General features: G+C 61.6%; 54 protein-coding genes (1 of these 54 cut by a window edge). 29 read left to right on the plus strand and 25 right to left on the minus strand.

Features of this window, described 5'->3' with window-relative positions:
- Positions 1 to 231: the start of an acyl-CoA thioesterase gene (locus tag CRO06_RS06305; RefSeq protein ID WP_022995541.1), read on the minus strand. 630 nt of this gene lie to the left of the window's left edge; 231 of the gene's 861 nt are visible here — the first part of the coding sequence; its start codon is at positions 229 to 231; the stop codon falls past the left edge of the window.
- Positions 232 to 436: 205 nt separating this feature from the next.
- Here CRO06_RS06305 and CRO06_RS06310 point away from each other — a divergent pair, with 205 nt between their 5' ends.
- Genes CRO06_RS06310 through CRO06_RS06325 form a run of 4 tightly spaced genes read left to right on the plus strand, consistent with a single transcriptional unit; the run spans position 437 to position 3,046 of the window.
- Complete coding sequence (locus tag CRO06_RS06310; protein WP_026948997.1) at positions 437 to 751, plus strand: PepSY domain-containing protein; 315 nt, start codon at positions 437 to 439, stop codon at positions 749 to 751.
- A complete protein-coding gene (locus CRO06_RS06315; protein ID WP_022995543.1) occupies positions 751 to 1,059 on the plus strand; it encodes a PepSY domain-containing protein in 309 nt (102 codons plus the stop codon). Before CRO06_RS06310 ends, CRO06_RS06315 begins: the two co-directional genes overlap by 1 nt.
- On the plus strand, positions 1,059 to 1,727 hold the full coding sequence (locus CRO06_RS06320) for a response regulator transcription factor (RefSeq protein WP_026948996.1): 669 nt from the start codon (positions 1,059 to 1,061) through the stop codon (positions 1,725 to 1,727). Before CRO06_RS06315 ends, CRO06_RS06320 begins: the two co-directional genes overlap by 1 nt.
- Positions 1,724 to 3,046, plus strand: coding sequence for a sensor histidine kinase (locus tag CRO06_RS06325; protein ID WP_022995545.1), 1,323 nt, complete (start codon positions 1,724 to 1,726; stop codon positions 3,044 to 3,046). Before CRO06_RS06320 ends, CRO06_RS06325 begins: the two co-directional genes overlap by 4 nt.
- On the opposite strand, the gene CRO06_RS06330 is transcribed toward CRO06_RS06325, so the two are convergent.
- Positions 3,033 to 3,653, minus strand: coding sequence for a TetR/AcrR family transcriptional regulator (locus tag CRO06_RS06330; RefSeq protein WP_097058016.1), 621 nt, complete (start codon positions 3,651 to 3,653; stop codon positions 3,033 to 3,035). The two genes, CRO06_RS06325 and CRO06_RS06330, sit on opposite strands and share 14 nt — an antisense overlap.
- A gap of 88 nt (positions 3,654 to 3,741) precedes the next feature.
- On the opposite strand from CRO06_RS06330, the gene CRO06_RS06335 reads away from it, so the two are divergent.
- Positions 3,742 to 5,754: an NADPH-dependent 2,4-dienoyl-CoA reductase gene (locus CRO06_RS06335; RefSeq protein ID WP_097058017.1), complete on the plus strand. Its 2,013-nt coding sequence runs from the start codon at positions 3,742 to 3,744 to the stop codon at positions 5,752 to 5,754.
- Positions 5,755 to 5,803: 49 nt separating this feature from the next.
- Here the strand turns inward: CRO06_RS06335 and CRO06_RS06340 are convergent, their stop codons facing one another.
- The 9 genes from CRO06_RS06340 to CRO06_RS06380 form a co-directional block, all read right to left on the minus strand.
- A complete protein-coding gene (locus CRO06_RS06340) occupies positions 5,804 to 7,009 on the minus strand; it encodes an acyl-CoA dehydrogenase family protein (protein WP_022995548.1) in 1,206 nt (401 codons plus the stop codon).
- Between the two features lie 14 nt (positions 7,010 to 7,023).
- The gene (locus CRO06_RS06345; RefSeq protein WP_097058018.1) at positions 7,024 to 8,331 is read right to left on the minus strand and encodes an acyl-CoA dehydrogenase family protein; all 1,308 of its coding nucleotides are present in this window, start codon (positions 8,329 to 8,331) and stop codon (positions 7,024 to 7,026) included.
- Between the two features lie 418 nt (positions 8,332 to 8,749).
- Positions 8,750 to 9,919, minus strand: coding sequence for an OmpA family protein (locus CRO06_RS06350; RefSeq protein WP_097058019.1), 1,170 nt, complete (start codon positions 9,917 to 9,919; stop codon positions 8,750 to 8,752).
- A 187-nt stretch (positions 9,920 to 10,106) separates the two neighbouring features.
- On the minus strand, positions 10,107 to 10,874 hold the full coding sequence (locus CRO06_RS06355; protein WP_026948992.1) for a GGDEF domain-containing protein: 768 nt from the start codon (positions 10,872 to 10,874) through the stop codon (positions 10,107 to 10,109).
- 164 nt (positions 10,875 to 11,038) lie between these two features.
- Complete coding sequence (locus tag CRO06_RS06360; RefSeq protein ID WP_097058020.1) at positions 11,039 to 11,914, minus strand: GAF domain-containing protein; 876 nt, start codon at positions 11,912 to 11,914, stop codon at positions 11,039 to 11,041.
- 347 nt (positions 11,915 to 12,261) lie between these two features.
- Positions 12,262 to 13,644, minus strand: a complete 1,383-nt coding sequence (locus CRO06_RS06365) for an alanine/glycine:cation symporter family protein (RefSeq protein WP_097058021.1) — start codon at positions 13,642 to 13,644, stop codon at positions 12,262 to 12,264.
- 44 nt (positions 13,645 to 13,688) lie between these two features.
- Positions 13,689 to 14,681 carry a GlxA family transcriptional regulator gene (locus CRO06_RS06370; RefSeq protein WP_022996688.1) on the minus strand — a complete coding sequence of 331 codons (993 nt, stop codon included), beginning with the start codon at positions 14,679 to 14,681 and terminating at the stop codon, positions 13,689 to 13,691.
- Between the two features lie 300 nt (positions 14,682 to 14,981).
- Positions 14,982 to 17,321: a fatty acid cis/trans isomerase gene (locus CRO06_RS06375; protein ID WP_218839875.1), complete on the minus strand. Its 2,340-nt coding sequence runs from the start codon at positions 17,319 to 17,321 to the stop codon at positions 14,982 to 14,984.
- Between the two features lie 89 nt (positions 17,322 to 17,410).
- Positions 17,411 to 17,920, minus strand: a complete 510-nt coding sequence (locus CRO06_RS06380) for a DUF1643 domain-containing protein (protein WP_097058023.1) — start codon at positions 17,918 to 17,920, stop codon at positions 17,411 to 17,413.
- 172 nt (positions 17,921 to 18,092) lie between these two features.
- On the opposite strand from CRO06_RS06380, the gene CRO06_RS06385 reads away from it, so the two are divergent.
- Positions 18,093 to 18,302: a dodecin gene (locus CRO06_RS06385; protein WP_014993836.1), complete on the plus strand. Its 210-nt coding sequence runs from the start codon at positions 18,093 to 18,095 to the stop codon at positions 18,300 to 18,302.
- A gap of 50 nt (positions 18,303 to 18,352) precedes the next feature.
- Here the strand turns inward: CRO06_RS06385 and CRO06_RS06390 are convergent, their stop codons facing one another.
- From CRO06_RS06390 to CRO06_RS06405, 4 genes are all read right to left on the minus strand, one after another.
- The gene (locus CRO06_RS06390; protein ID WP_055100513.1) at positions 18,353 to 20,023 is read right to left on the minus strand and encodes a DEAD/DEAH box helicase; all 1,671 of its coding nucleotides are present in this window, start codon (positions 20,021 to 20,023) and stop codon (positions 18,353 to 18,355) included.
- A 185-nt stretch (positions 20,024 to 20,208) separates the two neighbouring features.
- Positions 20,209 to 21,018: a DUF4198 domain-containing protein gene (locus CRO06_RS06395; protein ID WP_026948989.1), complete on the minus strand. Its 810-nt coding sequence runs from the start codon at positions 21,016 to 21,018 to the stop codon at positions 20,209 to 20,211.
- Positions 21,019 to 21,058: 40 nt separating this feature from the next.
- Positions 21,059 to 21,547: a DUF2271 domain-containing protein gene (locus tag CRO06_RS06400; protein WP_097058024.1), complete on the minus strand. Its 489-nt coding sequence runs from the start codon at positions 21,545 to 21,547 to the stop codon at positions 21,059 to 21,061.
- A gap of 9 nt (positions 21,548 to 21,556) precedes the next feature.
- Positions 21,557 to 22,162: a PepSY-associated TM helix domain-containing protein gene (locus CRO06_RS06405; RefSeq protein WP_097058025.1), complete on the minus strand. Its 606-nt coding sequence runs from the start codon at positions 22,160 to 22,162 to the stop codon at positions 21,557 to 21,559.
- 169 nt (positions 22,163 to 22,331) lie between these two features.
- Between CRO06_RS06405 and CRO06_RS06410 the strand changes: the two genes are divergently transcribed.
- The 3 genes from CRO06_RS06410 to CRO06_RS06420 all read left to right on the plus strand — a co-directional run bounded on the left by CRO06_RS06410 (position 22,332) and on the right by CRO06_RS06420 (position 26,451).
- A complete protein-coding gene (locus tag CRO06_RS06410; RefSeq protein ID WP_097058026.1) occupies positions 22,332 to 23,042 on the plus strand; it encodes a response regulator transcription factor in 711 nt (236 codons plus the stop codon).
- Positions 23,042 to 24,388 (plus strand): sensor histidine kinase, encoded by a 1,347-nt coding sequence (locus tag CRO06_RS06415; protein WP_097058027.1) that lies wholly within the window; start codon positions 23,042 to 23,044, stop codon positions 24,386 to 24,388. Before CRO06_RS06410 ends, CRO06_RS06415 begins: the two co-directional genes overlap by 1 nt.
- A 110-nt stretch (positions 24,389 to 24,498) precedes the next feature.
- On the plus strand, positions 24,499 to 26,451 hold the full coding sequence (locus tag CRO06_RS06420; protein WP_097058028.1) for a ligand-gated channel protein: 1,953 nt from the start codon (positions 24,499 to 24,501) through the stop codon (positions 26,449 to 26,451).
- 94 nt (positions 26,452 to 26,545) lie between these two features.
- Here the strand turns inward: CRO06_RS06420 and CRO06_RS06425 are convergent, their stop codons facing one another.
- Positions 26,546 to 26,968: a DUF4168 domain-containing protein gene (locus CRO06_RS06425; protein ID WP_022996698.1), complete on the minus strand. Its 423-nt coding sequence runs from the start codon at positions 26,966 to 26,968 to the stop codon at positions 26,546 to 26,548.
- Between the two features lie 232 nt (positions 26,969 to 27,200).
- On the opposite strand from CRO06_RS06425, the gene CRO06_RS06430 reads away from it, so the two are divergent.
- From CRO06_RS06430 to CRO06_RS06450, 5 genes are all read left to right on the plus strand, one after another.
- Positions 27,201 to 27,911: a phosphoadenylyl-sulfate reductase gene (locus tag CRO06_RS06430; protein ID WP_022996699.1), complete on the plus strand. Its 711-nt coding sequence runs from the start codon at positions 27,201 to 27,203 to the stop codon at positions 27,909 to 27,911.
- Positions 27,912 to 27,994: 83 nt separating this feature from the next.
- Entirely contained in the window at positions 27,995 to 28,939 is a 945-nt protein-coding gene (locus CRO06_RS06435; RefSeq protein WP_097058029.1) for an RsmB/NOP family class I SAM-dependent RNA methyltransferase, read from the plus strand.
- Positions 28,940 to 29,052: 113 nt separating this feature from the next.
- Entirely contained in the window at positions 29,053 to 29,466 is a 414-nt protein-coding gene (locus tag CRO06_RS06440; RefSeq protein WP_097058030.1) for a hypothetical protein, read from the plus strand.
- 228 nt (positions 29,467 to 29,694) lie between these two features.
- On the plus strand, positions 29,695 to 31,761 hold the full coding sequence (locus CRO06_RS06445; protein WP_244902784.1) for a TonB-dependent receptor: 2,067 nt from the start codon (positions 29,695 to 29,697) through the stop codon (positions 31,759 to 31,761).
- Entirely contained in the window at positions 31,761 to 33,113 is a 1,353-nt protein-coding gene (locus CRO06_RS06450) for a PepSY-associated TM helix domain-containing protein (protein ID WP_097058032.1), read from the plus strand. The genes CRO06_RS06445 and CRO06_RS06450 overlap by 1 nt, the downstream gene beginning before the upstream one ends.
- Here CRO06_RS06450 and CRO06_RS06455 read toward each other — a convergent pair.
- On the minus strand, positions 33,099 to 33,584 hold the full coding sequence (locus CRO06_RS06455) for a hypothetical protein (RefSeq protein WP_097058033.1): 486 nt from the start codon (positions 33,582 to 33,584) through the stop codon (positions 33,099 to 33,101). The two genes, CRO06_RS06450 and CRO06_RS06455, sit on opposite strands and share 15 nt — an antisense overlap.
- A gap of 118 nt (positions 33,585 to 33,702) precedes the next feature.
- Here CRO06_RS06455 and CRO06_RS06460 point away from each other — a divergent pair, with 118 nt between their 5' ends.
- Entirely contained in the window at positions 33,703 to 35,292 is a 1,590-nt protein-coding gene (locus CRO06_RS06460; RefSeq protein WP_014993862.1) for an ABC-F family ATPase, read from the plus strand.
- Between the two features lie 115 nt (positions 35,293 to 35,407).
- On the opposite strand, the gene CRO06_RS06465 is transcribed toward CRO06_RS06460, so the two are convergent.
- A complete protein-coding gene (locus tag CRO06_RS06465; protein WP_022996705.1) occupies positions 35,408 to 36,106 on the minus strand; it encodes a pirin family protein in 699 nt (232 codons plus the stop codon).
- A gap of 198 nt (positions 36,107 to 36,304) precedes the next feature.
- Here CRO06_RS06465 and CRO06_RS06470 point away from each other — a divergent pair, with 198 nt between their 5' ends.
- The 6 genes from CRO06_RS06470 to CRO06_RS20030 all read left to right on the plus strand — a co-directional run bounded on the left by CRO06_RS06470 (position 36,305) and on the right by CRO06_RS20030 (position 40,314).
- Entirely contained in the window at positions 36,305 to 36,757 is a 453-nt protein-coding gene (locus CRO06_RS06470; RefSeq protein WP_014993864.1) for an SRPBCC family protein, read from the plus strand.
- Between the two features lie 207 nt (positions 36,758 to 36,964).
- Positions 36,965 to 37,402 carry a hypothetical protein gene (locus CRO06_RS06475; RefSeq protein WP_026948979.1) on the plus strand — a complete coding sequence of 146 codons (438 nt, stop codon included), beginning with the start codon at positions 36,965 to 36,967 and terminating at the stop codon, positions 37,400 to 37,402.
- Positions 37,403 to 37,527: 125 nt separating this feature from the next.
- A complete protein-coding gene (locus CRO06_RS06480) occupies positions 37,528 to 38,301 on the plus strand; it encodes a type IV toxin-antitoxin system AbiEi family antitoxin (RefSeq protein WP_097058034.1) in 774 nt (257 codons plus the stop codon).
- Between the two features lie 302 nt (positions 38,302 to 38,603).
- The gene (locus tag CRO06_RS06485; protein ID WP_097058035.1) at positions 38,604 to 39,509 is read left to right on the plus strand and encodes a nucleotidyl transferase AbiEii/AbiGii toxin family protein; all 906 of its coding nucleotides are present in this window, start codon (positions 38,604 to 38,606) and stop codon (positions 39,507 to 39,509) included.
- Between the two features lie 54 nt (positions 39,510 to 39,563).
- Entirely contained in the window at positions 39,564 to 40,160 is a 597-nt protein-coding gene (locus CRO06_RS06490; protein WP_097058036.1) for a nucleotidyltransferase domain-containing protein, read from the plus strand.
- On the plus strand, positions 40,138 to 40,314 hold the full coding sequence (locus CRO06_RS20030; protein ID WP_179746502.1) for a hypothetical protein: 177 nt from the start codon (positions 40,138 to 40,140) through the stop codon (positions 40,312 to 40,314). Before CRO06_RS06490 ends, CRO06_RS20030 begins: the two co-directional genes overlap by 23 nt.
- A 75-nt stretch (positions 40,315 to 40,389) precedes the next feature.
- On the opposite strand, the gene CRO06_RS20380 is transcribed toward CRO06_RS20030, so the two are convergent.
- From CRO06_RS20380 to CRO06_RS06510, 3 genes are all read right to left on the minus strand, one after another.
- Positions 40,390 to 40,608, minus strand: coding sequence for a retron Se72 family effector protein (locus tag CRO06_RS20380; protein ID WP_097058037.1), 219 nt, complete (start codon positions 40,606 to 40,608; stop codon positions 40,390 to 40,392).
- A gap of 1 nt (position 40,609) precedes the next feature.
- Positions 40,610 to 41,782, minus strand: coding sequence for a reverse transcriptase family protein (locus tag CRO06_RS06500; RefSeq protein ID WP_097058038.1), 1,173 nt, complete (start codon positions 41,780 to 41,782; stop codon positions 40,610 to 40,612).
- Between the two features lie 417 nt (positions 41,783 to 42,199).
- A complete protein-coding gene (locus CRO06_RS06510; protein ID WP_097058040.1) occupies positions 42,200 to 43,405 on the minus strand; it encodes an IS256 family transposase in 1,206 nt (401 codons plus the stop codon).
- A gap of 205 nt (positions 43,406 to 43,610) precedes the next feature.
- Here CRO06_RS06510 and CRO06_RS06515 point away from each other — a divergent pair, with 205 nt between their 5' ends.
- The gene (locus tag CRO06_RS06515) at positions 43,611 to 43,850 is read left to right on the plus strand and encodes a hypothetical protein (RefSeq protein WP_097058041.1); all 240 of its coding nucleotides are present in this window, start codon (positions 43,611 to 43,613) and stop codon (positions 43,848 to 43,850) included.
- 44 nt (positions 43,851 to 43,894) lie between these two features.
- Here the strand turns inward: CRO06_RS06515 and CRO06_RS20385 are convergent, their stop codons facing one another.
- The 4 genes from CRO06_RS20385 to fadB form a co-directional block, all read right to left on the minus strand.
- Complete coding sequence (locus CRO06_RS20385; RefSeq protein ID WP_097058042.1) at positions 43,895 to 44,107, minus strand: type II toxin-antitoxin system RelE/ParE family toxin; 213 nt, start codon at positions 44,105 to 44,107, stop codon at positions 43,895 to 43,897.
- Between the two features lie 80 nt (positions 44,108 to 44,187).
- Positions 44,188 to 44,445 carry a type II toxin-antitoxin system ParD family antitoxin gene (locus tag CRO06_RS06525; protein ID WP_097058043.1) on the minus strand — a complete coding sequence of 86 codons (258 nt, stop codon included), beginning with the start codon at positions 44,443 to 44,445 and terminating at the stop codon, positions 44,188 to 44,190.
- Positions 44,446 to 44,573: 128 nt separating this feature from the next.
- The gene (gene fadA, locus CRO06_RS06530; protein WP_022996713.1) at positions 44,574 to 45,749 is read right to left on the minus strand and encodes an acetyl-CoA C-acyltransferase FadA; all 1,176 of its coding nucleotides are present in this window, start codon (positions 45,747 to 45,749) and stop codon (positions 44,574 to 44,576) included.
- A gap of 24 nt (positions 45,750 to 45,773) precedes the next feature.
- Entirely contained in the window at positions 45,774 to 47,921 is a 2,148-nt protein-coding gene (gene fadB / locus CRO06_RS06535) for a fatty acid oxidation complex subunit alpha FadB (RefSeq protein ID WP_097058044.1), read from the minus strand.
- 494 nt (positions 47,922 to 48,415) lie between these two features.
- On the opposite strand from fadB, the gene recJ reads away from it, so the two are divergent.
- The 7 genes from recJ (at position 48,416) to CRO06_RS06570 (ending at position 56,235) form a co-directional block, all read left to right on the plus strand.
- Positions 48,416 to 50,113: a single-stranded-DNA-specific exonuclease RecJ gene (recJ, locus tag CRO06_RS06540; protein ID WP_026948976.1), complete on the plus strand. Its 1,698-nt coding sequence runs from the start codon at positions 48,416 to 48,418 to the stop codon at positions 50,111 to 50,113.
- A gap of 365 nt (positions 50,114 to 50,478) precedes the next feature.
- Complete coding sequence (locus tag CRO06_RS06545; RefSeq protein WP_014993874.1) at positions 50,479 to 50,763, plus strand: DUF7352 domain-containing protein; 285 nt, start codon at positions 50,479 to 50,481, stop codon at positions 50,761 to 50,763.
- 106 nt (positions 50,764 to 50,869) lie between these two features.
- A protein-coding gene (prfB, locus tag CRO06_RS06550; protein ID WP_097058045.1) for a peptide chain release factor 2 occupies positions 50,870 to 51,989 on the plus strand; the annotation gives its coding sequence in 2 pieces (ribosomal slippage) (positions 50,870 to 50,941 and positions 50,943 to 51,989; 1,119 coding nt in all).
- Between the two features lie 61 nt (positions 51,990 to 52,050).
- Positions 52,051 to 53,550 (plus strand): lysine--tRNA ligase, encoded by a 1,500-nt coding sequence (gene lysS, locus CRO06_RS06555; protein WP_026948975.1) that lies wholly within the window; start codon positions 52,051 to 52,053, stop codon positions 53,548 to 53,550.
- Between the two features lie 114 nt (positions 53,551 to 53,664).
- On the plus strand, positions 53,665 to 54,333 hold the full coding sequence (locus tag CRO06_RS06560) for a TetR/AcrR family transcriptional regulator (protein ID WP_022996718.1): 669 nt from the start codon (positions 53,665 to 53,667) through the stop codon (positions 54,331 to 54,333).
- On the plus strand, positions 54,326 to 55,006 hold the full coding sequence (gene ung, locus CRO06_RS06565) for a uracil-DNA glycosylase (protein WP_022996719.1): 681 nt from the start codon (positions 54,326 to 54,328) through the stop codon (positions 55,004 to 55,006). Before CRO06_RS06560 ends, ung begins: the two co-directional genes overlap by 8 nt.
- 116 nt (positions 55,007 to 55,122) lie before the next feature.
- Positions 55,123 to 56,235 carry an enoyl-CoA hydratase/isomerase family protein gene (locus CRO06_RS06570; RefSeq protein WP_022996720.1) on the plus strand — a complete coding sequence of 371 codons (1,113 nt, stop codon included), beginning with the start codon at positions 55,123 to 55,125 and terminating at the stop codon, positions 56,233 to 56,235.
- Positions 56,236 to 56,298 lie beyond the last annotated feature (63 nt).

The following is a 56,298-nucleotide window of genomic DNA, read 5'->3' on the forward strand; positions in this document are numbered from 1 at the left end:
CACCCGGTAGATAATTGTATCCCGCGCGTCTCCGGGGCGTAGAAAATAGCTCTGCAAGGAATGGGCGGTGCGGCCGGGTACGCTGTGGGAGGCCGCGCGCAGTGCCTGGCCGAGCACCTGGCCACCGAAGATGCGGGGGCCAACGATATTGCGGCCTTCGCCTTGGTAGAGATCGGGTTCCAGTTCGGTGAGGTCAAGCAGTTGCAGCAAATCGGAAAGATCGGTATGCATGGAATCGCTCTTGTTCTTTGACGGTCTGGACAGCGGCGGGGCTGCCGGAAAAGGCTCAAAGTGACCGGATGTGGCGGATTTTGCAAGAGGGTAAAGGGGGTTGACGGTCTTAACAATGGGTTAAGATTCCATTCAGGGAAGGTTAAGCGGTGACGAATAAAGTGACTTTCGTACCCCAACGGAAGTGACTCAAAGGAGATAACCCATGCAAGCCAAGAAAGCGATTCTGACCGCCCTGTTTCTCGGTACCGCCACCCTGACCGCCGGCGCCTACGCCGACGACGTGGGGCCCGATCAGGCGATGAAACTGGTTCAGGACGGCAAAGTGAAGCCCTTCGAGGAGCTGAATAAAGCGGCTCTGGACCAGCATCCCAACGCCAAAATCGAGGAAACCGAGCTGGAAAAAGAGTTTGGCGGCTATGTCTACAAAGTGGAGCTGCGTGATCAGGACAACGTACAGTGGGACGTTGAACTGAACGCCGCCAACGGTGAAGTGATTCGTAACGAACGGGACGACTGATGTCTTTACCCCTCCGCGGGGCGGCAACCGCCGCCCTGCTGGTCTTGAGCGGTTCGCTGCCGGCGCTGGACGTGGGGCACGATGAAGCCTTGCGCCTGCGGCAGGAGGGCCGCATCCGGCCGTTTGAACAGATTCTGACGGAAGCCCTGCGCCAGTACCCCGGCGGACAATTGCTGGAGGCGGAATTGGAGCGCGAGGACGGTCATCTGATTTATGAAATCGAGTTGCTGACTCCGGATGGTGTGGTACGCGAGCTGGAGCTCGACGCCCGTACCGGCAGCGTTCTCAAGGACGATGTGGACGACTGATGCGCCTGTTATTGGTGGAAGACAACGTGGCCCTGGCGGACCAGCTCAATCCGTTGTTGCGTGATCACGGTTACGCGGTGGACTGGCTGGCGGATGGCCGTGATGCCTTGGTGCGCGTGCATGATGACCCGTATGACCTGGTGATTCTGGATCTGGGGCTGCCCGGCATGGGGGGCCTGGATGTGTTGAAACAATGGCGCGAGGAAGGCGTCACGGTGCCGGTGTTGATCCTCACCGCCCGGGACAGCTGGGCGGAGCGGGTGGATGGTCTGCGTGCCGGCGCCGATGATTATCTGACCAAGCCGTTTCATCCCGAGGAGTTGCTGCTGCGAGTGCAGGCGGTGCTGCGCCGTAGCCATGGCAACGCCAACCAGGCCTGTCTGAACGTGGGCGGCGTGGAGCTGGACGAGGAGCGGCAAAGCGCCTGGCTGGAAGGCAAGGAAATAGCGCTGACCGGCGCCGAATTCCGGCTGCTGCGTTATTTCATGCTGAACGCCGGCAAACTGCTGTCGCGGATGCAATTGGCCGATCATCTCTATGATGGTGAGAGTGAACGGGACAGCAACGTGCTGGAGGTTCATATCAATCGCGTACGGCGCAAGCTGGGGGCGCCGGTGATCCAGACCCGGCGCGGGCAGGGCTACGTCTTCACGGGATTGCACCGGTGACCTCCATTGCCGGCCGCCTTGGCGTCAGTTTGTTCGTCAGCCTGTTGCTGGCCGGCATTCTGGTGGGGCAGGGCGCGCTGTGGTGGCTGGACCAACGCCAACGGCAAGTGATGACCGCCAGTTTGCGCGATGAAGCGGTCAGTGTGCTGGCCGCGATTTCCCAAGGGCCGTCCGGGCTGCAACTGGAGCAGCCGATGCTGGATCCGGCCTATCGCCAGCCGTTTTCCGGCCGCTATTTCATGGTGTCTTTTGATGACCACATCTGGCGTTCGCGATCCCTTTGGGATCAGCGCATGGCGGACACCGAAAGCCGTGGTCTCGACAATGAACTGGTGCCGGGCCCGGATGGCCAGCAGTTGTTGCGGTATCGTGGTGACTATGAAATTTACGGCCATAAAGTGGCTATCGTAGTGGCCCAGGATTACACCCCGCAGTTGGAAAATTTCCGCAATACCCGCTCGGTGAGCCTGCTGGCATGGGTATTGATCCTGTCCGGCCTGGCGGCGGCGCAACTTTGGTTGATCCGCCGTGGCCTGCGGCCGCTCAACGAGGCTCGCCGCCAGATTGAGCAACTGCGTGACGGTGAACGCACCGAGCTGGATTGCGATGTACCCACGGAATTGCGGCCGCTGGTGCAGGAAGTGAACCGGTTACTGGGCCACACCGACCAGCAGTTGCGCCGTTCCCGCCACGCCATTGGTGATCTCGGACACGCTTTGAAAACGCCTTTGGCGGTGTTGCGTAACCGCTGCGACGAAGACCTGCGGCGTGAGCATCCGGATCTGTACCGTTTGCTGGATGAGCAATTGGCCCAGGTGGAGGACACCGTGCGCCGGGCATTGAACCGGGCCAGGGTGGCCGCCGGCGCCACCCCCGGAACCTTGTTTCACCCGGACCAGGACCTGGTGGCGCTACGGGACACCATGATCCAGGTTTACGGGGATGGCCGCCGCATCGAACTGATGGGCACCGAGCTGCCGCCGCAGCCGGTGGAGCGGGATGACATGCTGGAAGTGCTGGGTAATCTGATGGACAACGCCTGCAAGTGGGCTCGAGGCCGGGTATCGGTGCGTTTGTGGCGGGAGCCCGAGGCGTTGTGGCTGAGTGTCGAGGACGACGGCCCCGGCATCGAACCGGCGCGCCGCGATCAGGTGATCCGCAGAGGCGAGCGCCTCGATCAGCGCGTGGCCGGCCACGGCCTCGGGCTGGCCATCGTCAGTGACACCGCCGAGGCCTACGGCGGTGAATTGACGCTGGGACACAGCGAAGCGCTTGGCGGTCTGATGGCGCGGGTGTGCTGGCCGCTTACCCGCCGGTGACGTCTTCGCCGAGGCGCAGGCCGGCGATCATCAGATCCACCGCCTGATCGCTGACCGCCTCCATGTCATTCTGATCCAGGTAGATGCCGTCCAGCAGCAGCCGGCTCAGGCCGTGCAGGGTGGCCCAACTGGCTTGGGCCAGGCGCAGCGGGTCCATGCCCGGCGGCAGGCGGGAGGCCAGCGGCGGCCGGTACATCAGATCGATATAGCGGCGGAAACAGCCGTGGGCCACCCGGGTCAGCGATTTGGTGGGGCGCCCGGTTTTCCACAGGGTGCGGCCGAACATCAATTCATACTGTTCCGGATCCTGGCTGGCGAAGCGCAAATAAGCGTGGACGAAGCGGCGCAGCCCCCGGGCCGGTTCCGATTCCAGATCTTCCTCCTGCATCAGTGTTTCCAGCTTGCGGAAGCCTTGTTCCGCCAGGGCGCACAGCAGCGCGTTCTTGTCCGCGAAATGATGATAGGGCGCGGTGCGTGAAACCCCGGCCCGCTCCGCCAGACGCCTGAGTGACAGCCCCTCTATGCCTTGTTCGCGCAGCAGCACGGCGGCTTCGCGCAGCAGCGTGGCATGCAGGTCGCCGTGGTGGTAGCGGGCGCTTTGGCTCATCGGGACTCCTGGGTATCTTGACAGTGTCAAGACAGTATCCTAACTTGACGGCGTCCAGATCAAGCCGCCGCCAATTTGGAGAGCACTGATGAGCGAATACTCGCGCCTGCTTTCGCCCCTGGACCTGGGGCACACACAGCTGAAAAACCGGGTCATCATGGGGTCCATGCACACCGGACTCGAGGACCGTTTCTGGCAGTTTCCAAAACTGGCGGCGTATTTCGCCGAGCGCGCCCGTGGCGGTGTCGGCCTGATCGTCACCGGCGGCTTCAATCCCAACCGGCGCGGCTGGTTCTATCCGCTGGCGGGCACCTTCAACAGCCGCCTGGATGTGCGTAATCATCGCCTGGTGACCGACGCGGTGCATCGCGAGGGCGGCAAGATCGTGCTGCAGATATTGCACGCCGGCCGCTACAGCTATCACCCGTTCTCCGGTTCCGCCTCGGCGATCAAAAGCCCGATCAACCCGTTCAAGCCCAAGGCCCTGTCCACCCGCGAAGTCCGCCGCACCGTGCAGGATTTCGCCCGCACCGCGGCGCTGGCCAAACAGGCCGGTTACGACGGTGTCGAGATCATGGGCTCGGAAGGCTATCTGATTAACCAGTTCACCGCGCCGCGCACCAACAAGCGCACCGACCAGTACGGTGGTTCGGCGGAAAATCGCCGCCGCTTCCCGGTGGAAATCGTGGCGGAGACCCGTCGCCGGTGCGGTGATGATTTCATCGTCATGTACCGGCTCTCCGCCATTGACCTGGTGCCGGACGGCTGTACCCGGGAAGAAGTGCTGGCATTGGCGCGGGAAGTGGAAGGCGCCGGCGCATCGCTGATCAATACCGGTATCGGTTGGCATGAAGCGCGGGTACCGACCATCGTGACATCGGTGCCCCGGGCCGCGTTCGCGGAGGTCACCAAACAGATCAAGGATCAGGTGTCGATCCCGGTGGTGGCCTCAAACCGTATCAATGACCCGGATGTGGCCGAGAATATTCTGGCCAACGGCTGGGCCGATGCGGTATCGATGGCGCGGCCGATGCTGGCGGATCCTGAGTTCGTGCGCAAGACCGAACAGGGACGGGTGGATGAGATCAACACCTGCATCGCCTGCAATCAGGCTTGCCTGGATCACACCTTTGAACTGAAGCGGGCGTCCTGTCTGGTCAACCCGCGCGCCTGCCACGAAACCGAACTGGTCTATCTTAAAACCGCCAATCCGAAGCGGGTCGCGGTGGTGGGGGCCGGCCCGGCGGGGCTGGCTTGCGCCACGGTGGCGGCGGAACGGGGGCATCGGGTCACGCTGTTCGAACAAGCGGACGCCATTGGTGGCCAGTTCAATATGGCCAAGCGCATCCCGGGCAAGGAAGAGTTCTATCACACCCTGCGCTATTTCCAGCGACGTCTGGAGGTGACCGGCGTGGAACTGCGTCTGGGCCAGCGGGTCACCACCGAGGAACTGCAACAGCAGGGTTTCGATGAGATCGTGGTGGCCACCGGCGTGGTGCCACGCACGCCGTCAATCCCGGGTGTCGATCACGTCAAGGTGGTGTCCTACGTGGACGTCCTGCAGGGCAAGGTTAAGGTAGGAGAGAAAGTCGCCATCATTGGTGCCGGCGGCATTGGCTTTGATGTGGCGGAATTCCTCGCCGAAGCCCCCCGTGAAGGCCATCAACCGTTGCCGGAATGGATGGCGGAGTGGGGCGTGGATTTCACTTCCGACGCGCGCGGTGGCCTGGTGGAAGCGGAACCACCGAAACCACAACGGCGCCTGTACCTGTTGCAGCGCAAGGACAGCTCCGTGGGCAAGGGCCTGAACAAAACCTCGGGCTGGGTGCACCGGGCCACCTTGAAACAGCGCCAGGTGGAAATGTTGCCCGGCTGCGATTACCAGAAGGTGGATGATCAGGGGTTGCATCTGACGGTAAACGGCGAAGCCCGGTTACTGGATGTGGATCACGTGGTGCTTTGCGCCGGTCAGGAGCCGCTCAAGGAACTGTATCGGGAAGGTGAGGAGAATCTTCACCTGATCGGCGGCGCGCAACTGGCGGCGGAGCTGGATGCCAAGCGGGCCATTCGCCAGGGCGCCGAACTAGCCGCGTCGCTATAAAACGACAATCGCGGTCCTCTTCCTTGATAAAGAAAAGGACCGCGCGGTTTTATTTCAGTTCTTTCGAACTCAACCCCAGCACCCGCCGGGCAATCACCAGTTGCTGGATTTGCTGGGTACCTTCGAAGATGTCGAGAATCTTTGAATCACGGGCCCATTTTTCCAGCAGTTCGTCCTCGGTGTAGCCGAGGCTGCCCGCCAGTTCCACGCAGCGCAGAGTGATATAGTTTCCGACCCGGCCGGCCTTGGCTTTGCTGATCGAAGCTTCCAAAGTATTGGCTTTCTTGTTGTCCGCCATCCAGGCGGCCTTCACCGCCAGCCAATAAGCCGCTTCCCAGTCCGCTTCCATTTTGTAGATTTCAGCTTCCACGGCGGAGCAGTTGTCCACCGGTTTGCCGTAATCGTAGCTCATCTGTTTTTCGAGCAATTCCTTGATACGTTCCAATGAGGCCTTGGCGCAGCCGATGGCCATGGCGGCCACCAGCGGGCGGGTGTTGTCGAAGGTCTCCATCACTCCGGCGAAGCCCTTCTTGGTATCGATCTCCGGGCTGCCCAGCAGATTCTCCGCCGGTACCCGGCAATCCACGAAGTTGATGGCGGCGGTGTCGGAGGCGCGGATGCCCAGCTTTTTCTCCAGGCGGGCCAGTTCCATGCCCGGTGTGCCCCAATCCACCACGAATGACTTGATGGCGGCGCGGCCCAACTGTGGATCCAGGGTCGCCCAAACCACCACGCAGTCGGCGCGCTGGCCGGACGTGACGAAAATTTTCTCGCCGTTGAGAACGTAGTGATCGCCATCCTTTTTCGCGGTGGTGCGAATGGCGGCGGAATCGGAACCGCAGCCCGGTTCGGTGATCGCCATGGCGGCCCATTTGCCCTTGAAACGCTCCAGCTGTTCGTCATTGGCGACGGCGGCGATGGCGGCATTGCCCAGCCCCTGGCGAGGCATGGCCAGCAGAAAGCCAGTATCGCCATAGCACATTTCCATGGCGCCCAGACAAACGCCCATATTGGCGCCGTTCTTCACACTGCCACTGTCCTCCACCTTGCCGCTGCCGGTGGTGGCGGCCCCGGCGGAGTTGGCCGGATCGCCTTCGTTGAAGCCGTCCAGCACGGCGGCCAGCATGTCCAGCTCCTTGGGGTATTCGTGCTCGCCGCGGTCATACTTACGGGAAATCGGACGGAGGGTGCTGCGCGCCACTTGATAGGCGTTATTGATCAGCGGTTTGAATTTCTTTGGAATCTCGATATTCATGTGGGTTTCCCTCCTTACAGATGCAGGCCGCCAAAGGCGACGCCAACGGCACGCAGATCACGGTACCAGCGTTCCACCGGATACTCCTTGGTAAAGCCGTGGCCGCCGAGAAGCTGAACGCCATCGGTGCCGATCTTCATGGCTTTGTCCTTGACCAGAGTACGGGCCAGATGAGCCTCGCGGCGGAACGATTTGCCCTGCTCGGCGCGGCACGCCGCGCGGTAGGTAAGCATACGCATGGCATCCAGTTCGATAGCCATGTCGGCGATCATGAAGGCCACCGCCTGACGGTGGCTGATCGGCTCACCAAAAGCGGTACGCTCATTACAGTAAGGGACCACGTAATCCAGTACCGCCTGGGCAGTGCCGATAGCCAGAGCGCACCAGGCCAGAGTGCCGAGGTCGACGAAGGCGCGATAGTCAAAATCCTCGTCGCCCAGGCGATTCTGTTCCGGGACCCTCACTTCATCGAGGCGCAGCGGCCGTTGTGCGCTGGCGCGAATTCCCATGGCGGGGTCTTCTCCCACGGTCAGCCCCTCGGTGCCACCTTCGACGATGAACACCGCCGGTCCTTCCTCGGTGGCCGCCGCCACCAGAAACAGCTCGGCTTCCGCGGCCAGCGGAACCAGGGACTTCTCACCGGTGATGACCCAGTCGTCGCCATCGCGGGTGGCGTGGGTGTTCAGCACCATGGGATCGAACAGCGGGCGCGGCTCCGTGACCGCGATGGTGGCCAGCGGCGCCTGTTCCTCGGCGAAGCTGCCCAGGTACTTGTCCTGTTGTGTGGCCGTACCCCAGCGGGTCAGCGCATTGGCGACGCCCATGGGCGCCAGAATCGCCACCGCCTGCCCCATGTCACCCCAGCCCAGATCCTCGGCCACCAGCATGCTGGTGACGGTGGTGCTCTCGTTGGCGGCGCCGCCGAGCGCTTCCGGGACGGCGAAGAAATTCAGCCCCAGCTCCCGCGCCTGGCCCATCACCTCCTCGGCGGTACCCTGGTCATGATCGGCCTGTTCCGCTTGTTCTCTCAGCACCTCGCCGGCGAAAGCCCGCACGCTGTCGCGGATCATCTGCTGCTCTTCGGTGATATTGAGATCGAACAGGTCCGTGGTGGTACCCGGCGCGTTGAGGCGCTCGGGCCGATCCACTTTACGGGCGGACTTGAAGGCGCGGGCGGAAGTGGTGAGCACCTGGAAACCGCCCTTGGTCAGGCGATAGGCCAGCCGCTCGGCGGTATGGCGCATACCCAGCCGGTCCAGCAGCTCGGAGGACGCCAGACGGTTAAGGGCAGTGAGTGCGTAGCCAATAGCATCTTTGGCCATGAGAATCCCCGTGGTCGTTATCGAATGATCCGATTATGGGGCAGGTGGCCTCTCAGGGATTGACTGCCTCGACCAGAGGAGGCGGCAGCGCAGCCACGACAATGACCGAGCAGTCTTGACGCTGACGGATTAGGGGTTGCCGGGCAGGGGGGATGGAGAAAAACGGCATCCCTCTCCATCGTGGACAGCGGAGCCGCTACAACGTCGCTGTGGGAGCTTGCCTGCAAGCGAATCCTGGGGCCCGAGAGCCTGGTTGCTTGCAGGCACGCTCCCACAGCGGCTTGGTAGCCCTTTCCGTGCCAGCGGTTGTCCACACAGACTCGAGCCCTCCATTCCCGTTATTCCGCCACAAAAAAAGCCCGGCGCGAAGGCCGGGCTTTTCCAAGAGTCGAGGACTCTCTGTTTGAAGCGGTTCCGATTAATCCTGGAACTGAGCTTCTTTCACGGTCGCTTTCATGATCGCTTCCACGCGACGGTTCTGAGCGCGGCCTTCGCGAGTGCTGTTGTCAGCAATCGGTTTGGCTTCGCCGTAACCTTCAGTGGAGATGCGGTTGCTGTCCACGTTGAAGTGGTTAACCAGCACGTCCTTCACGGCGTTGGCACGCTGCTGGGACAGTTTCTGGTTGTAGCCTTCCGGACCGGCGCTGTCGGTGTGACCTTCCAGAACCAGGTTCGCGGACGGGTACTCGCGCATGCGGGTAGCCAGGCCTTCCAGCTCGGGGTAGGAGGTTTGACGAACAACCGCCTTGTCGAACTCGAACTCCACGTACAGGGTTTCTTTAATGTCTTCGGTCAGGTAGAGCTGGCAGCCCACCTCGTCGACTTTCGCGCCGGCCGGGGTGTTCGGGCACTGGTCAGCGCTGTTCGGTACGCCGTCACCATCGTCGTCCAGCTCACAACCGCGGGCATCGACTACCGCGCCGGCCGGAGTGTTCGGGCATTGATCACGATCATCCGGAACACCGTCGCCGTCGCTGTCGGTGGCCACGTCGGTTACCGGAGCCGGCTTGGCAGCGCTGGAAGCGCCGATCAGCAGGTTCAGGCCGGCGTAGATCTGGCCATCCCAACGCTCGCTGCGGAAGCTGTAGGTCGGGCGTGCGCCTACGTCCAGCAGGAAGTTGCGAGCCAGCGCGGTTTGCACACCGAATTCAACACCACCAACGGTTTCCTTGAAATCGTCGTCGCTTTGGCTGTTGAACTCAGTACGGGTTTCACCGGCGTTCAAACCGACATAGGTTTCGAACGGGGAAGCGTCACCACGGAAGTGCTTGCGCAGGCTGACGAAGTTGTTGCGCAGGTCCACGCTGTTGTAGTTGTTGCGTTCCCACCATGCCTGGATGGACCAGTCACGGTTGAAGCGGTAACCGAGTTGCGCGCCCGGCAGGGTCACGGTATCGGTGCTGACACCGGGCACGTTGTCGTCAATATACCCGTCACCCTCGTAGTGATCGCCTATGTCCATCCAGCTTTGGCTGACGTGACCACCGAGATAGAAATACCGATCGGGGATATCCGCGGCCGTGGCAACACTCGCAACGGATACGGAGGCCAGTGCAATGCTGGAGGCAAGAAAACGTTTAGCGTCCATAACTCCTTCCTTTTTATCGTGTAGGCAGAACAAACACTGGAACAGTTTGTCATGCATATTTTAGGAGTAAATGGGGCGGCGCTTATTAATAAGAAAATTTACAAACACATGTCATACAGCGACATGAAAAACGTCAGTTTGTTAATGATTGGTACCAGAAGGTTGTATTATGTATAGGTAATTAGGATTAGTTTTGGCCGGCGCGGTGACGGAGATCATTCCGGCTTTGATAGAGCGTGTAGTCGGCCTCATTCAGTAGAGCGTTCAGATTGGGGCCGGTGTTCTCCGTACTGGCCACCCCCAGGCGAACTTCAAACTGGAGGCTGTCCTCGATCCCCGGCACCTGCATGCTGGTGACCAGCGCGCGCAGGCCTTCCGCCATGTGGAGGGCATCGTGCTGGCTGGTATGAGGCAGTACCAGAAGGAACTGGGCGCCGTCGATACGTCCGAACAGGTCGCTTTCGCGAATCTTGTCCCGGATGCGGTCGGCGAATACCCGCAACAGGCGATCGGCGGCGCGGCGGCCATGACGGTCGGCCAGATCGGTGAAATCGGCGACATCCAAAAGTAAAACGGACACCACGTAATCGTGGCGCTGACTCAGGGACAGTTCGCGTTCCAACATGCCCAGCAAGTGCGGGCGATTGAACAAACCGGTGAGATGATCTTCGCGAACCTGCTGCTGAAGAACGCGATTTTCCCGTCGCAGGGAGGACAAGCGCAACAACAGCGGATAACCCAGAGGGGGAAGCAACAGCAGGGGAATCAACAAGGCCAGGCAGATCGCGGACAGCCAGTCCCGTTCGCCGGTAAGCAAGACACCGATGCTGGTGATCAGGGAGGACAGCAGCAAACCGCAAAAGGTAATCAGAGCGGTCATGCGTAAGGCATAAAAGCGGTCCCCGGCCCTGACCGGTGTCGGCGAATCCGAATGAGCACTATGAGCCGATGCCATGGTTTTCCCCCCAAAAAAATCGATTCTTTCCTGGAAGCTGAGAGTATCCGGTCAGGTGGGGACGGGTGCAAGTTCCCTGGAGGGAAGGACGCTTCGCTGGCGGGCAGGCTTTCCACCGCGCCTTGATTTTTCGCGGTGGAAAGCGGCTTGTTGGTGAACAGGCCTTAATGGACGGCGCTGTGTAACAGCACCTCGGGCTGAAGAACACTGGAATTAAGGAGCAGGCTTTCCGGCTCGCACACCACCGGCAGATCCTTGGCGGCGAGGGCATCAAGGATGCGCGCGCGCATGCGCAGGCTTTGCATTATCGAGGTTTCCGCGAGCAGTATCGCGAACTGGCCATGGCCGAGATAGGCCACCATATCCTGCTCACGCACCAGGGCGGCGAGGGAGTCGGCCAGCCGCTGGCGGCGGTCACACCGTTCCAGGCCGGTGCCGTGCAAACGCAAAATGGTGGCGCCGAGACCGTAGTCGCGGCAGCGCTGGCGTTCTTTTTCCAGAATCCGCGACCATCCAGTGACATCGAGAATGCCGGTATCCGGATCACGGCCATCATCTTCAAGAAAGTCACTGACCCTTTGCTGGTTGAGCAGGGAAAGGTTCCATGACAAGGCGGTTTCCAGGAGAAACGCCTGACGTTTCAAGGAAGGCAATAAGTGCTCGGCCAGATGGGGCTGCGGTTCCGGATCCAGCGCGCAAAGCACGGCAAGCAGGCGATCCCCGTCGCCGTACAGCGGCAGTCGCAGACAGGCTCCGACCTTCATCGGCCGATTCACCGGATAGGGCGGTGAATGGGCTTCGGCGTCCAGCAGTACGCCGGCATCGGTATGGGGTGGCGATCCGGTTCGGCCGCGGGTATCCGGCCATCTGAAGTGTTCGCCAATGGTCAAGGCATAGCCGCTGCCGTTACTGCGCAGCAGGCGCCAATCGTCGCCGGTTTTACGAATCAGCATCCACAGGGACAGGCCGTAACGTTCGCGCAGGTCCCGTAGCTGGGTGTCGACAAACCGATGGAATGAGTGTGTTTTCCCCCACAACATAATTAAACACCGCTTGATTGTGATATTTTTTGTATATTGTGGGGCGGGAACCACTTCCTGACAACCGTCACCTTCGGTCTCCGCGAAATGCCTGGCCCGGTGGCGGCGGTATTCCCCCCGCCAGCCGGATACTCGAAGCCGCGCCCCCCAAAATGCGTCGTGTTCATTCTCGAAGCCAAGGATCCGCCTGCCCCACAACACCCGTTTTACGTTCGGCACCGTTTGAGCCGCAAATATCGCCGTTCCTGGGAGCATTTCCCTGGAATCGGACGGGATAGTGACAAAAACGATCGCCTCCTGCGCCGGGCGGCATCACAACTTCCACGAAATGGGGATGCGCGCCGGCGCTAGCCGCTTCCCCCGGCGTCCTTACGGAAATAACGCCGCGCCGCCTGGTTCACCTTGGGTGCCAGCGCCAGAGAAGCGGTCATGGTGGGGATCGCCATGAGTGCATACATGGTGTCCACCACACTGATCACCGTATTCAGCGATGCAATGGCGCCGAGTACTATTAAAAAAAGGTAAAACCATACGTAATGATGCTGATGGCGGGCGCCGATCATGAATCCCAGGCATTTGCTGCCGTAGTACCAGAATGTCAGCACCGTGCTGAAGGCCAGCACACTCACCGTCAGTGCCATGACCACCGAACCGGCCTCGTCGAACAGGCTGGCGAAGGCGGCGGCGGTCAGCGAGACGCCGTCATTGTCGCCACTGGTCCAGACGCCGCTGATCAGAATCACCAAAGCGGTGCAGGTGCACACCACCAGGGTGTCGATGACCGGGCCGAGCATGGCCACCAGACCCTCGCTGACCGGTTCGCGGGTGCGGGCGGCGCCATGGGCCATGGCTTCGGTGCCGATGCCGGCCTCATTGGAGAACGCGGCGCGGCGGACCCCGGTGATGATCATCGCGCCAATGGCGCCACCGACCATCGCCTGACCGGTAAAGGCGTCGACGACGATCAGTTCCAGGGTGGGAAGGATCCGGTCGCCGTTGCTGATCAGCACCACGCCGGTGAGGCTCAGATAGCTGAGCACCATGGCCGGCACCAGGGTGGAGGTGACCCGGGCCAGGCGCGGCAATTTGCCGGCCACCACCCCCAGTACCAGGATCGCCAGCAACACCCCGAGTCCGAGGTCGAACCAGAAATGCTGGTCGTCGGTGGTCCAGCCGGCTGGCGTGGCGATTACGTCCCGTACCACCTGGACCAGTTGATTGACCTGGAAGATCGGCATGGTGCCGAGCAGGCCGGCGAAGGCGAAGAAGTAAGCCAGCGGACGCCAGCGCCGCCCCATGCCTTCGCGGATGATGTACATCGGGCCGCCCTGAAGCGTGCCTTCGCTGTCCTTGCCCCGGTACATCACCGCCAGGGTGCAGGTGTAGAACTTGGTGGCGATGCCGAGCAGGGCGCTCATCCACATCCAGAATATGGCGCCCGGACCGCCGGTGGCGATGGCGACCGCCACGCCCCCCACGTTGCCCATGCCCAGAGTGCCGGACAATGCCGTGCTCAGGGCCTGAAAATGGGACAGCGAGCCCTGGTCGTCATGGTCCGGTGGTTTGAGCAGCAGGCGCAGGCCCCGGCCGAGATGGCGATAGGGCAGCAGACGGGAATAAAGCAGGAAGAACAGGCCGCCGCCCACCAGCAAAGTGACCAGTGGCGGGCCCCAGACAAAGCCGACAATCTTCCCCAGTATCAGTTCGAGTTGTGATTCTGATTCATCCATGAAGCTTCACTTTAAGGAGTGAAGCTCCGAATTGCACGCCGGCGTCAGTCGCGCAGGGCGCCGACGCGGGCGAAACGCTGCCGGTAATGGCTTGGCGACAGGCCGGTGTGGCGTTTGAACAGGCGGGAGAAACTGCTCACGTCCTGATAGCCGACCTGCTCCGCCAGGGTGCCCAGATTGGTGGCGCCGCGCTCCAGCATCTTGCGTGAGGCCTCGATGCGCACCCGTTGCAAATATTGCAGGGGCGGCTCGCCAAGCGCGGCGATAAAGCGCCGCTGCAGCTGACGGGGGCTGAGGTGCACGCGCTGGGCCAGATCGGCCAGGGTGGTGGGCTCGGCATAGTGCTCATGCAGCCAGGACTGCACCTGCTGCACCTGCTCGTCGCGGTGATAGGTCTTGGCCGGCAGACCGGCGTAGATGCTTTGCGGGTCGTTGCGCACGTCGATGACGAACGACTTGGCCAGCTCCCGCGCCATGTCGGCGCCGCAATAGCGCTCCACCAGCAGGATGGTCAGGTCGCGCCAGGCGGTACCGCCGCCGGCACAGAAGATGTTGCCATCCCGGGTGATCAACTCGCGTTCGTTCAGGTTCACCTGCGGGTAACGCTGGCGGAACAACGGGCTGTAGCCCCAATGGGTGGTGGCGCGGCGTCCGTCCAGCAAGCCGGCTTCGGCGAGCAGGAAGGCGCCGGTGCAGTTGCTGGCCAGATCGGCGCCGCCGGCATGCAGGAAACGCAGCCATTCCAGGGTGTCCTGTTCCGCTTTGAGCACACTGGTAATCTCGTTGCCAATGGTGGGCACCAGCACCAGATCGCTGCTGTCCACCCGCTCGATGGCGTTATCCACCGCCAGTCTCAGCCCGGCGTTGCAGCGCACCGGCTGGCCGCCGCGGGAGACCACCTGAACCTTGAATTGCCGGTCCAGGGGCAGACCGTGGATGCGGTTCCAGGTCACGCCGGTGAGGTTGAGCAGATCCACCACCCCTGCCAGGGCGGAGGCGAAAACGCCGTCATAGGCCAGGACGCTGACTTGATACATTGTTGTCCTTGGTAGGTTTGTCGCAAATCACCATGAATAAGTCATAGGCGACAATACCAGCCCTGGAGGAAGGGTGCCATTATTAGTTTGATTACTCCTGAATCCTGTGGTCATGGCCGGTGCGACGTTGCCGGATGCCGGCGGTGATCCCCAACAGGCGTTGATTCAGTCGGGCCTTGCCCGCGCAAGTCGTATATCGTCATCAGGCTCGGGAGCCTGCTTCGCAGGCATGCTGTGACGGTACTTTAAGCCCCGGACCCCAGGTCCGGGGCTTTTTTTATGCACTGAACACGCGATCGCTTACAGATTCTGATAGCGGTTCAGGTCCAGCACTCCGGCCTGAGTCGGTTCATGTTCCCGCAAATAGTCCCCCAGATCGTCGAAATAATGCCAGAATTCAGGGTGGGTACGGCGCACGCCGAAACGCTGCACCAGCCGTTCGAAGCCACTCTCATCGCCGGCCCGCTCCATGGCCCGCACAAAGTCCTCCAACTCGCCCTCACGCAGATGGAACATGAAATTCGGATAGCTGGCGAGAACGCCGGGGTAAATCGTCACCGTGTCCAATTCGGGCTGATAGCGCAGTGATTCGCCCATCATGAACGCCACGTTGCTGTGGGCACGATTGCGCAGCAGTGTGTACACCGCCAGATCGCCGTCCTTGCCACGCACCTGCAGCAGGGACGCTTCCGGCAGGTGATCGATCACCGGCAGATCGTCGGCCCGCCGTGACGCCAGCACGCTGAGCGCCTGCTGCACGCGCTGTTCCAGACCGTTGGCGCCGGGCAGGGCGCAATGCTCGTCCTGGCAGCGATTCAGCGGGTCCGGGCGGGCATTGAGATGGGCGAAGCGGGTCAGCAACTGACCGTCGAATTCCTGCTTGGGCGTGCTGGTGCCATAGTCGATGCCGGTGGGCGTGTCGGTATCGACGCTGGCATAGCTGATAAACAGCTTGAGCTTGCCGGTGTGCTGGTACCAGTCATCGAGTACCGGCTTGCGCGCCGCCGCCGGCAGGTAACGCAGCATGTTCTGTTCGGCGCCGTTGCGGATCAGGTCGAAATACAGGCGGGTCTGGGCCTGATGGGAGACCGAGCCGAACACGTCGAAATTCACCACCAGGGCATAGTAGGTGCGCTCGAACAGCGGGTAATCCATGACCCAGGTGGTCAGGGGCAGGTCGCCGATCAGACCGCGTCGCACCGAGGCGCTGTCATGATGGCGGAAAATGGTCAGCAACGCGTTGCTGTTATCACCATCGCCGTCCCAGAGTGTTTCCCAGGTGGGGCCGCCGGGCGCGTGCCGGGCGTAAGCCTGCTGACGTTCGCGCAGGTAGCGATTGCGTTTGTGCTTGTACTTGAACCATTGCGGGCCCAGCGAAATCAGATCGTCGTGCTGACCGGGCAGGCCCAGTAGCGGCGTTGCCTGGCGTTGATAGTCGGCATTGTCCACATAGAGGTCATGGTCCGGATCCTGGAACACCGCCCAGAACTGGTCGCGGATCACGTCGGTGGCGATTTGTCCCCGGCATACCGGGCCACGAATAAAGGTGCGGACGAAGTACTCGGCGTCATCCAGCATGATCTGGTACCGGGCACGGGCGGGAATGGCCTGGAACGTTTCGAAGGGATTGGCGCGGGCATCGGCGTCATAGTCGGGCAGTGTTTCCAATTCCCACGGCGTATCGAAGAACAGGGACTCCATGCGCTCGCGTTTGGCGTCGTTGAGCGCGTAGGTAATGTGGGTCTTGTGGATGATGGTCTCGGTGATCGGCCGCAACCGGTACCAGAACGGACCGCCGGGATCGCCGTTGGGCCGGCGTGTGGCCACCGGCGCTATCGGTTCGCCCGGAGGGGTGTGCGAACGCACCAGAGAAAAGAAGAGCCGTGGGCGGTTGGGGCCGTGGTTATCGAAATAAAGATGGGCCAGGAACAGGTGCTCGTAAACCCAGCGGGCGACCAGACGCTGGCGCGGACGGTCCCGGTTAAGCCAATCCTCCCAGGCCTGGATCCGGCTTTGCTCCTCCAGCGTCAGCTTCACCGGTGTGGCTTGCAGCGGCGCGCCCTGGGCCAACCAGCGTGTCAGCAGATCGAATTCCCGATCGCTCAGCGCCGGCAGGCCCAGTGGCATGCCTTCCAACGGGTGCTCGCGGGCGTAGTCCGCCATGTCCTCCGGCGCCGGACAAACGTTGGCGCGCCCCAATCCCAATTGAATGTCCTCGGGCAGCTTGCTGTTTGGCTCGAAGCGCTGGTGCTGGCCCAGTACCAGCATCTGATAAAGCAGCCCCTCGTCCATGGTCTGGCTGCCTTCCAGCACCGAGAAGAAACCGCGGTTACGCCATTCGCCGGAGCTGCCGGCGTCGATGAACAGGCGCGAAGGCGTGGCCGCCGAAGTGCGCTGGCCGTTATACACCGGCGTCTGGCTGGCGCCCCGGGCCAGCCCTTCCGGTGATTCCAGTTTCAACTGGCAAGGGGCGTCATAACAGCCGTGGCAGGCGATACAGCGCTGCTCCAGGACGGGTCTGACCTGCTGCTGAAAGGAAACCGGCTGTGCCGATCCGGAGGAGGGCGCGGCCACGCCGATACTGATCAGAGGCACAAAAAAAGCCATGGCTCTCAACAGAGCCTTTTGCAAACTTGCCACCTGGGTTCCCTCCGGTCGTGATTCGGTCGTCGCTCTCCGGCAGTCTAGCGGATCGGAATATTGCCTGACCACGGTGACGAAAACGTAAATCAGCGGCGGCCGGGCCGATCGGGCCGGTTGGCAGGGATAACCGGTGGCATCGGAATCGGCCTGAGTGTTTTCGGCAGGTAGAGCGGGTGAGCGGGTTCCCCCGAGCCGTTCATGCGCAGACAGTGCAGGGCGTCGCCGAGACGGGCGCGCACCTGGGCGGCGCGATTGCCATGGCGGCCATGATTGCCCCAGCCGGCCACCACCAGGCTGGCGTCGCGGGCCAGCTTGCTCAGCCACTGGTCGTTGCGTGGCCCCACCGGATCGTCGGCGGCGAACAGGTCGCTCGGATAAGTGGCCCGATAGGCGAACAGGTTGGCCACGCACAGCGCTGAATAGCCCCAGTCCCGGGCAAAGCCGATGCAGCGGCGAATGGTCGGGTCATCGCGGCGGTGATCGGCGGTGGACGGGTTCAGCGCCACCAGCAGCACATAGTCATCGCCCTCGGCCCAGCGGCGCCAGAGGGCATAGCGGTATTGGCGGCAGCGGGAAAAATGGGCGCTTCGTTGCACGGCGGGTGGGGCGGTCGGCTTCGAGGGGAGACGATTATAGCGTCCGCGGGCAAGGGTGCCGAATCTGGGATCCGGTTGGTGTTTTATCTTTGACCCACGGGCCTGTCAGGGCTCACTCTGAAAGAGAACAGATCGTGTAATCAGGCCTCAACAAGCATTGAAGGAGGACCTTATGAGCGAGCATGTATATAAGAAGCTGGAACTGGTTGGTTCATCCAAGGACAGCATCGAAGGCGCGATTCATAACGCCATCGCCGCCGCCGGCAAGAGCGTCAAGAACGTGGAATGGTTCGAAGTCCGGGAGACGCGCGGCCATGTGGAAAACGGCAAAGTCGCCCATTTCCAGGTGGTGGTGAAGGTGGGCTTTCGAGTTGACGTCTGAGCTGGCCTGAAGCACACGCCAACGGAACAATCCGTTGGCGTGTGTCGGCGTCAGAGGGCTTCCAGCGACAGCGGCCGCTGACAAACGCGGGTGCGCTTGAGAATGTTCAGCTGCTTGGCGGTGAGATCCTGCGGCAGCGCCACGGTGCTGTGTTCCTGATGAATGCGGATGGCGCCGATCAGGCGGCTCGGCAGACCCGCTTCGTTGGCGATGGCGCCGACCAGATTGCCCGGCCGTACGCCGTGGGCGTGGCCCACTTCCACCCGGTAAACCTGCATGTCTCCGTTGGCGTCGCCGTCGCTGCCGGCGGTACGGCGGCGATTGTTGGCCGGCCGGCCTTCCTTGCGCGGATGGTCCTTGCGAGGGCCCTCTTTGTGAGCGCGCGGCGGTTTGCCCACCGGGGCCGGCTTGAGAATCACCGGCTCCTTGGCCACCAGCAGCGCCGCCAGGCCCAGAGCCAGCTTTTCATCGTCCAGATCCAGCTGTTCGCGCAGGGCGCTCAGTACCGTCTCCGCCTCTTCGCGATGTTTGCTTTCCAGGCCCGCCACCAGCTGCTCCTGCAGCTTGGCCAGACGCTTGCTGTTAAGCGCGTCGACGCTGGGCAGGTCCATGGATTCCAGGCTCTGGCCGGTGGCACGCTCAATCGCGCGTAACATGCCCCGCTCACGGTGCGACACGAACAGGATCGCTTCGCCGTTACGTCCGGCCCGGCCGGTACGGCCGATCCGGTGCACATAGGCTTCGGTGTCGGCGGGCATGTCGTAGTTGATCACGTGGCTGATACGCGGCACGTCCAGGCCACGGGCCACCACGTCGGTGGCGATCAGCAGATCAAAGCGGCCTTCACGCAGGCGGGCCACGGTTTTTTCCCGCTGCGCCTGGGGGATATCGCCGTTCAGGGCTTCCGCGCGCAGGCCCCGGCGTTGCAGTTGCTCGGCCAGCTCCAGGGTGGACTGCTTGGTGCGGGCGAAGACGATGACGCCGTCGTGGGGCTCGCCTTCCAGGATACGGCACATGGCGTCCAGCTTGTTGAGGCCGGAGACCGGCCAGAAGCGCTGGCGGATGCCGTTATTGGTGGTGGTATCGCTTTCGATGCGAATCCACTTCGGTGACTTCAGATGGCGCTCGGCCACGCGCCGGATCACATTCGGCATGGTGGCGGAAAACAGCGCCAGCTGCCGCTCGTCCGGGGTGTGTTCCAGGATCCATTCGACGTCGTCGATGAAGCCCATGCGCAGCATTTCGTCGGCTTCGTCCAGCACCAGCGCCTGCAGACGATCCAGGTTCAGACTGCCGCGCTGCATGTGATCCATGATCCGGCCAGGGGTGCCCACCACCACCTGGGCGCCGTCTCGCAACGCGCGCAATTGGGTGCGGTATTCACTACCGCCGTATACCGCCACGACCTTAACGCCGCGCAACTGGCGGGCGAAGGTTTCCATGGCGTCGGCCACTTGCAGGGCCAGTTCGCGAGTGGGGGCGATCACCAGCAGCTGTGGGCAACGCTGCTCTGGATCGATACGGGCGAGCAACGGCAGGCCGAAAGCGGCGGTCTTGCCGGTACCGGTTTGTGCTTGGCCGAGCAGATCATCGCCGTCCAGCAGGACGGGGATGCTACGCTCCTGGATCGGCGATGGGGTTTCAAAACCCAGTTTGCCGATGGCATCAAGAAGGGGCGCGGGCAAGCCCAAAGCGGCGAACCCGGAATCGCTATGCAACATGAAGGGGACCTTTCAGTGAAAAGGACGCAGGCCAGTATGGCGGGGGGCGTGGACTATACGGTAAATGGCGGGAGAATGCATCTTTTTCTTTGTCGGCACGCCTGCATGGGGAGGATCGCTCCCACAGCGGCTTTGTAAAACCCGCTGTGGGAGCTGCCCTGGCAGCGAATAGCGTGTGGTTGGCCTTACAGCGGCAGCACCTCGAACGTGCCCAGGTACTCCAGGCGGCGCCGTTCGGCCTGTTTGTGGCTGACGTTCTGGTCGCTGGCTTCCGCCTCCAGGAAGAAGCGGCCGGCGTGGGGCCATTCGATCGCCACTTCGCCGTTGTCGTCGCTGGTGACGGTCCAGTCTTGCTGGGCGTCGCGGTAGCGGGTGCCGGCGGGCAGCAGATGAACCTCCAGGCCGGCGGCGGGCTTGCCGTCGACGACGAAGCGGAAGCGCGCGGTTTCACCGCTGTAGAGATCGTTAGGATGGGTCACCGGCACCAGTTCCAGGCCCTTGCCGGTGGGTTTCAGCGCGGCGGTGTCGGGGGCGCCGACGGAGGCGAAGGTCTCGATGCGGCTGACCGATTCCAGCAGGCGCACTTTGTCGGCGCCTTTCGGCACCTTCTTCAGCAGTGCCTCGGCATCCTCGCCGAACAGCCGCTTGCGTTCGCCGTCCTGCTCGAAGAAGGCGAGGAAGAAATGGCCCGGCAGGGCAATGCGATAGCTGCCGGTTGCCGCCAGATTGACGTCAAATACGCTGCGCCGGTGCATCTCCAGAAGATGATCGGTTTCCGCCGCCTTGCCATCGGGGCCGGTGACTTGCAGGCGTTCCAGGGAATAAGCGCGATCCGGGTAGAAGATGTCGTTGGAAACGCTGGCGTCGACGCTGATCCATTGCGCTTCGGAAACCACGGTATGGGTCGGCAGCAGCCAGCGCTTGTGGGCCTGGGCGGCGGGGGAGAGCAGTAGCAGCGCGGAGACCGCGGCGGCGGCCAGGGAAACGGGTTTCATGGTTTGGCTCCTGTCAATGCCGGTATTTAAAGGGAAAGAGCTAAGGAGTAAGGGTCAGAGTGACGTCATGCAGTTCTTCCGTGCCTTCGGCACGGAGCTGTTGGGCGCTGGCGGGAGGCCATTGGAACGGAATCCGTACTACCTCGCGGCCCCCCACTTCGCGGGCGGCCTCCACCACCAGTTGGTAGTCGCCTGCAGGCAGTTCGGCCATCGCCGGCAGCTCGGAAAAGTCCACGCTGTGCTTGCCCGGCGAACGGGTGGCGCCGGTGAGGCCGTCATAAGGGGCGCTTTGCGAGCGGCCGGTGCGGCGCCACCACTGGCGCAGGTCCTTGAGCCATTTTTCCTGGTCGTCGTACCAGAGTCCCAGTGGGGCGGCCACGGTGTTTTCCGGCGTCTCGATCCAGAACGCCACATAGGGCGCGTGGTATTCCGCCACCCGCAACCGTGGCACTTCCACTTCCACTTGGAACTGGGCAGCCTCGGCGGCGAAGGCCAGGGCGGACAGCATTACTATCGGGATCAAACGCATGACCATCTCCTAATGCATGAAAAAGGCAATCAGCAACCACGGCAGCACCAAGCCAAGCGCCGTGACCGGCCAGGTGGCCGGACGCCGGCGGGAATGCAGGAACATCAGAGCCAGGCCGGTGAAGGCGAACAGCAGGGTGGCGACGGCGAAAATATCGATGAACCAGCGCCATACGGTGCCAGTGTCGCGGCCTTTGTGCAGATCATTGAGAAAAGCAATCCAGCCACGGTCGGTGTTTTCGTAAAGCACCTCGCCACTATTTCGATCTATGGCCAGCCAAGCGTCACCGCCGGCCCGGGGCATGGCCAGATACACCTCCTGGCCGGACCATTCCGCCTCGCGGTCGTTCACGTCGATGCCCTGATCCCGCCTCAGCCAGTCCCGCAGTGGCCGGGGCAGGGCGCCTTGATCCTGGCGGTTCAATTCGGCCAGCAACGGTTCGGGCAAGGTCGCGGTCAGCTCTTCCACTTTGGGTTCGCCGTCGATCTGGGTGGCATGGTTGAGGGTGATGCCGGTGATGCTGAACAGCACCATGCACACCAGGCACAGGGCCGAACTGACCCAGTGCCATTGGTGAAGCTGCTTGAGCCAACGCGCTTTTGCTTTCTTGTCCAAGCCGGAGATCTTCCACTGCCTTGGGATTGGGGATGGAGGCCATGTTATTGCGAATGGTTCGCACTAACAATGAAAGGCACGGGTAAAGAATGTAAGTAGGGAACCTTGCGGCGAAATCAGGGACGAACCAGCCATTCCCTTTGTGAATGATAATTCTTATTCTTTACAAATGACTGCGATATCCCCCTGCCCGGCCCGTCTTCTGGTGATCGAGGACGACGCCGTGCTATGCACCCATTTACAGGACTTTCTGGCCTCCCGGCAGCACCAGGTAACGGTATGCCGCGACGGCCGGGCTGGCTTGCAACAAGCGCTGGACCAGCCGTTCGACCTGGTGTTGCTGGACATTCTGTTGCCCGGCATGAATGGCCTCGACTTGCTGGCGGAGCTGCGTCAGCGCAGCGGCGTTCCGGTGATCGTGCTGTCCGCCCTGGGCGATGAGCAGGATCGTATCAGCGGTCTGATGAAAGGAGCCGACGACTATTTGCCCAAGCCCTTCAGCTCCGCCGAGCTGGCGGTGCGGGTGGAAGCGGTATTACGGCGGGTGACGCTGGAGCGGCGCCAGAGCCAGGGCGTGGCGCCGGTGGGCGCTCTGGTCCTGCGCACCGAGGATGAAACCGCTTGGTACCGGGAGGCCGATCTGGGGCTGACCACCACGGAGTTCCGTCTGCTGCGGGTGTTCCTGGAACATCGTGATCAGGTGCTGAGCAAGGCTTTTCTGTATCAGGCGGTGTTGCATCGCGGCTATGGCCGTCATGATCGCAGCCTTGATCTGCACGTCAGCCATCTACGTCGCAAGCTGCGCGATGTCGGCATGGCGGAACAACCGCTGCGCACGGTCTGGGGCCAGGGCTACACCCTGGTGTCCGAGGCGCTGTAATGCCCGGCCGTCATTCCCTGTTCTGGCGCCTTGCCCTGGTGTTGTGTCTGAGCGCGGTGGTGATCGTGGCCTGCAGTCGCTGGGTGACGATCTGGGTGGCCAACCAGGTGGTGCTGCTCAGTGATCAGGCCAAGGCGGAAATGCTGGGCTATGCCCATGAGGCGGAAGCGGCCTGGCGGGCGGGCGGCGAGCAGGGCGTGGCCGCCTGGCTGGCGGAGCTCGGCCAGCGGGTGCCGGGGGAGGCCATGGTGGTGGACACTGCCGGACGCTCTCTGAGTGGCACCCCGCTCACCGACAACCAGATCGCCGGCTTTCGTTTTCAGCGCGAGCTGGATTGGCGCATGAGCTTCCGCTACCGCGAAATGCCGTTCATCGGCATGCCGTTTCCCGGCGCGCCGGACCAGGGCCGCCTGGTAATGCAGTTACCGCCGGAACACATGCCCGGTGGGGCCTGGCCGCTGCAACGCACCCTGATTCTGACCTTGCTGCCCGGCATCATGGCGCTGCTGGCGGTGATTCTGATCTATTGGCGCATCATGGTGCCGTTGCGGGCGCTGGAAGCCCAGGTGCACCGCTTCCGCGACGAGCCCGCGTCGCGGGTGGAAACCACCCTTACCGAACGGCGTGACGAATTCGGGGAACTGGGGCGCAGTTTCAACAGCATGGCGGAACGGGTGTCCGGTTTGCTGGCAAGCCAGCGGCAGCTTCTGCATGACATGTCCCACGAGCTGCGCACGCCTCTGAGCCGGTTGAATGTGGCGCTGGACAGTCCGCTGGACGAACCGGCCCTGCGCCAGCGGGTCGCCACGGAAGTGGACAAGATGCGCACCCTGGTGGACGACACCCTGGCCCTGGTGTGGCACGACACCGAACAACGCGGCTCGGAAACCGGTCCGTTGTCGGTACGGGAAATCTGGGATCTGGTGGTGGACGACGCCGCCTTTGAAAGCGGCTGGGATCCGTTGCGGTTCCGTTGCCAGTTGCCCGAGCACGCCATGGTGCTCGGCAACCTCAATGACTTCGCGCTGACCCTGGAAAACCTGGTGCGCAATGCCATTCGCCATTCCCCGGTGAACGGCGAAGTGGTGCTGCACGGGAACCGGGAAGGGCAATACTGGCACCTGTGGCTGGCGGACCAGGGACCGGGGGTACCGGAGGAACGCCTGGAGTCGATCTTCGCGCCGTTCGTGCGTCTGGACCCGGCCCGCACCACCGACAGCGGTTTCGGTCTGGGGCTCAGTATCGCGCGCCGTGCGGTGATCCGGCAGGCCGGCGAGTTGTGGGCGGAGAATGGCCACCCCGGTCTGCGCGTGCATGTGCGTCTGGCGGCGGCCGGAAATGTATAAAGTGTAATCCTGCCTTTTTCATCAAATAAGAATCTATATCATTCCTGTTCGCACTTTTACGTCCGGGATCGGGTCTTTGGACGCCATTGGGAAATTGCGGGAGTTCAGGAATGAAATTACGTTGTGCCTTGACCGGGGTGGTACTCGGCTTGGGGGCGGGATCGGTTTTCGCCGATGACACCGTCAACCAGATCGAACGGGTCACGGTGACCGCCGCGGGACGCATCCAGCAGTTGGAAGATGCGCCGGCTTCGATCAGCGTTATTGATCGCGAACAATTGGAACAACGCTTCTACAAGGACGCCACCGATGCGCTGCGGGATATCCCTGGTGTCATCGTTACCGGCGGCGGTTCCGGCGACAACGGCAACGACATCGTCATGCGCGGGATGCCGGCTCAATACACGCTGATCCTGGTGGACGGCAAACCGGTGTCCTCCCGGGAAAGCCGCCCCAACGGCAGCGCCGGTTTCGAACAGGACTGGCTGCCGCCGCTGCAGGCCATCGAGCGTATCGAAGTCGTGCGCGGTCCCATGTCCACGCTGTACGGCTCCGACGCCATTGGCGGCGTGATCAATATCATCACCCGCAAGGTCGCCGAGGAGTGGGGCGGCGGCATGCAGCTGGATGCCATTATTCAGGACGACTCCCGTTCCGGCGATCAGCAACAGGCGAACTTCTTTCTCAATGGCCCGCTGAAAAAAGACCTGTTGGGTTTGCAGCTTTCAGGCAAGTTCAGCAATCGTGATGAAGACCGCTTCGCTTATGGTTTCGAGGATAAAAGTCTGCGCAGTCTCAACGCCAAGCTGGCGTTCACGCCCACCGCTGATCACGACTTCACCCTGGAAGCCGGCGAAACCCGTCAGCGTCGGCGGGGACACGTGGGTGAGAGCGTGGACCCGGACGGTTGCCGTGGCCCCTGTACCGATAACGACGATGAGTTCCGCCGTGAAGTGCTGGCGCTGACCCACACCGGCCGTTGGGCCATCGGCACTTCCGACAGCTATGTACAGCGGGAAGAAAGCGAAAACGAAAGCCGCGAGATGACCATCACCAACACCACCGCCAAGAGCAGCCTGATGGTGCCGCTGGGGGATCATATGCTGACCCTGGGCGCGGACTTCGAAAAGGAAGAGCTGTCCGACAAGACGTCGAACCGCATCTCCGACCTTACCCGGGTGGACAGCTCCAAATGGGCGATGTTCGTGGAAGACGAATGGATGCTGCCGTACAACGTGAGCCTCACCGGTGGTGTGCGTTTGGACGACGACGAAAATTACGGCAGCCAGGTCAGTCCGCGACTCTATGCGGTATGGGGCTTCGCGCCGCGCTGGACCATCAAGGGGGGCGTTTCCACTGGTTACCGTTCGCCGAACCTGCGCGAAATCACCCCGGGGTGGGGACAGGTGAGCCGGGGCGGCAACATTTACGGTAACCCGGATCTGGAGCCGGAAACCTCGCTGAACAAGGAACTGGGCCTGTACTTCAATGCCGGCCGCGCTCTCACCGCAAGCCTTACCGTGTTCCATAACGACTTCGAGGACAAGATCACCCGGGTCACCTGCCCGGTGAGCATCTGTACCGATGGGGCCAACGACTGGGGCTCCGATCCGACTTACCGCATCAACGTGGACGAGGCGGTGACCAAAGGGGTGGAAGCCACCCTGGCCACCACCCTGTGGCGCCAACTGGATCTGACCTTCAGCTACACCTACACCGACTCCGAGCAGAAGTCCGGCGAATACAAAGGGCAGCCGTTGACCCAGATTCCGGAACACCTGGCGTCCCTGCGGGCGGACTGGCGCGCCACCGATCGGGTATCGCCCTGGGCGTCGGTGCATTATCGCGGCAAGGAAAGTCAGCCGGTGAGCACGCCTTCAGGCAGCGACATTATCGCGCCGTCGAATACGCTGGTGGACGCCGGTGTTGCCTTCCAGCTGTCACCGCAAACCACGTTGAATGCGGGTATCTATAATCTGGCCGACAAAGACATCTCCTACGATGAATACGGCTACGTGGAAGACGGCCGCCGCTACTGGCTGGGCATGAGAGTGACGTTCTGACCTAAGGCGCACGTCTGAAGGTGGAACCAAAAACAAAAGGACCGGCATTCGCCGGTCCTTTTGGGTTATGGACGTTGCGTTCCGGGCAGAGCCGTTACTGGGACTCGATGCGCTGGCGCAATTCGTTGTCGTACTGGGCCAGTTGCGCGATCTGGTTGTACTGCTGCACATCCATGCCGCTGTCTTGTACCGCCTGTACCATCTCCTGTTGCGCCTCCTGCTGTATTTCCATGGCTTTCTGCGGATCCTGGGCACTTTCCTGCAGCTTGCCCTGGTACTCCTGCTTGATGTCGTTCACCTTGCCCTGGGCCTCGGCGAAGCGTTGCACATCCTGATCGGAAATGTCGGCGCTTTGTGGCATGGCGCCTTGCTGTTGCGGAGCCTGCTGCGCGGCTCCGGCCGGTGGCGCCGCCGGGTTTTCGGTGGTGTGCTGTTGCGCCAGCGCGAGGCTGCTGGCGCCTGTGGCCAGAACAAAGGTGGCCACTGCGACCATCGGGCCCTTGAACGAAGCTTTCATGGTGTTTCCTCCTGATTGCTTCCGTGACAACGGCATGCTTTCCAGGCATGCCACTGAAGAGTCCGACAGCGATCACAACGAAGGTTCGATGGACGTTTCCGGAATGTGACGGGCTTATCTTTTATATTTCAGTTAGGTATAAAAGTAGCACTATTTATTTCTTTATAATGTGTCCAGCGCCCTTATCATGGCCACTCCAGATACCTAAAGCGACTTGAGGTACAGCGACGTCATGGGCAATGCACAACTGATTACACGGGTAGGCGACAACAGCGCCGGTCTGTCCCGGGATACCCTTGCCGACCTGAACCGGATCTACCGTTCGCTGAGTTTCGCCGAGCGCATCCGCCGCGTGTATCAGGATTTCGCCCCGGACCGGATCATGGTGACGTCGTCCTTCGCCGCTACCTCCGCGTACTTTTTGCATATCATTTCCACCATCCGGCCGGAACAGAAGGTGCACTTCATCGATACCGGGTACCACTTCCAGGAGACCCTGGATTACAAGGATTACCTGATCAAGCGCTTTGATCTGGATGTCATCGACGTGACCCCGGATCCGCAGCACCACGAAGTGTCCCAGCAGGAGCGCATGTGGGAAACCGACCCGGATCTGTGCTGCCAGGTGAACAAGGTGGCACCGCTGGAAGAGGCCAAGGAGAACTACGACCTGTGGATTTCCAGCCTGATGTCCTGGCAGACCGAGCACCGCGCCGGCCTGGAGATCTTCGAGGAGCGTCGCGGCATGATCAAATTCAACCCGATGATCGACGTGACCCGGGAAGAGCGTGACGCCTACATCGCCGAACACGACCTGCCGTTCCACCCGCTGGTCAAGGAAGGGTATCACTCCATCGGCTGCAGCCACTGCACCTGGAAAGGCGAGGGCCGCGAAGGCCGCTGGCAGGGCAAAGCCAAAACCGAGTGCGGTATCCACTTGTAACCGGCCGCGCCGCCGCACTGGCGGCCTGGTAAAAGCGTCGCTAAAGTAACGGCATTCTCGGATGCCGTTACTTTTTTTTTGCCATGCTCCCCGCGGAATTTGTTCAACGTTTTGACCAGCTCTGTCCCTCCCATCTCAAGGCCGCGGCCTGGGATTCCTTCGAACAGCCCAAGTGGACCAGCTTTCGCGTCAACCGTCTCAAGGCGGATGAAGACAGCGTGTGCCGGGACTTGCGCACCGCCGGTCTGCAACTGGATGCGGTGGATTGGGCCCGTGATGAAGGGATCGCCGCCTGGCAAGTGCCGCCGGAACAACGCGAGGCGCTGACCCACAGCGCGCCGGCGGAAAGCGGCGACATCTACATCCAGAGTCAGTCCAGTATGCTGGCGCCGCTGTTGTTGGCGCCGAGGCCCTGTGAGCGGGTGCTGGACCTGGCCGCCGCCCCGGGCGGCAAGACCGTGCTGCTGGCGGAACTGATGGAAAACGAAGGGGCGATCAGCGCGGTGGAGCCGGTCAAGGGCCGCTTCTTCCGGCTCAAGGCCAACCTGGAGCGGGCCGGTGTCAGCAACACCCGCGCCTACCTCAAGGACGGCCGGGCGGTGGGCTCCCTCAAGCCGGCTACCTTTGACCGCGTGTTGCTGGACGCGCCCTGTTCCTCGGAGAGCCGGTTTCGGGCGGATGATCCGGCTTCCTATCGGCACTGGACACCGCGTAAGGTGAGCGAGTGCGCCCGCAAACAGAAGCGCCTGATCCTCAGCGCTTTTGACGCGCTCAAGGCCGGTGGCAGTCTGCTTTATTGCACCTGCTCCTACGCCCCGGAGGAGAACGAAATGGTGGTGGCGCACCTGCTGCGTAAGCGGGAGGGGGCGCGAGTGCGGCCGCTAAACCTGGCGCTGGACAATCTCACCCCGGGGCTGACCCGGGACAACAAGCAACGGCCCTTGCCCGACGCTTGTGCCGATACCCTGAGAGTGTGGCCCAACAGCCGCATGGACGGCTTCTTTCTCGCCCTGGTGGACAAAGGCTGAACGGCGGCGGTTACCCTGTTTTACGGTTGCGACCGCCATTTTCGGGCAACTTGTTCTGTTCCCACGGGTCTATGCCTGAGTGGTTGTACCAGGACGAACGGAAAAGGATGACGATGAGACGCATTATTAAGCCCTTGTTGGCGTTGTTGTTGCTGGCGGGGCTGGTGGCGGTGTTTCTGTGGCGCAATGCCAGCACCCCCGAACCGGTGGACGGCCTGGCGGTGGCCGTCGACCAGGACGGCGACACCGAGGTGATGCGGGTAATTCTGCATGACGCCGATCAGCGGGTCCGCTGGCAGGGCAAGGGCGATAACTATCTGGTGGACGCGCGCCGGGACGGTGGCGATGTCTACCATCTGATCGTGGTGATGGTGGACGAGCGCAAACGCTACCGGGTCAACTCCACCGTTCGTCTGGAGCCCGGCAGCCGCACCGTGGTGGCCAACTTTGGCCCGGAAACCCGGGTCAGCCAGGAAGGCAAGGTCCAGATCAGCGGCGGTCGCCGGATCATCGTCGAGCTGCGCTGATCCGGGCGGCATGGCGCCGCGACAATATGCCACATTTCCTTCTGCTCCCGTACCGCTAGGCTTGCGCGCCAAAGTGTCCGCGTTCGCCTGGAGGTTTTCTTGCCGCTGCCGTTCCCTGTCTCTCCACGTTCCATCTCTTCGCGTTACGCCCTGTCCGGTTGTTTGTGCTGCGCGGCCCTGTGGCCGGGAGCGGTCTGGCCACAGCCGGAGCCCCATGCATTGGAGTCGGTGGAAGTGGGCGCGGACATCGAGGCCCAGCCCCGGCCGACCACCACTGCCGGGCGGCTGGGCCTGGAACCCCGGGAGGTTCCGGCCACCGTCAACAGCGTGGGCCGCGAGGACATCGAGCAACAAGGCCTGCGTAACCTGATCGAGCTGTACCGCAGCGCCCCCGGCGTCAGCGCCGGCAACATCCCCGGCTCGCCGGCCTCCGCGGTGATGCGCGGCCTCACCGACGTGGGTTACCTGTTCGATGGCGTGCGGGTGGCGGATCCGGGCATGGTGGCGCGCAACCTGGACACCTGGAATCTGGAGCGGGTGGAGATTCTCAAAGGACCCGCCTCGGTGCTGCACGGCACCGGCGCGCTCGCCGGCAGCATCAATCTGGTGCCGCGCAAGGCCAGCCTGGCAGGGGACAGCCGCGAAGGCATGATTTCCTACGGCAGCAATGACACCGTGCGTCTCGGCATTGGCGGCAACAAAGTAGTGAGCGACCGGCTGGCATTGCGCGCCGATCTCAGCCACGGCGAGAGCAACGGCTACATCGACGACACTTCGTCCCGCACCAACGCCCTGACCACCAGCCTGTTGTTCCAGGCCACCGAACGGCTCACCCTCAGCGCCGCCTTCGATGTCTACCAGGACCGTTACACCACCCCTTATCAGGGTGCGCCGTTGCTGCCGGCCTCGGTGGCACGGGATCCCAGTGACGTGGTGTCCGGCGGTGATCTGGTGCTGGACGAATCGATCCGCGACAACAACTACAACGTCCGTGACGGCGCCATGACCGCCGACAGCCAGTGGCTGCGCACCAAGGTGGGCTATGAACTGACGCCCGACTGGCGGCTGGTCAACGAATTGGGCCTGTACAACGCCAACCGCGACTGGGCCAACTCCGAGGATTTCACCTATAACGCTGATCCAAACAGTGGCACGGGCTTACTGGAACGCGGCACCACCCGCATCAACCACCATCACCGCTTCGCCTCCGAGCGGGCCTACGCCGCCTATGACGGTTACTGGGGCGAGCGCCGCCATCGCTTCACCGCCGGCGTGGAATACCAGTACACCGACTTCGACACCCGCCGCCGCTTCGGCACCACCACGGCGGTGGACCCGTTCAACCCGGACCGGGGCTATCTGCCGCCCAACTCGCCGGCGAACTACACCTCTTCCCGGGTTGACTACGACAGCACTGTCTCCGGCCGCGCCCTGTTTGTGGAGGACGCCCTCAACCTGACGCCGCGCTGGCTGATGGTGGCGGGGCTGCGTTACGAGTATCTGGATCTGGACCGGGGCATCGACGATCTCGACGCCGGCAGCCGAGAGACCTTCGGCCAGACTTTCGAGGATCTGTCCTGGCGGCTTGGCACCGTTTACGACCTGACCAACACCACGCAGGTGTTCCTGCAGTACAACCGGGCCTCGGCTCCGGTGGGTGGGCTGTTGCTGAGCAACGCCACCAATGCCCGTTTCGATCTGACCACCGGCCGCTCCATGGAAGCCGGGGTCCGCGGCCAGTTGTGGGATAACCGTTTGACGCTGATGACCTCGGTGTACCGCATTCGTCAGGACGACATCATCACCCGTGACCCCAACAATGCCGGCCTCTCGATCCAGGGCGGCAGCCTGGAATCCAAGGGCGTGGAAGTGGATCTGACCCTGCGCCCGCACCCGCGCTGGTGGCTGAACCTGAACGGTGCCTTCAACGACGCCGAGTACACCCGCATGACCAGCAGCAGCGGCGCCGACCAATCCGGCAACCGGCTCACCAACATGCCGGAGAAAACCTGGAATCTGAGCAGCGCCTACACCTTCGCTCCGTTGCCGGTCACCGTCGGCGGCGCGGTACGCTACACCGGCGACTTCTTCACCGGCACCGCCAACCAATACCGGGTGGCCAGCCGCACTTTGCTGGACGCCTGGGTCGGCTACCCGCTGGCCGGCGGCACCCTGACCCTGCGCGGGCGCAACCTCACCGACGAGTTCTACGCCGAATGGTCCGGCTACAGCCCCACCCAGGTGTATATCGGTGAACCGCGCACCGTGGAACTGGGCTGGACCGGCCGCTTCTGATGGCGCGCAACGGGTACGCCACGGTGTGGCGCTGGCACTTCTACGCGGGGCTGTTCACGGCCCCGTTTCTGCTGATCCTGGCGATCACCGGCGCCCTTTATCTGTTCAACGATGAACTCAACGACCTGATTTATCCGCAACTGCGTTTCGCCCCCAGCGGCGACGCCGTGCTGCCCGCCGGCGATCTGGTGGCGGTGGTGCGCGAGGCTTATCCGCGTGACACCGTCACCCGTATCGACATGCCGGTGAGCCCCGGCCGCACCGCCATGGCGTTCGTGACGCCGGAGCAGGGCGAGCCGCTGCGTGTGTTCGTCGATCCGGGGGACGGGACGATTCTGGGTGACGTCATTTATGCCCGCACTTTGGTGGGCTTCGCCGATGTCATGCACGGCTCGCTGCTGCTGGGACGCGGCGGCGACGCACTGGTGGAACTGGCCGCCAGTTGGGCGCTGGTACTGGTGATCACCGGGCTGTATCTGTGGTGGCCGCGCGGACGCCGGAGCAGGGCGTTTACGTTTGACCGGCGCACCCGGGGCCGCAAGCGCTGGCGCGAAATTCACCGGCTGGTGGGCGTGTACACGGCGGTGATGATCGTGTTCCTGATCATCACCGGTCTGCCCTGGGCGTCGTTCTGGGGCGACCGCGTGCTGAGCCCGGTGAGCAACGCCCTGGGGCTGGGTTACCCGCCGCAGCTGCGCCATCACGGCGGCGGCGAAGCATCCGCCGCGCCTGTTAAAACCATGGTGGATGCGCTGGGTGATGCGCCCTGGGCGCTGCAACAAGCGCCGCTGCCGCATGTCCACCATCATCACGGCGAGCACGGTGGTGAGCTGGATACTTCGACGGCGGCGATCAACCGTGTCCATGACATTCTTGCCGGGCAGGGGTTGCCTTACGGCTATCGGCTGTCGATTCCCTCTGACGCGGGGGATCCCTACAGCGCCTATACCTACCCGGACCGCCCCCAGGGCCAGCGTACCCTGCACGTGGACAGCGGCGGCCACCGGTTGCTGGTGAACGTGGGCTTCGACGATTACGGCGCCATCGCCAAGGCGGTGGAACTGGGCGTGGCGCTGCACATGGGCAACTACTTCGGCCGCGCCAATCAGATCGTCATGTTGCTCACCTGCGTCGCCATTGTCGCGCTGGTGATCACCGGCGTGGTGATGTGGTGGCGCCGGCGGCCCGCCGGTGGCCTCGGCGCGCCGGACTCGCCGCCGATCCGCAAACGCTATTGGCTGGCAATCACGCTGACGCTGCTGGCGCTGTTGCCGCTGGCGGGACTCAGCCTGTTGCTGGTGCTGGCATTCGAGAAAGGGATGATGACGCGGTGCCGGTCAGTGGCCGGCTAACCGGTCCTCCTTGCGGACATGGACCAGCAGGGCGTCGAAAGCGACCTTGAGCGCCTTGAAGTCCCGATAGTCCGTCACCGGCTGATGCGAAAACCAGTGAGCTTCCTGCCGTTCCCATAGGCGGCTGTCCGGCCAAATACGAAGTTCACAGGCATCGCCGATCACCACCAGATAGAAATCGCGCTGCCCGTCGGTGAAGGATATGTGTCGTGGAATGTAGGCCTCCACATTGCAGGGCAGGGTGTAATGCAATGCCTCGCTACGCCACATGATGTTGCCCATGGGCGCCTTCACCGAGCAGCCGAAGGAGTTGTGGTGGTTGTGGAGCACGCGGTTGATGTCGTCCAGGGGAAACGCTTCCCTGATCCTGGCCTGCCGTGGCCGTTCCAGCAGCCGGTCGATCCAGTCCTGTTTTTCTCCGTTCCCGGACAAGCCGCCGCAAAGGCGCTCCTCGCGGTAGTAGATGTTCATCGTGGCTGCCCTGAAGGTGTGACCCGAACCGGGCACTGTGCCATAATCGCCGCCTCTTTTCCCGCTATCGCCTTGTACATTCAGTACACCCATTCGCTCTTCGATCCGGAATCCGACCTTGCTGACCACCGCCAATATCACCATGCAGTTTGGTGCCAAACCGCTGTTTGAGAACGTCTCCGTCAAATTTGGTGACGGCAACCGCTATGGACTGATCGGCGCCAACGGCTCCGGCAAGTCCACCTTCATGAAAATTCTCGGCCGCGATCTGGAGCCGTCCGCCGGCAATGTGTCCAAGGACCCCAACGAGCGCATCGGCAAGCTGCGCCAGGACCAGTTCGCCTACGAGCAGTACTCGGTGGTGGACACGGTGATCATGGGCCACGAGGAACTGTGGAAGGTCAAGGAGGAGCGCGACGCCATCTACTCGAAAGACGAGATGAGCGAAGAGGACGGCATCCGCGCCGGTGAACTGGAAGCGGAATTCGCCGAGCTGGACGGCTACACCGCCGAGTCCCGCGCCGGCGATCTGCTCCTCGGTGTCGGTATTCCGGTGGAGCAGCATTTCGGCCCCATGAGCGAAGTGGCGCCGGGCTGGAAACTGCGTGTGCTGCTGGCCCAGGTATTGTTCTCCGACCCGGACATCATGTTGCTGGACGAGCCCACCAACAACCTGGACATCAACACCATCCGCTGGCTGGAAGACGTGCTCAACCAGCGCCAGTGCACCATGATCATCATTTCCCACGACCGCCACTTCCTCAACAGCGTGTGCACGCACATGGCGGACCTGGACTACGGTGAGCTGCGCGTCTACCCGGGCAACTACGACGAGTATATGACCGCCGCCACCCAGGCGCTGGAACGCAAGCGCGCGGACAACGCCAAGAAGAAGGCGCAGATCGCCGACCTGCAGCAGTTCGTCAGCCGCTTCTCCGCCAACGCCTCCAAATCCAAGCAGGCGACCTCGCGGGCCAAACAGATCGACAAGATCAAACTGGAGGAGATCAAACCCTCCAGCCGTCAGAACCCGTACATCGTGTTCGAGCAGGAGAAAAAGCTGTTCCGCAACGCGCTGGAAGTGAAGAGCCTGGCGAAAAGCTTCGACGAGGAATTGTTCTCCGGACTGGATCTGCGTGTGGAAGTGGGCGAGCGCATCGCCATTATCGGCCCCAACGGCGTCGGTAAATCCACCTTGCTGCGCTGCCTGGTCGGCGACCTGGAACCCAGCGCCGGCGAAGTGAAATGGTCGGAAAACGCCACCCTGGGCTATTACGCCCAGGATCACGCCGCCGACTTCGAGGAAAAGCTGAACCTGTTCGACTGGATGGCCCAATGGGGCAAACCCAGCGACGACGAGCAGGTGATTCGCGGTACCCTGGGCCGGCTGTTGTTCTCCTCCAGCGAGATCAACAAAACCGTGGACGTGATTTCCGGTGGCGAGCAGGGCCGCATGCTGTTCGGCAAGATCATGCTGCAACGGCCCAACATCCTGCTGCTCGACGAACCCACCAACCACCTGGACATGGAATCCATCGAGTCGCTCAACCTGGCGCTGGAAAACTACCCCGGCACCTTGCTGTTCGTCAGCCACGACCGCGAGTTCGTCTCCTCCCTGGCCACCCGCATCATCGAACTGACGCCCACCGGCATCGTCGACTTCCACGGCAACTACGAGGACTACCTGCGCAGCCAGGGCGTGGTCTGATCCCCGAAAGGCAACCAGAACCCGGTTGTAGGAGCCAGCCCTGCTGGCGAATGTATTATCCCGCCAGTGTTCGGCGAAATTCGTCCGCAGGGCAGGCTCCTACAGTCCGGCTACATCAAACCACATCCACCAGCACCACCTCGCTGTCCGCCTCGGCGCTGACCGTCAGCCGGGTTTCGTCGTCGATGGCGAGACCATCCCCGGCTTCCGCCAACACACCATTGACGCGCACCCGGCCCTTGGCCGGCACCAGATAGGCCTTGCGCCCCGGCGCCAGCTCGTAGACCGCCTCCTGACCGTCATTCAGCGTCGCCGCCACCACCCGGGCGTCGGCCTGGATCGGCAGCGCTCCGTCTTCCGCCGGATCCCCGCTGGCCAGGGTCACGAACCCGCCGGCCCGGTCACCCTTGGGAAACGGCTTGCTGCCCCAGGTGGGCGGCAGGCCCGTGGCGTTCGGGATGATCCAGATCTGGAAGATGCGTGTCTCGGTCTCCTCCAGGTTGTACTCGCTGTGGGTGATCCCGGTGCCCGCGGACATCACCTGCACATCGCCGGCCTCGGTGCGGCCCTTGTTGCCCAGGCTGTCCTGGTGGGTAATCGCCCCTTCGCGGACGTAGGTAATGATCTCCATGTCCCGGTGCGAATGCGGCGGGAAGCCGGTCTGCGGGGCGATGGTGTCATCGTTCCACACCCGCAGCTCGCCCCAGTGCAGACGCTCCGGATCATAATAGTTGGCGAAGGAAAAATGGTGCTTGGTATCCAGCCAGCCATGCCGGGCGCCGCCCAGTTCATTAAAGGGTCGCAGTCTGATCATAATGTCCTCCTTGGCAGGCATCGGTGCCTGACCGTTCGATGGCATCACTTTAGGATCGGTCAGGCTGATAAAAAACAGAGAAAAGTGACGGCATTGAATCGGATTATTCGATGGTTTGCTCCGGCGTGCGGTCAGTGTCGAAATGGCCGGCCGGCAGCCGACTAACCGGCATTCAGAGATCAAAAAAGGAGAACACCCATGTCCGGCAACACTGTTCGTCTGCACCGCGTCCTGCGCGGCACCCCCGACCGCGTCTACCGCGCCTTCATCGACCCGGACGCCATGGTCAAATGGCTGCCGCCCCATGGCTTCACCGGTAAGGTTTACGACATGGACGCTCGCGAAGGCGGCGGCTACCGCATGACCTTCACCAACTTCACCACCGGCAAGAGCCACGCCTTCGGCGGCCGCTTCGTGGAACTCAAACCCAACGAGCTGATCCGCTACACCGACCAGTTCGAGGACCCCAACCTGCCCGGGCAAATGCAGGTCACCGTCACCCTCAAGCAAGTGCTGTGCGGCACCGAGGTGCACATCACCCAGGAAGGCGTCCCCGAAGCCATCCCGCTGGAATTCTGTTACCAGGGCTGGCAGGAATCCCTGATCCAACTGGCGCAACTGGTGGACCCGGAAATCCCGGACGAGGGCTGAGTTGAGCAACCCGTCCGCTCGCTCCCCCTGTGGGAGCCAGCCTGCTGGCGAATTTCTTCTCCCGAGAGCCCTGATTCGCCAGCAGGGCTGGCTCCTACAGCTTCATACCAACCAGCCCCGCCGTAACTCAGCCCCGAACACCCCAATGCCTGCCCTCCCACTGGATGTGGTAGCGTTTGTGACGCGCCCGCTCACAGGAGACGCCACATGCTCGACGCACAACACCCGCCCAGCTGGAAAGAATGGCTGCAGGCCTTCATCGGCGGCTTCATTGCCACCTTGTTGTTCCATCAGGGCATCGTCGCCCTGTTCTGGCTGGCCGGCCTGATTCCGGCGGCGCCCTGGAATATGAGCCCGGTGCCGCCGTTCGGCATTCCCAAAGTCCTGTCCCTGGCATTCTGGGGTGGTGTTTGGGGGCCTCCGATATGGTGGCTGATCCGCCGCTGGCGGGGCCTGCGTCATTGGCTTGGCGCCCTGATCGCCGGCGCCATCGGCCCCACCCTGGTGGCCATGTTGGTGGTGTTTCCCCTGAAAGGTCTGGACGTCAGCGCCAACACGGTGGTGGGCGGCCTGATCGTCAACGGCGCCTGGGGATTGGGGCTGGCGGTGTGGATGCGGCTTGTGTTCGCTCGAAAAATGGTTTGAGAAAGAGGATTTTTGCGGCGAAAAGCGCCGCAAATTATTTGACTTTCAAACTTCAAGGGACAGAATGGTTTGGTGTTCTTCAAATTTGCGTCGATTTTCGCCGTAAATAGGGATGAGGGTAAACCATGAGTCTGTCTTCCCCCTCGGAATGGGCCGCCAGCCTGCCCATGGGCCAGGTGGCCACCCGCCAGTGGCTGCAAGCCCGCGGGGCGTCCCGCCATGCCCTGGACAATGCGCTGAAATCCGGGCGTCTGATCGCGCCGGCCCGTGGCCTGCTGGCGCGTCCGGGTCTGCCGGTGACCTGGGAAGGCGTGGTCGCCTCGTTGGACCGCATGATGCCAGACCCGGTCTATGTGGGCGGGCTGTCCGCGCTGGAACGGTCGGGCCTCGGCCATTACGTGACCATGGCTTCCCGGGTTCACCTGTATTCGCCCGGGCCGGCGCCGGCCTGGCTGGCGCGGCTGCCGGTCGGGGTGGACTGGGTGTGGCACGTCACCACGCGGCTGTGGGACCAACAGGCCCTGCAAGACAGCGGCAGCGTTCGCGAACAGCGCACGCCTACCCTGGAGGGCTGGCCCATGGCCTCCCCGGAACAGGCGTTTCTGGAAGTGCTGGCGGACGTCCCCGAGAGTATCAGCTTCGAACACGCGGATAATCTGATGCGCGGCCTGAGTGCCTTGTCACCACGCCGGCTGGACACCTTGCTGCACGCCTGCCGCCACGTGCGGGTAAAACGTCTTTTCTTCTTCTTCGCCGATCGCCATCCCTATCCCTGGTGCAAACGCCTGGACCCGGCGGACTACGACCTGGGCTCGGGAAAACGCAGCGTGGTCAGAGGAGGGCGGCTGGACCGCACTTACCTGATCACCGTCCCGGAAGCCTTCCATGGACAGGAATAATCCTTAGAGCCTGTTCACGATCTCTACGCCGCCGCGTTGCTGCTGGAAAAGCCGCCAGGCGGCGTCGCGGACTGCAGGCTTTGGTGGGCCAAAGGCAAAGGCCGGGGCGTCGTCTGGCGGCTTTTCCAGCGCAACCCGGAGGGCCGGGCCCCCCTGTGCCCTCCGGGTATTTTGTCGCCAGGCCGCGATTACGCTTGTTTATGTAGACTAACTACACCGCACAATCGGAATCACGGCCTGACAACAAAATGAACTCCGGCGCGGTGGTGTAGAGATCGTGAACAGGCTCTTACTACCGGCAAGTGGCGCTGCTGCTGCAAGTGCTGCCCTTTGTGTTCCGGGAATCCTGCTTCGCCCTCAAGGGCGGCACCGCCATCAATCTGTTCGTGCGCGACCTGCCACGCTTGTCCGTGGACATCGACCTGGTCTACCTGCCGGACGGTGACAGAGAGCAGGCGCTGCCGGCCATTCACCAGGCCCTGGACCGCATCGCCGACGACCTGGAACAGGGGCTGGCCGCCACCGTGACACGCAGCTACCGGCACAAAATCGACTCGCTGCATCTCACCGTGGAACGGAACAACACCGCCATCAAAGTGGAGCTGTCCCCGGTGATGCGAGGCACGGTTTTCCCCGTCGTGAACCGCGAAGTGGTGGCGACCGTGGAGGACGAATTCGGCTTCGCCGAAGTCCCGGTGGTGGCGCTGGCGGATCTCTACGCCGGCAAACTCTGCGCCGCCTTCGACCGCCAGCATCCAAGAGACCTGTTCGATGTCATGCTGCTGCTTGAAAACGAGGGCATCGCCGATCAACTGCGCAAAGCGTTTCTGGTCTATCTGATCAGCCACCCCCGCCCGATGGACGAACTGCTGCAACCGCATTGGCGGCCCATGCGCGACGTCTTCGCCGGCGAGTTCAGCGGCATGACACTGCGCCCGGTCACCCTGGAGGAATTAAGAAAAGCCGGAACCCAGGCCTTGAACCAGCTCCTTGCACAACTGACCGACCCGGAAAAACGCTTTCTCTGCAGCCTCTACCAAGGACCTCCGGATTGGGCTGCGCTGGGCATCAGCGGCATCGAGAAGCTGCCGGCGGTGCAATGGAAGGTGCGCAATATCGAAAAGATGACGCAAGAAAAGCGGCGCGGCGCGCTGATGGCGTTGCGGCGTGTGCTTTCGATGGGGGAGCCTTGGGAGGACGTGACTTGACGATACCCATTTTGGGGATGATAGTACCCAAAATGGGTCTTAAAGAGGCATGCAATGGCTCTGACACTGGGCGATGCCCTGTTTACCAAAACACAGCAGCGCGTGCTGGGCCTTTTCTTCAGCGTGCCCGACGCGCGCTTCTACACCAACGACATCCTGCGCCGGCTCGAAATGGGGCGGGGCACCGTGTTGCGTGAACTCGATAAACTGGCCCAGGCGGGCATCCTGTCGCGGACCCGTGAAGGCAATCAAAACTACTATCAGGCCAACACGGACTCCCCGGTGTACCCGGAGTTGCTGGCGATTGTCCGTAAAACCTTCGGTGTTGCCGAGGTATTGCGCGGAGCTTTGCAACCGATTGAAGATCGGCTGGTGCTGGCGTTCGTATATGGATCGCTGGCCAAAGGGACGGAAGATAAGAACAGTGATATTGATCTGATGCTGGTGGGGCAGGATCTGGCCTACAGCGAGGTTATGAACTGCCTGCTGCCACTGGAGTCTGAACTGATGCGACCGGTCAATCCCTCCATCTATACACCGGAGGAGTTGAATCAGAAGCGGAAGCAGGGGAACAGTTTTATAGAACGGGTTATGGAACAACCTAAATTATGGGTGAAGGGAAGCGACGATGACATGGACGGCATTGGATAATCTGGTGAAAACCGGCGGCCTTAAACAGGAACCGCCCGACCAACAAGAATTCGATGGCATGGTGCAAGCCGCCCGGCGGCGCCTTCAGGATGCGCATATCAGCGGACTGTCGGGCTTATCGATTGAGACTCTGACGTTTGTATCTTATGAATGAGTAGATAAGAGGGCCTAGTGTGGGTCAATGCTCGCCCCCAGTTTCTACCTGAATTCGCTGATTGTGAATAGTCTACTAGTAAAGAGAACCTGTTTTTTTGATATTGAAAGCTCTTGGTCCTTTGGGCATTAATCTGACTTCGAATTCTACGATGTCTCCGACCGATAAAATTCGGTCATCGCCATTGACTTCGTCGTACATAAAGAACACATCTTTTCCCTTGTCGCGCCTAATAAATCCGAAGCCTTTGAATCTGTCAAAAGTGGTTACAGTTCCAGTGTCGTGGTTAGGCATACTAAATCCAGTAGTCTTTATGTGTTGGTAGATCGCCGAAGTGCTTAAGAAGCTGTCTTCTAAGGTTGGAAGACAGCCCTTTGTCGCTTCGTGAGAGTATTCCAAGCATATATATACACTTGTTAATTCTCTTTAGTACGCCAAATCTCTCTTTAGCATTCCGTTCCAAATGTAGTAGTTTTTTGCAGTCAAGTATTAGCTTTTTTTTCGAGCTTTCATCAAGTATGGGGAGTATCTTCTTTAATCTCGTTCTAAGCTGTTTATGTTGAGAGTGGCCCAATTGCTTAAGTTTGGCTACCTGCCCGGAGGTCTTATTCCAGAGCTGGTGATAATGTTCGGATGATGGGGATTTTGCATATTCTTTCTCGCAAATATACACGAGATGGCGCGTGTGATGCCTTTCCTTTTTGGGTATTTTGGGATTTTTGTGTTCTACCCATAACCCTGTAACCTTAAAGTTTGGATTGCTTCCTTTTAACTCGTTTTTTGTTTTCTTGTTATTTAGGCGTAATCCATTCTTTTTAAAAATTGAACAAACTAGCCGTATATGTTCTGAAGCTTCGTCCCTTGAGAGGTGTTTTCTGGAAGATAGAGTGACGTCATCGAGTAGTCTTGAGTAACTAATCCCCTTGCTTTTCAATTCTGAAAAAATTCGATACTCGGAATTGAAAAAAACAAGGTTGGCAATGTAGCTTGAAGTACATGCTCCTTGGGGAACTTTGTTTCCTAGTGTAACTAGCTTGGTGAGAAGTTCAGAAGTTTCATCTGAAAACTTGAAAAAATACAAAAAAATTTCTTTAACTTTTTCTGGTCGAATATTGTCGTAAAAATTTTTTATATCAAGCGATAGTATGTGGTTTGATCCCGCATGAATTCCCGCGTTATCTACGTAACTTCGTCGATTTTCAAGGTCGCGAATTCCACCTTGTAAATAGGTTGGGTATTCAACTTTTTCTAGAATCTTTTGGTTTATATTTTTTTGGATTCTTTTTAATTCGTACTTGGGGTCGTAGACGGTCCGAATTTTTCCATTCTTTGAAGTTATTTGAAACTCTGTATAAGAGTCAGTAGTCTTGCTGGCAATGTCTACGAGCAAAGAGGGGTGAATTCCCAGTGTTTTAGCTAGAGACTGAATGGAAGAGATTCCATTATGAGGGTAGTAGGGTTTATCCATGCCTTTATATTCTTGTCGTTTGCAAGGAAAGCAAAAAAGAAGGGGATCTGTTATCCAATCACACCCATACCAAAGAAAGATAGGATGGTCCTGATAATAACCCAAGCTGATAATGCTGAAATACCAGTCATTACCGTGAAGCTTGTATCTAGCATAGTTTGCTTGTCAGCTGGCCACCCTTCTAAGGGATGGTCGCTCGAGCTCTTTTTACAAAACGTTAGGCTGATCTTAATTTTGAAATACATTAATAAATGCATTCGAGTTCTCCTTTTTAGTTGTGATGATGCTGAATTGCACCACCGCCAGACCAAGGAGTGATCAGAAGGAATATTCTTACTAGTGCTAGATAGATCCCCAACCTTTACGCCAGACAACCGTCGGGAGGGTGTTCAAAACTCTGTGTCACCCGCATCAGTGTTACAGGCTGATGTGATTTTCCAGGCGCCCCGGGAAGTGGATCGCCATCTGTGAGAGGGTCAGATTCCAGTTCTGCACCGGGTGGGTCCAGCGCTCGGAGGCCTTGAGTATACCGGCGTAGAGCAGCTTGAGTAAGCTGTTCTCGTTGGCGAAGCCACCCTTGGTCTTGGTCAGTTTGCGGAACTGGCGGTGAACGGCCTCGACGGCGTTAGTGGTGTAGATGGCGGTGCGTACATAATCCGGGTACTTGAAGTAAGCCGACAAGGTGGGCCACTTGTCGCGCCAGGATTTAATCACCATGGGGTATTTCTCCCCCCATTTGACTTCTAACTCATCCAGGGCGATTTCGGCGGCATTGAGCGTCGCCGCTTTATAGACCGGCTTCAGATCGGCCATGAAGGCCTTTTGGTTTTTGGAGGCGACGTATTTCATGGAGTTGCGGATCTGGTGGATGACGCAGTGCTGGATCTCGGTGTTCGGGTAGATCGATTCGATGGCTTCGGGGAAGCCTTTGAGACCGTCCACGCAGGCAATCAAGATATCTTTGACACCCCGGTTGTGGAGGTCAGTGAGTACGCTCAGCCAATGATGAGCGCCTTCCTGGTCCGAGAGATAGAGGCCGAGCAGCTCTTTCCTGCCTTCGATGTTCAGTCCTAGAAGTGTGTAGATGGCTTTGCTGACATAGCGGCCATTTTCTTTGATTTTGTAGTGAATGGCGTCAAGCCAGACGATAGGATAAATGGGCTCCAGGTCGCGCTCCCGCCAGGCCTGCAACTCGGGCAGCAGTTTGTCGGTGACCGCGCTGATTGTGCCGTTGGAGAGGGACAGGCCGTACAGATCGGCAATGTGGGTACGGATGTCCTGATAGCTGTTGCCCAGGGCAAACAGGGCGAGGACCTTGCGCTCCAGTTCGTCGGTGAGATGGGTTTGGTGCTTCTTGACGATCTGAGGCTCGAAGGTGCCCGCCCGGTCTCGTGGGGCTTCCAGTTCAAAGCCGCCAGTGGATGCCTTGACGGTCTTGCGGCTGGTGCCGTTCTTGCGGTTGGGGGCGTCTTCCTGGGCAAGGTGAGCGTCCAGTTCGGCCTGCATGGCGGCTTCGGTGAGCTGCTTGATCAGGGGTGTCAGGACACCGTCCTTGCCGGTTAGATCCTTGCCCTCACGCAGGGCCTGAAGGGCAGCGTCGATATCGAACGTCGGTTTGGTCATTGGTCATTCCTTTTTTTGCAGTCTAAAGAAATGACACAGAATTCTGAACACTACCACCGTCGGCGGACTTCTCGGGAGTTTGTGGCGCGTTTACCATGCGTTTCCGAAGCCCAAGAGCACGCCCTGATCGCCGGTCATGACCCCAAAGGGGTCGCCGTAAGGCATCGATTTCCTTTTTTTTCCAAACATTTTGTTTTAAAGAGCGATGCAACCGGACGAAATCCATCCGTTGGAAGACAGGCTATTGTATATGGTTTTCCTTGTCAAAGTGATTCAAGAGGTTGATCGCTTAATGATCAAACGTGGTGGCGAAGATAGAAAGTCGGAGGAGCTAGGGGCCTGTTTTTTTGTTCTGCCCTTGTTGGTAGTCGGAGCGGGCGCCGGAGCAGCCCTGGGCGATGGCGCTGTCGTTGAGTTTGATGTAGTCGATGTCGTCAATGGTTAGGCCGGCGCGGGCCTAACCGCGAAGGAAGCAGACTAATGATCTGCTCACAGGTGTCGCGTAACGTCCTGTCTGGCGTGAAGAATTCGAATGACTTGCAATTCTTGCTGGTGAATTCGATAGAAAAGGATATGGCTGGTAACGGAAGCGCTGTATATGTTGGGGGATAGTTCAGGGCGTGCCTTGCCGGTCTTCGGTTGCCGGAGCAGTTGCCAGAGTTTGGCTTTGAGCGAGTTCGTGTACTCGTCCGATCTGGTCATGCCCCAATGGCGCGATCCGTATTAGTGGATGGAGCGCAAATCCTCGCGGGTGGAGGGCGAGAAGATCAGAGCAAGCGTTATCAGGTCTTGATGTCGTCAAACAGGCGGCCGAGTCCGGCCTTGCTGTCAATGCGAATGCCTTGGCCCTGGTTCAATGGCAGGATGCCTTCTTGAAGCTGTTCGCGTAGCCGAGCCAGTTTGAGTTCGTTGATCCATTCCTCGTGGGTTTCCACGAACCGCAGGGCTTCCCGGACCACCTCACTGGCGTTGTTGTATAAGCCGCTGTCCACTTTGGCTTTGATGCGGGCTTCGAGTTCGGGGGTTAGTGAGACGTGCATGCCCACTCTCCTGAGGATGAGGGTTTGTTGGATACTAGTCCTGCTACATAGAGATTGAGATGAAAAAAGCCCCAACGGTAAACCCGCCGGGGCTTTTGGGCTGTTGGCAACGGTGGAAGAGAGGGCGATTAAACCCGCTCAATCACCGTAGCAATCCCCTGACCCAAGCCAATGCACATGGTCGCCAGGCCGAGTTGGCCGTCTTTCCATTCCATGACGTTGAGCAGGGTGCCGGTGATGCGGGCACCGGAGCAGCCCAGGGGGTGGCCCAGGGCGATGGCGCCGCCGTTGAGGTTGACCTTCTCTTCGACTTTGTCGAGCAACTTCAGGTCCTTCAGTACCGGCAGGGATTGCGCGGCGAAGGCTTCGTTGAGTTCGACGTAGTCGATGTCGTCGATGGTCAGGCCGGCGCGGGCCAGGGCTTTCTGGGTGGCCGGTACCGGGCCGTAGCCCATGATGGCGGCGTCGCAGCCGGCCACGGCCATGCTGCGGATCTTGGCGCGCGGTTTCAGGCCCATGGCCTGGGCTTGTTCGGCGCTCATCACCAGCATGGCGGAGGCGCCGTCGGACAGCGCCGAGGAGGTGCCGGCGGTGACGGTGCCGCTGACCGGGTCGAACACCGGGCGCAGTTTGGCCATGTCCTCGATGCTGGCGTTGGGACGGATCACTTCGTCGATTTCGCACAGCACTTTGTGGCCGTCGGCGTCGTGGCCTTCGATCGGCACGATTTCGTTTTTCCAGCGGCCTTGTTCGGTGGCTTCCCAGGCTTTCTGGTGGGAGCGCACGCCGAACTCGTCCTGCTGTTCACGGGTGATGCCGTGCATGCGGCCGAGCATTTCCGCGGTCAGGCCCATCATGTTGGAGGCCTTGGCGGTGACCTTGGACAGTTCCGGGTTGAGGTCCACGCCGTGGTCCATGGCCACATGGCCCATGTGCTCCACGCCGCCGATCACGAACACTTCGCCGTTGCCGGTCTGGATCGCCTGGGCCGCGGAGTGCAGCGCCTGCATGGAGGAGCCGCACAGGCGGTTCACGGTTTGCGCCGCGGTGGTGCGGGGCAGGCCGGCCAGCATGGCGATGTTGCGGGCGATGTTCATGCCCTGTTCCTTGGTCTGGTTCACACAGCCCCAGATCACGTCCTCGGTTTTGCTCAGGTCCCAGCCCGGGTTACGGGCTTGCAGCGCTTCCACCAGCAGGGCGGACAGTTTTTCCGCGCGAACGTTGCGGTACTGGCCGTTTCTGCTTTTCCCCATGGGGGTACGGACAGCGTCGACAATGACTACGTCTTTCGGATTCAAACTCATAAATAAATCTCCTCTGCCCGTGCCTTACGCGAAGAAGGACTCGCCCTTGGCGGCCTTGTCCTTGAGCATTTGCGGCGCTTCATAAAGGGCGCCCAGGTGTGCGTACTTGTCGCACAGGTCGGCGAATGCCTTGGTACCGATGCTGTCGATGTAGCGCAGCGGACCACCACGGAACGGCGGGAAGCCGATGCCGTAGATCATCGCCATGTCCGCTTCGGCGGCGGAGCCGACGATGTTGTCTTCCAGACAGCGGACGGTTTCGGTGCACATCGGGATCATCATGCGGGCGATGATCTCTTCGGCGTCGAATTCCTTGCGCTCGGCGGCCATCGGTTTGAGCAGCTCGTAGCTGCCTTCGTCGGCCACTTTCTTCGGTTTGCCCTTCTTGTCCTGCTCGTAACGGTAGAAGCCAATGCCGTTCTTCTGGCCGTAGCGCTCGTTCTCGAACATGATTTCGGTGGGGTCCTTGAAGTCGTGCTGCATGCGGTCCGGGAAGCCTTCCGCCATCACTTTGGCGGCGTGCACGCCGGTGTCGATGCCGACCACGTCGAGCAGGTAGGCCGGGCCCATGGGCCAGCCGAATTTCTGCATCACTTTATCCACTTGCTGGAAGTCGGCGCCGTCGCGTACCAGCATGCCGAAGCCGGCGAAGTACGGGAACAGCACGCGGTTCACCAGGAACCCGGGGCAGTCGTTGACGACGATCGGGTTCTTGCCCATTTTCTGGGCGTAGGCGACCAGGGTGGCGATGGTTTCGTCGGAGGTTTTCTCACCACGGATCACTTCCACCAGGGGCATCATGTGCACCGGGTTGAAGAAGTGCATGCCGCCGAAGTTTTCCGGTTTTTTCAGCGCTTCCGCCAGCTTGGTGATGGAGATGGTGGAGGTGTTGGAGGCCAGAATGGTGCCGTCCGCCACTTTCTCTTCCACTTCCGCCAGCACGGCTTGTTTCACCTTGGTGTTTTCCACCACGGCTTCGACGATCACGTTGACGTTTTCAAAGTCGCCGTAGTTGAGGGTCGGGCGAATGGAGGAGAGCACCTTGCCCATCTTGGCGGCGTCCATCTTGCCTTTGGCGACGCGCTTGGCGAGCAGCTTGGAGGCTTCGTTCATGCCCAGGTCCAGCGCCTTGTCGGCGATGTCCTTCATGATGATCGGGGTGCCTTTGAGGGCGGACTGGAAGGCGATGCCGCCGCCCATGATGCCGGCGCCCAGTACCGCGGCCTGCTGGATGTCCTTGGCGGTCTTGGCGACCTTGCCGTTGACCTTCTTCACTTGCTGGTCGGCCAGGAACAGGCCCACCAGGGCGGTGGCTTGCGGGGTCTTGGCCACTTTGGCGAAGCCCTGGGCTTCCACGTCCAGTGCTTCCTCGCGCTTCATGCCGGCGGCTTTCTGCATCACCTTCACGGCTTCCACCGGCGCCGGGTAGTTCTTGCCGGCCTGCTGCATGACCATGGCGGTGCAGGTCTGGAACGCCATCATGTTTTCCATCGGCGGCAGCTTCAGCGGCTCCAGTTTTTCCTGGCGCTTGGCGCGGAAGTCGATCTTGCCGGCCAGGCATTGCTTGACCAGATCGATGGCGGCGTTGTGCAGGTCGTCGTGCTTGACCACCGCGTCCACCACGCCGTCCTTCAAGGCTTTTTCCGGTTTCTGCTGGGCGCCGGTGGCGATCCACTCAACGGCGTTGTCCACGCCCACCAGGCGCGGCATGCGCACGGTGCCGCCGAAGGCCGGGAAGATGCCGAGTTTCACTTCCGGCAGGCCGATCTGCGCCTGTTCGCTCATCACCCGGAAGTCGCACACCAGGCACATTTCCAGGCCGCCGCCCATGGCGAAGCCGTTGATCGCGACCACCTTGGGAATGTCCAGATCCTCGAAGGCGCTGAAGATGTTGTTGGCCTCGCGGGACCATTTGGCGATCTCCGCTTCTTCCTGGGCGAACATTTCGGTGAATTCGGTGATGTCCGCGCCAACGATGAACACCTTCTTGCCGGAGGTGACGATCAGACCCTTGATCTGGTCACTGCCCTTGATGGCGTCGATGGCTTTCTGGAAGTCTTCCAGGGTGGCCCGGTTGAACTTGTTGACGGACTCGCCCTGAAGGTCGAACTTCAGCTCGGCGATGCCGTCGTCAAGCAGTTGTACGCTTACGGCGTTGCCTTGATAGATCATAAGATTGCTCTCCAGTCCCAAAGTCCGCGGCGTGTCGCCGCATTTGGTGAGCCTGCTTCCGCCTCCGTGGAGGCCCGTGTGCCAGCACGTGAGTAAACACTCACATGAATGGCGAAACCATGAATCCGGATGCCGTACCAGATGGTGCGTGGCAGGCGAGTTCCAAAGTGCGCCCGATGTTCTCGGGTCGCGCCGCGCCAGGCCGGGGCCTGGTCCAGCGACACGGGGGCGTCGGGCGCGCTTTGGGGCCGCCTGATGCGTGCCAAGCATGGGCATCTCTGTGCCACTTATTAACACCTCCAGCGACGAAATGTCCTGAAGCCCCGGATTAAATCGTCATTCCGCGTGCTGGTACGGTATCCGGATTGGGCGCCAAGTATAAGAAAGCGGGCGCGGTTTATTTAGCCCCTTTTGTGACTTTATGGTCGGAGGCGGCCGCGCCTTCGACCCTGTATACTCAGCCCCCGCTTCAAATTGATGAAAGGTTGTCCGCCGTGGTCCGTGCTTTCCCCACCATTCGCCGCCGTCATGTGGAAATCCCCGCCGGGCTGGCCGAGGTGCCGCCGTTGCTGGCACGAATCCTGGCGGCGCGGGGTATGAGCGGCGCCGAGGAGCTGGACCTGAGCCTGAACCGCCTGCCGCACCCGCGTCAATTCGGTGGTCTGGAGCAGGCGGTGGCGCTGCTGCTGCAAGCGCGGCGCGAGCATTGGCGGGTGTGCGTGGTGGGCGATTACGATGCCGATGGCGCCACCGCCACCGCCGTGATGGTAAAGGGCCTGCAACAGCTCGGCTTCGTCCGTCCCGACTATTTGGTGCCGGACCGCTTCGAGTACGGTTACGGTCTGTCGCCGGCCATTGTCGACCTGGCCCGGGAGCGTTACCAGCCGGATTTGTTGATCACCGTGGATAACGGCATCGCCAGTATCGATGGCGTGGCGGCGGCCCGCGCCGCCGGTTTGCGGGTGCTGATCACCGACCACCATTTGCCTGGCGACACGCTTCCCGACGCCGACGCCATTCTCAACCCCCGTCTGTGCGAGGAGGGCTTTCCCGCCGCCAACCTGGCCGGCGTCGGCGTGGCCTTCTATGTGTTGATGGCGTTGCAGAGCGCGCTGGAGCTGCGCGGCCGGGTGGTGGATTTGCTCGATCTGGTGGCGCTGGGCACGGTGGCGGACGTGGTGGTGCTGGACGGTGCCAACCGCATTCTGGTGGAGCAGGGGCTGCGCCGTCTGCGTGCCGGCCAGGGTTCACCGGGGGTGCGCGCGCTGCTGCGGGTGGCGGGCCGCGATCCCGCGCGAGTCGTGGCCGCCGATCTGGGCTTCGCCGCCGGGCCGCGCCTCAACGCCGCCGGGCGTCTCTCGGACATGAGCCACGGCATCGAATGTCTGCTGGCGGAGAGCGACGCCGAAGCCGAACGCCACGCCCAGGAACTGGACACCATCAACCGCGAGCGGCGCGGCATCGAGCAGGGCATGCGCGAGGCCGCCATGGCCGAGGTGGCGCGGCTCACCGGGCCGACCCCGCCGGCGCTGTGCCTGCACGGCGACGACTGGCACGAAGGGGTGGTGGGCATTCTCGCCTCGCGGGTCAAGGAGGCGCTGAACCGGCCGGTGATCGCCTTTGCTCCGGCCCGGCAGCAGGGGCTGCTGAAGGGCTCCGGCCGGTCCATTCCCGGCCTGCATCTGCGTGATGTGCTGGACGCGGTGGCCACCGGCCATCCTGGTTTACTGCATAAGTTCGGCGGTCACGCCATGGCCGCCGGGCTGACCCTGGAGCGCCGCCATCTGGCCGAATTCACCACGGCGTTCCAGGCAGCGGTGGCGGCCCAGGCCGACGAGGACGTGTTCCTGGACGTGATCGACACCGACGGCGAACTGGGCGAGCGGGACATCACCCTGGCCAACGCCGAACTGCTCAGCCACCGTTTTCCCTGGGGGCAGGGCTTCCCGCCACCGCGTTTCGACGGTGTGTTCGAGGTGCTCAATCACCGGGTGGTGGGCGAGCGTCACCTCAAACTGACTCTGGGGTTGCCGGACGTGGGCGCGGCGGTGGACGGTATTTTCTTCAATGCGCCGGTGGCGGATCTGCCCTCCCGGATCCAGCGGGTGGAAGGTGTCTACCGGCTGGAAGTCAACGAATTCCGCGGCCAGCGCAATCCGCAGTTGTTGTTTGAGTATTTGCAGGTGGTGTGAGGGAGGAACAAACGCGGCCCTCGGGCCAGTGGTGCCCCATGATTGTGGGACACCCGCCGCCACGCCGATTCGCCGCCAGGGCGGCTCCCACAGCCGCTTCGTAGCCGTCCTTGTGGGAGCGGCCCTGGCGGCGATACAGCCGTGAACCACGAACCGCGATGTGTTTCGCTCGCCCTCCCGCATATTAGGTGTCTCGCCCCGGGGACTTTGCTAGCATTGCTTTTCGCGCCTGCCCGCGCCTCGACGATTTCGCGCCCCGCCGCTCTTGCGGCCTGGCGCTGACGCCGGCCCAAAAGGCCGGATTGACCATCCCCCCGGCGGCTATCGCCATCCCGGGGAGCTGCGACCCTTAACGGAGGGGAGACATGAAAACAATTCACAAGCATCGCCTGGATATTTCGAGCCAGGTGCAGGAGCTGCGTTTGCCCGAGGACGGTACCGTCCTGCGCGTGGACTACGTGGCCCAGGAAGCTCTGATTTATATGTGGGTGGAAGTGGACGCCGACACCGTCATCGACACGCCGAAGGAAACCCGGCGCTTCAAGGTGTTCGCCACCGGCAGCGGCATTCCCGACAACGCCCGCTACATTGGCACCACCCTGGATACCCTCAAACCGGAGGCGTATCACGTCTTCGAACTGAAAGATTAGCGCCGTCTTCGCCATCCGGCCGGGCAGGCCCCTCGTCAGTGGCGGCGCAAACCGCTAAAATCGCCGCCTTTCCCCATTCATTTGAGACGATTCGAGTAGACGCCTTATGGAAGTCAATCCGCTGCGTACGCACCTTGCCGACCTGTCCGAGCGCGTGGAAGCGCTTAGGGGGTATCTTTGACTACGCTGTAAAAAGCGAGCGACTGGTCGAAGTAGAAAGGGAACTGGCCACCCCGGACGTGTGGAACGAACCGGAGCGGGCCCAGGCCCTGGGCAAGGAGCGGGCGCAACTGGAGCTGGTGGTGAAGACCCTCGATGAGGCCGGCCAAGGCGTCATCGACACCGGCGACCTGCTGGAACTGGCGGTGGAAGAGGGCGATGAAGACACCGTCCAGGAAGTGGAAGCGGACCTGGAGCGGCTCGAACGGCTGGTGGCGGATCTGGAATTCCGCCGCATGTTCTCCGGCGAAATGGACGCCAACAACGCCTACCTGGATATTCAGGCCGGATCCGGCGGCACCGAAGCCCAGGACTGGGCGGAAATGCTGCTGCGCATGTACCTGCGCTGGGGCGAGGCCCACGGTTTCAAGACCTCCCTGGAGGAAGCCTCCGCCGGCGACGTGGCCGGTATCAAATCCGCCACCGTGCGTTTCGAAGGGCCCTACGCCTACGGCTGGCTGCGGACCGAGACCGGCGTGCACCGTCTGGTGCGCAAGAGCCCGTTCGACTCCGGCGGCCGCCGCCATACCTCGTTCACCTCGGTGTTCGTGGCACCGGAAGTGGATGACAACATCGACATCGAGATCGACCCGGGCAAGCTGCGCACCGACACCTATCGCGCCTCCGGCGCCGGTGGTCAGCACGTTAACCGGACCGACTCCGCGGTACGTCTGACCTATGTGTTCACCGATCCGGATACCGGCCAGGAACACACCGTGGTGACCCAGTGCCAGTCCGAGCGCAGCCAGCACCAGAACCGGGACAAGGCCACCAAGATGCTGATGGCCAAGCTCTACGAACTGGAAATGCAGAAACGCAACTCGGCCAAGCAGGCACAGGAAAACGCCAAGTCGGATATCGGCTGGGGCAGCCAGATCCGTTCCTATGTGCTGGACGACGGCCGCATCAAGGATCTGCGCACCAACGTGGAAAGCCACAATACCCAGCAGGTCCTGGACGGTGATCTGGACCGCTTTATCGAAGCGTCCCTTAAAAGCGGGTTGTAAAGAAAGACGCGGCTGTAATACCAGGGTCCGCCGCCGGACCGCGAAACAGGTTAGAGAGATAATGGCTGACGAACAGAACACTCCCAACGGTAGCGCCAACGATAGCGCCGATGAAAACCGTCTGATCGCCGAGCGCCGCGCCAAACTGGCGGCCTGGCGCGAACAGGGCGCGGCTTTCCCCAATGACTTCCGCCGTGACGCGCTGGCCGCCGATCTGCAGGCGCAATACGGCGAGCTGAGCAAGGAAGAGCTGGAAGAGCGGGACATCCAGGTGGCGGTGGCCGGCCGTCTGATGCTGGACCGCAAGGCGTTCAAAGTGCTCCAGGACATGTCCGGACGGATCCAGATCTACGCCAGCAAGGACGTGCAGAAAGACACCAAGCACTGGGACCTGGGCGACATCGTTGGCGTGCGCGGCAAGCTGTGCAAATCCGGCAAGGGCGATCTGTACGTGATGATGGACGACTACCGTCTGCTCACCAAGGCGCTGCGGCCGCTGCCGGAAAAACACAAAGGCCTCACCGACACCGAGGCCCGTTATCGTCAGCGCTACGTGGACCTGATCGTCAACGACGACAGCCGCCGTGCCTTCCAGATCCGCTCGCAAGTGGTGGCCGGTATCCGCAACTATCTGGTGGCGCAGGGCTTCATCGAAGCGGAAACACCGATGCTGCAGGTGATCCCCGGTGGCGCCACGGCGCGGCCGTTCATCACCCACCACAACAGCCTGGACCTGGACATGTACCTGCGCATCGCGCCGGAACTGTACCTCAAGCGGCTGGTGGTGGGCGGCTTCGAGAAGGTGTTCGAGATCAACCGCAACTTCCGTAACGAAGGTCTCTCCACCCGGCATAACCCGGAATTCACCATGCTGGAGTTCTACCAGGCCTACGCCGGCTACCAGGACCTCATGGACCTCACCGAGGACATGCTGCGCACTCTGGCGCGGGACGTGCTGGGCACCACCGAGATCCAGTATCAGGGCGAGGTTTATGATTTCGGCAAGCCGTTCGCGCGGCTGTCGGTGTTCGACTCGATCCTCCAGTTCAACCCGGATATGGACGCCGCCGAGCTGGCCGACGAGCAGGGCGCCCGCCGTATCGCCGAAGGGCTGGGCATTCCGCTCAAGCCGATCTGGGGCCTGGGCAAGGTGCAGATCGAGATCTTCGAGAAAACCGTGGAGCACCGGTTGAAGGACCCCACCTTCATCACCGACTACCCCACCGAAGTGTCACCGCTGGCCCGGCGCCGGGATGACAACCCGTTCGTCACCGAGCGCTTCGAGTTCTTCGTCGGCGGCCGCGAGATCGCCAATGGCTTCTCCGAGCTCAACGACGCGGAGGACCAGGCCGAGCGCTTCAAGCAGCAAGTGGCGGAGAAGGAAGCCGGCGACGACGAGGCCATGTTCTTCGACGAGGATTACATCAACGCCCTGGAGCACGGCCTGCCGCCCACCGCTGGCGAGGGTATCGGCATCGACCGGCTGGTGATGCTGTTCACCGATTCGCCGTCGATCCGGGATGTGATCCTGTTCCCGCACATGCGGCCCCAGGGGCGTTGACAGCCAGCGAGCCCGGTGGCTCTGGTCACGAAGCGTTGCAAAGTGAGGCCTTACTAAGCTTACACCTGCTGGTAAGCTGGAATGGCCATCATTAGCAGAACAACGAGTCGTCCTATGACCACGACCATTCAATACCAGGGCCGCAAGGCCCGCCGCGCCGGCAGCGAACAGCGCCGGCGCGCCATTCTCGAGGCTGCCCTGACGATCATCGTCCGCGACGGTATCCGTGCCGTGAGGCACCGGGCCGTGGCGCGCGAGGCCGATGTGCCGCTGTCCGCCACCACTTACTATTTCAAGGACATCGGCGATCTGATCGCCGACACCTTCACGCTGTTCGCGGAAAGGGCTCTCAGCGACGTGATCGGGCCGTTCCGGGATCAGGCCTTCGCCCTGATCCGGCAGCTCGATGGCGCGCCGATCAATAATGCCGCGCAAAGGGACCAGTTGATTGACCAATTGGCGGAGCTGACCACGCGCTTTATCCTTGATGAGCTGCAAAACCGGCGCGAGCACCTGATCGCCGAGCAGGCGTTCCTGCAGGAAGCGATCCTGGACCAGAGGCTGCGGGAGCTGGCGGACCTTTATTTGCAGCAGCAAACGGATATTCTGGTGGAGGCCTGCCGGGCCTTTGGCTCGGACAAGCCGCAATTGGACGCGGAACTGATCCACGGCCAGATCATGGTCATCGAGGTGCGTCTGCTGGCGCACCCCGAATGGGTGGACGAGTCGTCCCTGCGTAACCGGACACGACATTTATTGGACAGGTTGGTACCCCATGTCTGACGCCAAGGCCGCCCTGGAACCGGGGTGGATGAACGTCCTCGCGGCGGAGTTCGACAAGGATTACATGGTGCGTCTGCGGGCGTTCCTGCGTGAGGAAAAGCAAAAGGGCGAGACCGTGTTCCCGCCGGGCCCGGACATCTTCCGGGCCTTCAACGATACCCCCTTCGAGGACGTCAAGGTGGTGATCCTGGGCCAGGACCCGTATCACGGGCCGGGCCAGGCCCACGGCCTGTGTTTCTCGGTGCAGCCGGGCGTGCGGGTGCCGCCGTCGCTGGTCAATATCTTCAAGGAAATCGAACGGGATCTGGGCATTCCCGCCCCCGATCACGGTAATCTGGAGCCCTGGGCCAAGCAGGGCGTGCTGTTGCTCAACGCGGTGCTCACCGTGCGCGCCGGCCAGGCCGCTTCCCATCAAAAGCAGGGTTGGGAAGAGTTCACCGATCAGGCCATCGACCACATCAACCGTGAGCGTGAGGGCGTGGTGTTCATGCTGTGGGGCAGCTACGCGCAAAAGAAAGGGCGCCTGATCGACCGTCAGCGCCACTGCGTGCTGACCGCGCCGCACCCGTCGCCGCTGTCGGCGCACCGCGGCTTTCTCGGGTGCGGCCATTTTTCCCGCGCCAACCAGTATTTGATTCAACAGGGCAAGACTCCGGTGGATTGGGCCCTTTAACGGCTTTTTGCAACACCCGGGTGCTATCCGTGGTTTGATACTTGCTATAGCGATTGTTTCTCCAATCGATTCTTTTTCGATCGGGATTTCTATCGGAAAAAGGAGCCCGTGCCGGCATGACCGACACCGTTCTGTTTCAGGAATTGCCCACCGCCTCCGGCCATGTGATTGGCCGCGCCACCCTTAACGCTCCCGCCGCCCTCAATGCGCTCAGTCTGGACATGATCGAGTCACTGAGCCGGCGGCTGGACGACTGGCAAGACCGTGACGACATCGTCGCGATCTGGCTGGAAGGCGCCGGTGACAAGGCGTTTTGCGCCGGCGGTGATGTGGTGGCCCTGCATCGGGCCATGGTGCGCCACGCGGGCAAGGACCGGAATCCGGAAGTGGAGGCGTACTTCGCCGCCGAATACCGCCTCGACCACCGTCTGCACCGCTCGCCGGTACCGGTGATCTGCTGGGCCGACGGCCTGGTGCTCGGTGGTGGCATGGGCCTGATGCAAGGCAGCACCTTCCGGCTGGTGACGGCAAACAGCCGGCTCGGTATGCCGGAAATCAACATCGGTCTGTACCCGGACGTGGGCGCCAGCTGGTTTCTCAATCGCCTGCCGGGCCGTACCGGTTTGTTCCTGGGGCTCACCGGTGTTCATTTTGATGCCCGCGATGCTTTGAATCTGGGGCTGGCGGATCGCTGCCTGGACCAGGACGCGGAGCACCTGCTGGATGACCTCGGCGGCCAGAGCTTCACTGGCGAGCGCGCCGCCGACCATGCCCTGCTGTTTCGTTTCTTCCGCGATGCCGCCCACTATCCGTTACAGCTGGACGGCGCCGTCAGTGCCCGCCGTAATCTCATCGACAACTGGTGCGACGGCGCCGACCTGCCGGAAGTGGTGGACACTCTGCTGGCGGCGAAGGAATGCGACAGCTGGCTCGACAAGGCCCGCGCCAACCTCACCGGCGGCTGTCCGCAAACCGCTTTCCTGGTGTGGGAGCAACTGCGCCGGGCGCGTTATCTGTCACTTGAGGATGTGTTCCGCATGGAATGGACGCTGTCGGTGCAATGCGCGCTGCACGCGGATTTCCGCGAAGGCGTGCGCGCGCTGCTGATCGACAAGGACGGCAAGCCGCGCTTCCGCCACCGCAGTGTGCATGAGGTGCCGCCGGGGTACATCGACACTTTCTTCGAAAACCCGGCACCGCGGCATCCGCTGGCGGATTTGGGGTCCTAGCGGCGAAAATCGCTGGCAAGCCAGCTTCCCGCGGCGGCTTCGCAGCCCCGTCTGTGGGAAGCT

The organism is Alloalcanivorax xenomutans, assembly GCF_900217905.1.
In the GTDB taxonomy this organism is placed as follows: Bacteria; Pseudomonadota; Gammaproteobacteria; order Pseudomonadales; family Alcanivoracaceae; genus Alloalcanivorax; species Alloalcanivorax xenomutans.

Bases quoted from the DNA above. Each gene is read 5' to 3' on its own strand.
- CRO06_RS06435 (WP_097058029.1), top strand. From the start codon at position 27,995: ATGCTCCCCGCGGAATTTGTTCAACGTTTTGACCAGCTCTGTCCCTCC.
- CRO06_RS06385 (WP_014993836.1), top strand. From the start codon at position 18,093: ATGAGCGAGCATGTATATAAGAAGCTGGAACTGGTTGGTTCATCCAAG.
- CRO06_RS06320 (WP_026948996.1), top strand. From the start codon at position 1,059: ATGCGCCTGTTATTGGTGGAAGACAACGTGGCCCTGGCGGACCAGCTC.
- CRO06_RS06335 (WP_097058017.1), top strand. From the start codon at position 3,742: ATGAGCGAATACTCGCGCCTGCTTTCGCCCCTGGACCTGGGGCACACA.
- CRO06_RS06570 (WP_022996720.1), top strand. From the start codon at position 55,123: ATGACCGACACCGTTCTGTTTCAGGAATTGCCCACCGCCTCCGGCCAT.
- CRO06_RS20380 (WP_097058037.1), bottom strand. From the start codon at position 40,608: ATGCCTAACCACGACACTGGAACTGTAACCACTTTTGACAGATTCAAA.
- CRO06_RS06330 (WP_097058016.1), bottom strand. From the start codon at position 3,653: ATGAGCCAAAGCGCCCGCTACCACCACGGCGACCTGCATGCCACGCTG.
- CRO06_RS06425 (WP_022996698.1), bottom strand. From the start codon at position 26,968: ATGAAAGCTTCGTTCAAGGGCCCGATGGTCGCAGTGGCCACCTTTGTT.
- CRO06_RS06470 (WP_014993864.1), top strand. From the start codon at position 36,305: ATGTCCGGCAACACTGTTCGTCTGCACCGCGTCCTGCGCGGCACCCCC.
- CRO06_RS06340 (WP_022995548.1), bottom strand. From the start codon at position 7,009: ATGAATATCGAGATTCCAAAGAAATTCAAACCGCTGATCAATAACGCC.
- CRO06_RS06350 (WP_097058019.1), bottom strand. From the start codon at position 9,919: ATGGACGCTAAACGTTTTCTTGCCTCCAGCATTGCACTGGCCTCCGTA.
- ung (WP_022996719.1), top strand. From the start codon at position 54,326: ATGTCTGACGCCAAGGCCGCCCTGGAACCGGGGTGGATGAACGTCCTC.
- CRO06_RS06310 (WP_026948997.1), top strand. From the start codon at position 437: ATGCAAGCCAAGAAAGCGATTCTGACCGCCCTGTTTCTCGGTACCGCC.
- CRO06_RS06315 (WP_022995543.1), top strand. From the start codon at position 751: ATGTCTTTACCCCTCCGCGGGGCGGCAACCGCCGCCCTGCTGGTCTTG.
- CRO06_RS06415 (WP_097058027.1), top strand. From the start codon at position 23,042: ATGCCCGGCCGTCATTCCCTGTTCTGGCGCCTTGCCCTGGTGTTGTGT.
- fadA (WP_022996713.1), bottom strand. From the start codon at position 45,749: ATGAGTTTGAATCCGAAAGACGTAGTCATTGTCGACGCTGTCCGTACC.
- CRO06_RS06395 (WP_026948989.1), bottom strand. From the start codon at position 21,018: ATGAAACCCGTTTCCCTGGCCGCCGCCGCGGTCTCCGCGCTGCTACTG.
- CRO06_RS06515 (WP_097058041.1), top strand. From the start codon at position 43,611: ATGCAACCGGACGAAATCCATCCGTTGGAAGACAGGCTATTGTATATG.
- CRO06_RS06360 (WP_097058020.1), bottom strand. From the start codon at position 11,914: ATGTTGTGGGGGAAAACACACTCATTCCATCGGTTTGTCGACACCCAG.
- CRO06_RS06365 (WP_097058021.1), bottom strand. From the start codon at position 13,644: ATGGATGAATCAGAATCACAACTCGAACTGATACTGGGGAAGATTGTC.
- CRO06_RS06410 (WP_097058026.1), top strand. From the start codon at position 22,332: ATGACTGCGATATCCCCCTGCCCGGCCCGTCTTCTGGTGATCGAGGAC.
- CRO06_RS20385 (WP_097058042.1), bottom strand. From the start codon at position 44,107: ATGACCAGATCGGACGAGTACACGAACTCGCTCAAAGCCAAACTCTGG.
- CRO06_RS06400 (WP_097058024.1), bottom strand. From the start codon at position 21,547: ATGCGTTTGATCCCGATAGTAATGCTGTCCGCCCTGGCCTTCGCCGCC.
- CRO06_RS06430 (WP_022996699.1), top strand. From the start codon at position 27,201: ATGGGCAATGCACAACTGATTACACGGGTAGGCGACAACAGCGCCGGT.
- CRO06_RS06475 (WP_026948979.1), top strand. From the start codon at position 36,965: ATGCTCGACGCACAACACCCGCCCAGCTGGAAAGAATGGCTGCAGGCC.
- CRO06_RS06525 (WP_097058043.1), bottom strand. From the start codon at position 44,445: ATGCACGTCTCACTAACCCCCGAACTCGAAGCCCGCATCAAAGCCAAA.
- CRO06_RS06545 (WP_014993874.1), top strand. From the start codon at position 50,479: ATGAAAACAATTCACAAGCATCGCCTGGATATTTCGAGCCAGGTGCAG.
- fadB (WP_097058044.1), bottom strand. From the start codon at position 47,921: ATGATCTATCAAGGCAACGCCGTAAGCGTACAACTGCTTGACGACGGC.
- CRO06_RS06490 (WP_097058036.1), top strand. From the start codon at position 39,564: ATGGCTCTGACACTGGGCGATGCCCTGTTTACCAAAACACAGCAGCGC.
- CRO06_RS06390 (WP_055100513.1), bottom strand. From the start codon at position 20,023: ATGTTGCATAGCGATTCCGGGTTCGCCGCTTTGGGCTTGCCCGCGCCC.
- CRO06_RS06560 (WP_022996718.1), top strand. From the start codon at position 53,665: ATGACCACGACCATTCAATACCAGGGCCGCAAGGCCCGCCGCGCCGGC.
- CRO06_RS06480 (WP_097058034.1), top strand. From the start codon at position 37,528: ATGAGTCTGTCTTCCCCCTCGGAATGGGCCGCCAGCCTGCCCATGGGC.
- CRO06_RS06455 (WP_097058033.1), bottom strand. From the start codon at position 33,584: ATGAACATCTACTACCGCGAGGAGCGCCTTTGCGGCGGCTTGTCCGGG.
- CRO06_RS06370 (WP_022996688.1), bottom strand. From the start codon at position 14,681: ATGTATCAAGTCAGCGTCCTGGCCTATGACGGCGTTTTCGCCTCCGCC.
- CRO06_RS06345 (WP_097058018.1), bottom strand. From the start codon at position 8,331: ATGGCCAAAGATGCTATTGGCTACGCACTCACTGCCCTTAACCGTCTG.
- CRO06_RS20030 (WP_179746502.1), top strand. From the start codon at position 40,138: ATGACATGGACGGCATTGGATAATCTGGTGAAAACCGGCGGCCTTAAA.
- lysS (WP_026948975.1), top strand. From the start codon at position 52,051: ATGGCTGACGAACAGAACACTCCCAACGGTAGCGCCAACGATAGCGCC.
- CRO06_RS06510 (WP_097058040.1), bottom strand. From the start codon at position 43,405: ATGACCAAACCGACGTTCGATATCGACGCTGCCCTTCAGGCCCTGCGT.
- CRO06_RS06450 (WP_097058032.1), top strand. From the start codon at position 31,761: ATGGCGCGCAACGGGTACGCCACGGTGTGGCGCTGGCACTTCTACGCG.
- CRO06_RS06500 (WP_097058038.1), bottom strand. From the start codon at position 41,782: ATGGATAAACCCTACTACCCTCATAATGGAATCTCTTCCATTCAGTCT.
- CRO06_RS06420 (WP_097058028.1), top strand. From the start codon at position 24,499: ATGAAATTACGTTGTGCCTTGACCGGGGTGGTACTCGGCTTGGGGGCG.
- CRO06_RS06440 (WP_097058030.1), top strand. From the start codon at position 29,053: ATGAGACGCATTATTAAGCCCTTGTTGGCGTTGTTGTTGCTGGCGGGG.
- CRO06_RS06465 (WP_022996705.1), bottom strand. From the start codon at position 36,106: ATGATCAGACTGCGACCCTTTAATGAACTGGGCGGCGCCCGGCATGGC.
- CRO06_RS06355 (WP_026948992.1), bottom strand. From the start codon at position 10,874: ATGGCATCGGCTCATAGTGCTCATTCGGATTCGCCGACACCGGTCAGG.